This is a genomic window from Flavobacterium calami (genome assembly GCF_038290035.1).
Classification (GTDB): domain Bacteria; phylum Bacteroidota; class Bacteroidia; order Flavobacteriales; family Flavobacteriaceae; genus Flavobacterium; species Flavobacterium calami.
Genome location: NZ_JBBYHS010000014.1, coordinates 57,672 through 115,342 on the forward strand (window position 1 = coordinate 57,672; position 57,671 = coordinate 115,342).

49 protein-coding genes and 1 tRNA gene (1 of these 50 only partly in view) are annotated in these 57,671 nt (G+C 33.8%); 30 read left to right on the forward strand and 20 right to left on the reverse strand.

Annotated features, from left to right (window positions below):
• Positions 1 to 112, reverse strand: partial view of a type B 50S ribosomal protein L31 gene (locus AAEO57_RS13960; RefSeq protein WP_011921626.1) — the 5' end (the start) only. The gene continues 143 nt to the left of window position 1, outside the view; 112 of the gene's 255 nt are visible here — the first part of the coding sequence; the start codon lies at positions 110 to 112; its stop codon lies off the left edge, out of view.
• Between the two features lie 250 nt (positions 113 to 362).
• Between AAEO57_RS13960 and AAEO57_RS13965 the strand changes: the two genes are divergently transcribed.
• The 5 genes from AAEO57_RS13965 to AAEO57_RS13985 all read left to right on the forward strand — a co-directional run bounded on the left by AAEO57_RS13965 (position 363) and on the right by AAEO57_RS13985 (position 6,561).
• Positions 363 to 893: a DUF4199 domain-containing protein gene (locus AAEO57_RS13965; protein ID WP_341693642.1), complete on the forward strand. Its 531-nt coding sequence runs from the start codon at positions 363 to 365 to the stop codon at positions 891 to 893.
• A gap of 7 nt (positions 894 to 900) precedes the next feature.
• Positions 901 to 1,857, forward strand: a complete 957-nt coding sequence (locus AAEO57_RS13970; RefSeq protein ID WP_341693644.1) for a glycosyltransferase family 2 protein — start codon at positions 901 to 903, stop codon at positions 1,855 to 1,857.
• 128 nt (positions 1,858 to 1,985) lie between these two features.
• Positions 1,986 to 3,713, forward strand: a complete 1,728-nt coding sequence (locus tag AAEO57_RS13975; RefSeq protein WP_341693646.1) for a phospho-sugar mutase — start codon at positions 1,986 to 1,988, stop codon at positions 3,711 to 3,713.
• Positions 3,714 to 3,905: 192 nt separating this feature from the next.
• The gene (locus AAEO57_RS13980; protein WP_341693648.1) at positions 3,906 to 5,735 is read left to right on the forward strand and encodes an ABC transporter ATP-binding protein; all 1,830 of its coding nucleotides are present in this window, start codon (positions 3,906 to 3,908) and stop codon (positions 5,733 to 5,735) included.
• A gap of 124 nt (positions 5,736 to 5,859) precedes the next feature.
• A complete protein-coding gene (locus AAEO57_RS13985) occupies positions 5,860 to 6,561 on the forward strand; it encodes a hypothetical protein (protein ID WP_341693649.1) in 702 nt (233 codons plus the stop codon).
• 123 nt (positions 6,562 to 6,684) lie between these two features.
• Here AAEO57_RS13985 and AAEO57_RS13990 read toward each other — a convergent pair whose 3' ends face one another.
• The 3 genes from AAEO57_RS13990 to AAEO57_RS14000 form a co-directional block, all read right to left on the reverse strand.
• Entirely contained in the window at positions 6,685 to 7,404 is a 720-nt protein-coding gene (locus AAEO57_RS13990) for a CREC-EF hand family protein (RefSeq protein WP_341693650.1), read from the reverse strand.
• A 143-nt stretch (positions 7,405 to 7,547) separates the two neighbouring features.
• The gene (locus AAEO57_RS13995) at positions 7,548 to 10,016 is read right to left on the reverse strand and encodes a TonB-dependent receptor plug domain-containing protein (RefSeq protein ID WP_341693651.1); all 2,469 of its coding nucleotides are present in this window, start codon (positions 10,014 to 10,016) and stop codon (positions 7,548 to 7,550) included.
• A gap of 11 nt (positions 10,017 to 10,027) precedes the next feature.
• Complete coding sequence (locus AAEO57_RS14000) at positions 10,028 to 11,722, reverse strand: M23 family metallopeptidase (protein WP_341693652.1); 1,695 nt, start codon at positions 11,720 to 11,722, stop codon at positions 10,028 to 10,030.
• A 181-nt stretch (positions 11,723 to 11,903) separates the two neighbouring features.
• Here AAEO57_RS14000 and AAEO57_RS14005 point away from each other — a divergent pair, with 181 nt between their 5' ends.
• From AAEO57_RS14005 to rny, 3 genes are all read left to right on the forward strand, one after another.
• Positions 11,904 to 12,194: a hypothetical protein gene (locus AAEO57_RS14005; RefSeq protein WP_163398981.1), complete on the forward strand. Its 291-nt coding sequence runs from the start codon at positions 11,904 to 11,906 to the stop codon at positions 12,192 to 12,194.
• Between the two features lie 5 nt (positions 12,195 to 12,199).
• Positions 12,200 to 12,493, forward strand: coding sequence for a cell division protein ZapA (locus AAEO57_RS14010; RefSeq protein ID WP_341693653.1), 294 nt, complete (start codon positions 12,200 to 12,202; stop codon positions 12,491 to 12,493).
• A gap of 211 nt (positions 12,494 to 12,704) precedes the next feature.
• Positions 12,705 to 14,264 (forward strand): ribonuclease Y, encoded by a 1,560-nt coding sequence (gene rny / locus AAEO57_RS14015; RefSeq protein ID WP_341693654.1) that lies wholly within the window; start codon positions 12,705 to 12,707, stop codon positions 14,262 to 14,264.
• Between the two features lie 91 nt (positions 14,265 to 14,355).
• Here the strand turns inward: rny and xerD are convergent, their stop codons facing one another.
• Together xerD and AAEO57_RS14025 are read right to left on the reverse strand one after the other, a co-directional pair.
• Positions 14,356 to 15,252, reverse strand: coding sequence for a site-specific tyrosine recombinase XerD (gene xerD / locus AAEO57_RS14020; protein ID WP_341693655.1), 897 nt, complete (start codon positions 15,250 to 15,252; stop codon positions 14,356 to 14,358).
• Positions 15,253 to 15,333: 81 nt separating this feature from the next.
• A complete protein-coding gene (locus AAEO57_RS14025; RefSeq protein ID WP_341693656.1) occupies positions 15,334 to 15,840 on the reverse strand; it encodes a hypothetical protein in 507 nt (168 codons plus the stop codon).
• Positions 15,841 to 16,186: 346 nt separating this feature from the next.
• Here AAEO57_RS14025 and AAEO57_RS14030 point away from each other — a divergent pair, with 346 nt between their 5' ends.
• The 3 genes from AAEO57_RS14030 (at position 16,187) to AAEO57_RS14040 (ending at position 20,035) form a co-directional block, all read left to right on the forward strand.
• On the forward strand, positions 16,187 to 16,744 hold the full coding sequence (locus tag AAEO57_RS14030) for a porin family protein (RefSeq protein ID WP_341693657.1): 558 nt from the start codon (positions 16,187 to 16,189) through the stop codon (positions 16,742 to 16,744).
• A gap of 153 nt (positions 16,745 to 16,897) precedes the next feature.
• The gene (gene aroQ, locus AAEO57_RS14035) at positions 16,898 to 17,311 is read left to right on the forward strand and encodes a type II 3-dehydroquinate dehydratase (RefSeq protein WP_341693658.1); all 414 of its coding nucleotides are present in this window, start codon (positions 16,898 to 16,900) and stop codon (positions 17,309 to 17,311) included.
• Between the two features lie 234 nt (positions 17,312 to 17,545).
• Entirely contained in the window at positions 17,546 to 20,035 is a 2,490-nt protein-coding gene (locus AAEO57_RS14040; RefSeq protein WP_341693659.1) for a DUF5686 and carboxypeptidase regulatory-like domain-containing protein, read from the forward strand.
• A 195-nt stretch (positions 20,036 to 20,230) separates the two neighbouring features.
• On the opposite strand, the gene AAEO57_RS14045 is transcribed toward AAEO57_RS14040, so the two are convergent.
• The 4 genes from AAEO57_RS14045 to AAEO57_RS14060 all read right to left on the reverse strand — a co-directional run bounded on the left by AAEO57_RS14045 (position 20,231) and on the right by AAEO57_RS14060 (position 23,609).
• Complete coding sequence (locus AAEO57_RS14045) at positions 20,231 to 21,109, reverse strand: cation diffusion facilitator family transporter (protein WP_341693660.1); 879 nt, start codon at positions 21,107 to 21,109, stop codon at positions 20,231 to 20,233.
• A 68-nt stretch (positions 21,110 to 21,177) separates the two neighbouring features.
• Positions 21,178 to 22,491, reverse strand: coding sequence for a UDP-N-acetylglucosamine 1-carboxyvinyltransferase (gene murA, locus AAEO57_RS14050; protein ID WP_341693661.1), 1,314 nt, complete (start codon positions 22,489 to 22,491; stop codon positions 21,178 to 21,180).
• 98 nt (positions 22,492 to 22,589) lie between these two features.
• Entirely contained in the window at positions 22,590 to 23,309 is a 720-nt protein-coding gene (locus AAEO57_RS14055) for a DUF4290 domain-containing protein (RefSeq protein ID WP_341693662.1), read from the reverse strand.
• A gap of 3 nt (positions 23,310 to 23,312) precedes the next feature.
• Positions 23,313 to 23,609, reverse strand: coding sequence for a DUF493 family protein (locus tag AAEO57_RS14060; protein WP_341693663.1), 297 nt, complete (start codon positions 23,607 to 23,609; stop codon positions 23,313 to 23,315).
• Positions 23,610 to 23,898: 289 nt separating this feature from the next.
• Here AAEO57_RS14060 and AAEO57_RS14065 point away from each other — a divergent pair, with 289 nt between their 5' ends.
• The 5 genes from AAEO57_RS14065 to AAEO57_RS14085 all read left to right on the forward strand — a co-directional run bounded on the left by AAEO57_RS14065 (position 23,899) and on the right by AAEO57_RS14085 (position 28,481).
• On the forward strand, positions 23,899 to 24,432 hold the full coding sequence (locus AAEO57_RS14065; protein ID WP_341693664.1) for an AAA family ATPase: 534 nt from the start codon (positions 23,899 to 23,901) through the stop codon (positions 24,430 to 24,432).
• Between the two features lie 65 nt (positions 24,433 to 24,497).
• Complete coding sequence (locus AAEO57_RS14070) at positions 24,498 to 26,393, forward strand: RecQ family ATP-dependent DNA helicase (protein ID WP_341693665.1); 1,896 nt, start codon at positions 24,498 to 24,500, stop codon at positions 26,391 to 26,393.
• On the forward strand, positions 26,393 to 27,340 hold the full coding sequence (gene fmt, locus AAEO57_RS14075; RefSeq protein ID WP_341693666.1) for a methionyl-tRNA formyltransferase: 948 nt from the start codon (positions 26,393 to 26,395) through the stop codon (positions 27,338 to 27,340). Before AAEO57_RS14070 ends, fmt begins: the two co-directional genes overlap by 1 nt.
• A 180-nt stretch (positions 27,341 to 27,520) precedes the next feature.
• A complete protein-coding gene (locus AAEO57_RS14080; protein WP_163407634.1) occupies positions 27,521 to 27,793 on the forward strand; it encodes an HU family DNA-binding protein in 273 nt (90 codons plus the stop codon).
• 127 nt (positions 27,794 to 27,920) lie between these two features.
• Positions 27,921 to 28,481: a YqgE/AlgH family protein gene (locus AAEO57_RS14085; protein WP_341693667.1), complete on the forward strand. Its 561-nt coding sequence runs from the start codon at positions 27,921 to 27,923 to the stop codon at positions 28,479 to 28,481.
• Here AAEO57_RS14085 and AAEO57_RS14090 read toward each other — a convergent pair.
• Positions 28,478 to 29,317 (reverse strand): aminotransferase class IV, encoded by an 840-nt coding sequence (locus AAEO57_RS14090; protein ID WP_341693668.1) that lies wholly within the window; start codon positions 29,315 to 29,317, stop codon positions 28,478 to 28,480. The genes AAEO57_RS14085 and AAEO57_RS14090 overlap by 4 nt on opposite strands.
• A 53-nt stretch (positions 29,318 to 29,370) precedes the next feature.
• Complete coding sequence (locus AAEO57_RS14095) at positions 29,371 to 29,763, reverse strand: START-like domain-containing protein (RefSeq protein ID WP_341693669.1); 393 nt, start codon at positions 29,761 to 29,763, stop codon at positions 29,371 to 29,373.
• 152 nt (positions 29,764 to 29,915) lie between these two features.
• On the opposite strand from AAEO57_RS14095, the gene AAEO57_RS14100 reads away from it, so the two are divergent.
• Both AAEO57_RS14100 and AAEO57_RS14105 read left to right on the forward strand, forming a co-directional pair.
• Positions 29,916 to 29,989 (forward strand) — tRNA-Met (locus AAEO57_RS14100).
• Between the two features lie 117 nt (positions 29,990 to 30,106).
• Entirely contained in the window at positions 30,107 to 30,364 is a 258-nt protein-coding gene (locus AAEO57_RS14105; RefSeq protein ID WP_341693670.1) for a hypothetical protein, read from the forward strand.
• Between the two features lie 37 nt (positions 30,365 to 30,401).
• Here the strand turns inward: AAEO57_RS14105 and AAEO57_RS14110 are convergent, their stop codons facing one another.
• From AAEO57_RS14110 to AAEO57_RS14140, 7 genes are all read right to left on the reverse strand, one after another.
• The gene (locus AAEO57_RS14110; protein WP_341693671.1) at positions 30,402 to 31,301 is read right to left on the reverse strand and encodes a carbohydrate kinase family protein; all 900 of its coding nucleotides are present in this window, start codon (positions 31,299 to 31,301) and stop codon (positions 30,402 to 30,404) included.
• Between the two features lie 132 nt (positions 31,302 to 31,433).
• Positions 31,434 to 32,219, reverse strand: a complete 786-nt coding sequence (locus AAEO57_RS14115) for a T9SS type A sorting domain-containing protein (RefSeq protein WP_341693672.1) — start codon at positions 32,217 to 32,219, stop codon at positions 31,434 to 31,436.
• A gap of 214 nt (positions 32,220 to 32,433) precedes the next feature.
• Positions 32,434 to 35,322, reverse strand: a complete 2,889-nt coding sequence (locus AAEO57_RS14120; protein WP_341693673.1) for a pectinesterase family protein — start codon at positions 35,320 to 35,322, stop codon at positions 32,434 to 32,436.
• Positions 35,323 to 35,609: 287 nt separating this feature from the next.
• Complete coding sequence (locus AAEO57_RS14125; RefSeq protein WP_341693674.1) at positions 35,610 to 37,145, reverse strand: DUF5123 domain-containing protein; 1,536 nt, start codon at positions 37,143 to 37,145, stop codon at positions 35,610 to 35,612.
• A 116-nt stretch (positions 37,146 to 37,261) separates the two neighbouring features.
• Positions 37,262 to 39,043: a RagB/SusD family nutrient uptake outer membrane protein gene (locus AAEO57_RS14130; RefSeq protein ID WP_341693675.1), complete on the reverse strand. Its 1,782-nt coding sequence runs from the start codon at positions 39,041 to 39,043 to the stop codon at positions 37,262 to 37,264.
• 18 nt (positions 39,044 to 39,061) lie between these two features.
• Complete coding sequence (locus AAEO57_RS14135) at positions 39,062 to 42,307, reverse strand: SusC/RagA family TonB-linked outer membrane protein (protein WP_341693676.1); 3,246 nt, start codon at positions 42,305 to 42,307, stop codon at positions 39,062 to 39,064.
• Between the two features lie 703 nt (positions 42,308 to 43,010).
• A complete protein-coding gene (locus AAEO57_RS14140; RefSeq protein WP_341693677.1) occupies positions 43,011 to 44,177 on the reverse strand; it encodes an MFS transporter in 1,167 nt (388 codons plus the stop codon).
• A gap of 102 nt (positions 44,178 to 44,279) precedes the next feature.
• Here AAEO57_RS14140 and AAEO57_RS14145 point away from each other — a divergent pair, with 102 nt between their 5' ends.
• The 7 genes from AAEO57_RS14145 (at position 44,280) to AAEO57_RS14175 (ending at position 52,471) form a co-directional block, all read left to right on the forward strand.
• Positions 44,280 to 45,113 carry an AraC family transcriptional regulator gene (locus AAEO57_RS14145; protein WP_341693678.1) on the forward strand — a complete coding sequence of 278 codons (834 nt, stop codon included), beginning with the start codon at positions 44,280 to 44,282 and terminating at the stop codon, positions 45,111 to 45,113.
• 70 nt (positions 45,114 to 45,183) lie between these two features.
• Complete coding sequence (locus AAEO57_RS14150) at positions 45,184 to 45,543, forward strand: hypothetical protein (RefSeq protein WP_341693679.1); 360 nt, start codon at positions 45,184 to 45,186, stop codon at positions 45,541 to 45,543.
• Positions 45,544 to 45,641: 98 nt separating this feature from the next.
• Complete coding sequence (locus AAEO57_RS14155; RefSeq protein WP_341693680.1) at positions 45,642 to 46,172, forward strand: DUF3347 domain-containing protein; 531 nt, start codon at positions 45,642 to 45,644, stop codon at positions 46,170 to 46,172.
• Positions 46,173 to 46,174: 2 nt separating this feature from the next.
• A complete protein-coding gene (locus AAEO57_RS14160) occupies positions 46,175 to 46,735 on the forward strand; it encodes a helix-turn-helix domain-containing protein (protein WP_341693681.1) in 561 nt (186 codons plus the stop codon).
• A 322-nt stretch (positions 46,736 to 47,057) separates the two neighbouring features.
• Positions 47,058 to 49,478: a heavy metal translocating P-type ATPase gene (locus AAEO57_RS14165; RefSeq protein ID WP_341693682.1), complete on the forward strand. Its 2,421-nt coding sequence runs from the start codon at positions 47,058 to 47,060 to the stop codon at positions 49,476 to 49,478.
• A gap of 6 nt (positions 49,479 to 49,484) precedes the next feature.
• On the forward strand, positions 49,485 to 51,725 hold the full coding sequence (locus AAEO57_RS14170) for a multicopper oxidase family protein (protein WP_341693683.1): 2,241 nt from the start codon (positions 49,485 to 49,487) through the stop codon (positions 51,723 to 51,725).
• A gap of 593 nt (positions 51,726 to 52,318) precedes the next feature.
• Entirely contained in the window at positions 52,319 to 52,471 is a 153-nt protein-coding gene (locus AAEO57_RS14175) for a hypothetical protein (RefSeq protein WP_341693684.1), read from the forward strand.
• A 73-nt stretch (positions 52,472 to 52,544) separates the two neighbouring features.
• On the opposite strand, the gene AAEO57_RS14180 is transcribed toward AAEO57_RS14175, so the two are convergent.
• Positions 52,545 to 52,997 (reverse strand): DUF4442 domain-containing protein, encoded by a 453-nt coding sequence (locus AAEO57_RS14180; RefSeq protein ID WP_341693685.1) that lies wholly within the window; start codon positions 52,995 to 52,997, stop codon positions 52,545 to 52,547.
• A gap of 230 nt (positions 52,998 to 53,227) precedes the next feature.
• Here AAEO57_RS14180 and AAEO57_RS14185 point away from each other — a divergent pair, with 230 nt between their 5' ends.
• The 5 genes from AAEO57_RS14185 (at position 53,228) to AAEO57_RS14205 (ending at position 57,643) form a co-directional block, all read left to right on the forward strand.
• Positions 53,228 to 53,707: a DUF4870 domain-containing protein gene (locus tag AAEO57_RS14185; protein WP_341693686.1), complete on the forward strand. Its 480-nt coding sequence runs from the start codon at positions 53,228 to 53,230 to the stop codon at positions 53,705 to 53,707.
• 224 nt (positions 53,708 to 53,931) lie between these two features.
• Positions 53,932 to 54,264: a PadR family transcriptional regulator gene (locus AAEO57_RS14190; protein ID WP_017498072.1), complete on the forward strand. Its 333-nt coding sequence runs from the start codon at positions 53,932 to 53,934 to the stop codon at positions 54,262 to 54,264.
• Between the two features lie 3 nt (positions 54,265 to 54,267).
• Positions 54,268 to 55,989, forward strand: coding sequence for a PspC domain-containing protein (locus AAEO57_RS14195; RefSeq protein WP_341693687.1), 1,722 nt, complete (start codon positions 54,268 to 54,270; stop codon positions 55,987 to 55,989).
• A 3-nt stretch (positions 55,990 to 55,992) separates the two neighbouring features.
• Complete coding sequence (locus tag AAEO57_RS14200; protein ID WP_341693688.1) at positions 55,993 to 56,724, forward strand: head GIN domain-containing protein; 732 nt, start codon at positions 55,993 to 55,995, stop codon at positions 56,722 to 56,724.
• An 85-nt stretch (positions 56,725 to 56,809) separates the two neighbouring features.
• On the forward strand, positions 56,810 to 57,643 hold the full coding sequence (locus tag AAEO57_RS14205; RefSeq protein ID WP_341693689.1) for a GIN domain-containing protein: 834 nt from the start codon (positions 56,810 to 56,812) through the stop codon (positions 57,641 to 57,643).
• Positions 57,644 to 57,671 lie beyond the last annotated feature (28 nt).

Consider the following 57,671-nt stretch of genomic DNA (forward strand, 5'->3'; position numbering starts at 1 on the left):
CTTCAATTGTTTCTTTTGTATCTGCAGTAGATTTAGTGATAAAAACGTCATCATTTGACATGTCTTTAAATGCAACTAATCTGTAATTTTCTGGGTGGATTCCTTTTTTCATCTTTTCTTTTATTTATTGTTTCAGAGCATTTTTATTTTGAAGCTTTCTCATGGTTAGAAAAAGGTGTAAACAAAGGATACTCTTTTTTGTTTAAAAATTTAATTATTTTTGAGTGTGCAAATTTACAATTCTTTTTTAATAAACAAATACTTAACCTGCTTTTTTTTAGTTTATTTCGAAAAGCTTTTTTTATATCCGATTATAGTGGGAATTGCTATATTTGTGGATTAATTTTAAAACATATAAAAATATGATTAATGAAGTTATAAAGAAGAATGGGATTACTTATGGAATTACTTTAGGGATTATTTCAGCGTTAATTACAGCTGCAATTTATGCAATTGATCTAAAATTATTTGTTTCCGGCTGGATTGGGGCATCAACATTTATCATTTATTTAGTAACTGGCATTGTATTACTAACCAAAACAAAAAAAGATATAAGTGGGTTTTTCTCTTTCAAAGATGCATTTACAACCTATTTTATTACCATTGTAATTGCTCTTTTAATTTCAACATTATTCAGTACTTTATTATTTAATATAATTGACCCTGAAGCAAAAGAAACTATAAACCAACACCTTATAAAATACATGGCTGAAACGTTACAAAAATTCGGAACACCTGCTTCAGCCATAAATGAAACATTAGCAAAAATGAAGAAAACTAGTCCGTTTTCAACTTTAGAACAACTTAAAGGCTTAGGTTTCAGCGTTGCTCTTTACTCTATTTTGGGGCTGATTTTAGCTGCATTTTTTAAAAGCAAAACTATACAAGAATAAAAAATAAATGAATTTATCTATACTTATACCGCTTCTAAACGAGGAGGAATCACTGAAAGAACTCTACACATGGATTATTAAAGTGATGCAGTCTAACAATTACTCTTATGAAATCATTTTTGTAGATGACGGTAGTACAGATGATTCGTGGAATATTATTGAAAGTTTTTCTAACGAGAATCCGAATGTAAAAGGGATTCGTTTTATGAAAAACTTTGGAAAATCGCAGGCATTGCACGCTGGTTTTGCAAAAGCTCAGGGCGACGTTATCATTACAATGGATGCCGATTTACAGGACAGCCCTGATGAAATTCCGGGATTATACGAAATGATTACAGCTCAGAAATATGATTTGGTTTCAGGCTGGAAGAAAAAAAGATACGACTCCGTTGTGGCAAAAAACCTACCTTCTAAATTGTTTAACTGGGCTGCCAGAAAGACCTCAGGCGTTAAATTAAATGATTTTAACTGTGGATTGAAAGCTTACAAAAACGTTGTTGTAAAAAACATCGAAGTTTCAGGCGAAATGCACCGATATATCCCGGTTTTGGCTAAAAATGCCGGCTTTGGAAAAATTGGGGAAAAAGTAGTCATACACCAGGCCAGAAAATATGGTGAAACCAAATTTGGAATGGAACGTTTCATTAACGGATTCCTCGATTTGATTACAATTTGGTTTTTATCACGATTCGGAAAAAGACCAATGCATTTATTCGGTGCCATTGGTTCTTTTATGTTTATCATTGGATTTTTAGCTGCCGGATACATTGGAGTTTCAAAACTATACCATATGTATACCGGAATGAAATACACCCTGGTTACAAATAATCCATGGTTTTACATTGCCTTGACTACAATGGTTTTGGGAACTCAGCTGTTTTTGGCCGGATTTTTAGGCGAAATTATTTTACGTACTAAAAGCAATGAAGCCAGATATAAAGTGGCCCGCGAGGTTAATTTTTAACGCAATACCCTAGCCCTGATGGGAACGGCATCCTTTTGTGGCGGGGTTCGCCACAAAAGATATAGTGAACAGCAGGATTAGCTCCTGAAAAATACTTATCTTTAATTAAACATTAAAAAAATAGTTACATGAATATCGCTCCTAATATTTTAGACGCCGTAAACGAATGGCTAACTCCAACATTTGATAAAGAAACTCAAGCTGCTGTTAAAGAATTAATGACCACATCGCCAAAAGAACTTGAAGAAAGTTTTTACAAAAACCTTGAATTTGGAACTGGTGGAATGCGTGGCGTTATGGGAATTGGAAACAACCGCATCAATAAATATACGCTTGGAAAAAACACACAGGGACTTTCTGATTACCTGCATGAAGTTTTTCCAAATCAGCCTATAAAAGTAGTTATTGCTTACGACTGCCGTCACAACAGTAACACGCTGGCAAAAGTAGTTGCCGATGTTTTCTCTGCAAACGGAATTCAGGTTTATTTATTTTCTGATTTACGTCCAACTCCTGAATTATCATTTGCCCTTAAATATTTAGGCTGTCAATGCGGAATTGTATTGACCGCTTCTCACAATCCACCAGAATACAATGGTTATAAAGTGTACTGGCAGGACGGAGGCCAGATTGTTCCTCCTGAAGATGCAGCTATTATTAAGGTAATCGAAAGTTTAGATTACGATAAAATCAAATTTAATGCCGACGAAAGCCTGATTCAGTATATCGACACTGAAATTGATAAAGCTTTCGTAAAATCATCTATCGAAAACGCAAGTTTTAATACTCCGGCAGAAGCCAAAGACAACCTTCATATTGTTTTTACTTCGTTGCACGGAACTTCTATAAAATCGATTCCGGATACTTTATCTGAAGCAGGTTATAAAAATGTTCATATTGTTCCGGAGCAGGCTGTTCCAGATGGAAATTTTCCAACCGTTAAATCCCCAAATCCTGAAGAACCGGAAGCACTGACCATGGCTTTGGCATTGGCAGACAAAACCAATTCGGATATCGTGGTAGGAACAGATCCTGATTGTGACCGATTAGGGGTTGCTGTTCGTAATAACGATGGTAAAATGATTTTGCTTAATGGAAATCAGACTATGGTTTTGATGACCTCTTTCCTTTTGAAACAATGGAAAAAAGCAGGCAAAATCAATGGAAAACAATTCGTTGGCTCTACAATTGTTTCGACTCCGATGATTATGGAACTCGCAACAAGTTATGGTGTTGAATGCAAAGTGGGTCTAACTGGCTTTAAATGGATTGCTAAAATGATTAAAGATTTCCCTGAACTACAATTTATTGGAGGCGGAGAAGAAAGCTTTGGTTTTATGGTTGGTGATGCTGTTCGTGATAAAGATGCAGTTGCTGCTACTTTATTGATCTGTGAAGTTGCTGCTCAGGCAAAAGCTGCGGGAAGTTCTGTTTACAAAGAACTTTTACAGCTATATGTAGAAAATGGTTTCTACAAAGAATACTTGGTTTCTTTAACTAAAAAAGGAATCGCAGGTTTGGAAGAAATTAATCAGATGATGATTAATTTAAGAGAAAATCCTTTGAAGGAAATTAACGGTCAAAGAGTAATCATGGTTGAAGATTATCAGTCGTCTGTTGCTTTGAATTTATTGACAAACGAAGAATCTGTAATGGATATGCCAAAATCTAACGTTTTGATTTATTACACTGAGGACGGTTCTAAAATTTGTGCCAGACCAAGCGGAACTGAACCAAAAATCAAATTTTACATCAGTGTAAATGCTGAAATTGAATCGGTTTTAGATTTTGATGAAGCAGAAAAATTCTTAGACCAAAAAATACAAAATATCATTGCAGACATGCAATTGAATTAGCACAACAAACTAAGAATAATATTTTTATGAGCTCTGATTTGTATTTTATCAATTCAAATCAGAGCTGTTTTTATAAAAAAAGAAAAAAAGAAATTAAAAACGTCTTAATTCGACTAATTTTGTGCGGTAAAAAATCCTGCCAAAATACTTTAATATTTATGGCTGTATAAAGAAATCAATATCAAAAAATAAATGAGTAATTTCAAAAAAATACTACCTTTTATATATCCATATAAAAAATACGCATTCCTAAACATTTTTTTCAATATTTTGTATGCGCTTTTTAGCACTCTTTCGTTTATGGCATTAATTCCGATGATTCAGGTTTTATTTGACAAAACAAAAAGAAACACCGTCATGCCTGCTTATGAAGGAATTGCACATCTAAAAGAATATGGAGAAAACTATTTAAGTTATTACATTACAACTAATACCGATCAAAACAATCCTGGTTTTGTGCTTTCGGTTATGGTAGCCATCATTATTTCTATTTTTTTATTAAAAAATCTGGCTGATTATCTGGCAATGTTTTTTGTTACTTATTTACGAAACGGTGTTTTGAAAGATATGCGCAATGCGATGTATAAAAAAACACTGGAATTACCATTGGCTTTTTTTTCTGAAAAAAGAAAAGGAGATGTTATTTCGAGAATTTCTGCAGATGTAAACGAGGTTCAGAATTCTTTTTTGGCCATTTTAGAACTTATTGTAAAAGAACCTTTAACTATCGTTTTTACTATTATTGCAATGTTAATCATTAGCACTAAACTAACGTTATTTGTTTTTGTCTTTATTCCGGTTTCAGGATATATTATTTCTTTAATTGGAAAAAAGCTTAAAAAGAAATCCAGTAAAGCGCAACAGGAACAAGGCACTTTTTTATCTACTATTGAAGAAACTATCGGAGGATTAAAAGTGGTAAAAGGATATAATTCTGAAAATTATTTCAATACTTTGTTTCAAAATTCAACAGAACGATTTTTCAAACTTTCAAACAGTATTGGCCATCGTCAAAACTTAGCTTCTCCTGCAAGTGAATTTATGGGGATCATGGTTATTACCATTTTATTATGGTATGGAGGCCAGATGGTTTTGATTGAAAAAACACTGGACGGGGCATCATTTATCGCCTACATGGGACTGGCATACAATATCCTTACCCCTGCAAAATCCATTTCAAAAGCTTCTTATGCTGTAAAAAGAGGAAATGCTGCCGCTGATCGGGTGCTGGAAATTTTAGAACAACAAAACACTATTACTTCTAAAGAAAATGCTGTCGAAAAAACAACTTTTGACGACAACATCAGCGTTCAAAACATTAATTTTAAATATGAAAATGAAACAGTCCTGAAGGATTTTTCACTTCAGATTAAAAAAGGACAAACTGTCGCTTTGGTAGGGCAATCAGGAAGCGGAAAAAGCACTATTGCAAACCTCTTAACCCGTTTTTATGATGTGAATAATGGTTCAATATCTATTGATGGAATCAACATCAAAGACATAAACCTTCAATCTCTTCGTAGCTTAATGGGTCTGGTCACTCAGGACAGCATTTTATTTAATGATACTATAAAAGCTAATATCTCATTAGGAAAACTAAATGCTACAGACGATGAAATCGTAGAAGCTTTAAAGATTGCAAATGCGTATGAATTTGTAAAAGAACTACCTTTAGGAATCTATACAAACATTGGCGACAGTGGTAACAAATTATCCGGAGGACAGAAACAACGTTTGTCTATTGCCAGAGCCGTATTAAAAAATCCTCCAATCATGATTCTCGACGAAGCAACATCAGCATTAGACACCGAAAGCGAAAAATTTGTTCAGGTTGCCCTTGAAAACATGATGCAAAACAGAACTTCAATCGTAATTGCGCACCGACTTTCTACGATTCAAAAAGCAGATATAATTGTGGTAATGCAAAAAGGACGAATTGTAGAACAAGGTACACACGAAGAATTAATTGCACACAACGGCACTTATAACAAACTGGTAACGATGCAGTCTTTCGAATCTTAAGATCCTCAACAATATATTATTTAGAACAGATTAAGGAAACATTAAAACTGAGTTTAATTTCCCTAATCTGTTTTTATTTTTATAACTTTAGGTTAGTAAGAATAAATCATTTAATTCCCTCAAAATGTATCTTAACAACCCAAACATAAAACTGCCGGAAGATCCTAATACTGTTGTCTGGAAATATCTTGATTTGTCAAAATTTCTTGACTTACTGCTTTCGAAAAAACTATTCATGTCCCGATCAGATAAGTTTGAGGATCAATACGAAGGTACTTTTAGCGAACCCACTTTTGAAGAAATCAAGAAACTTGCCATTGACAACCCCGAATTTTTAAATTATTACAAGACCCATCGTGAAAGAGTAGCAGTGAGCAGCTGGCATATTAATGAGTACGAATCATTTGCAATGTGGCAAATTTTTACACAAAACAGCGAAGGATTGGCCATTCAGTCTACAATTGGAAGATTACAAAGAGCAGTTAAGCCTGAAAACAATTTTGATCAATATATAGGAGAAGTAAATTATATCGATTACAAAAAAGAATACATTCCGTTTGACGACTTATTCTTTCCATTTTTGTTTAAACGAAAGAGTTTTCAATACGAACGGGAAGTACGCATTATTACAGATACTTCTCAAAGCAATTTAAAACTAAATGACGGCTTAAAAATCAACATTGACATCAATCAGCTGATTGAAAAAATATACATTCATCCCAAATCAGAAAACTGGTATAAAAAACTGGTAATTGAACTGGTAGAACGCCTCGGATTTGGATTTGAAATAGAAAAATCTGATCTTGAAAGTGATATTCTTATTTAAGAAACTAAAGCTCATAGATGCTAAGTTTTTTTATTGTGACTAAAAGAAAAACCGCATAGAAAATTAAACTTTCTATGCGGTTTTTCTTTTCAAATCTTACCAAAACCTTAGAATCTTAACACCTTAAATTGGCTTATAGCTTTTCACTTCCCATTTTTTTGAAGCCAAATCAATATAGCTGTAATGCAATACGTCGTTTTTATCAAACTGACCGTTTTGGTTGGTATCTTCAATAGTTCTGAAGTATAAACGGTTTTTAGATTCGATTAAACTCCAATCAACCAATTCCTGAAGATCTGTAGAAACTTTTGTAAAGTTCTCCCCACTAATATCGCTCAAATAAAGTGTTTTAATATCTCCGGTATCTATTTTACCGTCTTTATTTGTATCTGAATCTGTCAGGGTATACACCATGACTTTGTTTTGTGTTTTATCTGCTATTGATTTTAAATATGTTGCTGTTAAAATTAAAACCGGTTTCTCAGATAAGGGTCTGATAGAATCTGAATCTGTTTTTTGAAATTTCAAATTTTGCAGATAGCCTGTAATTTCAAATTCACCTAAATTAGAAATGGTAAAACTTACATCATTTACACTTGAAGACCCATAACGCGCTTTTGTTCCTTTTTCAAAAACCCTTAAATCTCCTACGGGATGAATCAAATAATCTGTTCCTTCCATCTGAATTGGCAAATCAGCAACTTCAATTTGTGTGGAATCTGCTTTGCTAACACTTACTTTGTTTGATACATCGTAACTCACTTTTGGCTTCTGAACTTCCTCACGGCAGCTGATTAGTGTTACAGTTATTACTAAGGCTATATATTTAAAGTATTTTTTCATCTGCAAATTATATTCAATTATCAAATATACTATTTTTGGTTGTAATTTTAGTTTTTATTGAGTTTTACCAAGACAATAGTACTAAATACAATTTCAAATAACGGAAAACTTCATGGTTATATTTTAGTTTAACCTGTTTCTTATCACAACCTCGCATTCAGCTTTATATTAAAAACCCTTGAAGTCATATAATTTGGAACTGCATATTGATTTTTAGTATAAGCATCGCGCACCCATGTATTGGTAATTGCATTTTGATTATTAAAAAGATTGAATATTTCCAGTCCTAATGAAAACTCTTTAAAATTTTTCAGCCAGCCTGTCTTCAAATGCTGATTACTGCTGTCTACAAAAACTTTTGCAAAACCAATATCTGCACGACGATAATCATTCAGTCGGTTTTGATACAAATACGGATCTGAATAAGCCGGAGCACCACCAGGTAATCCTGTATTATAAACTAAGTTTAAGTATACTTTTACACTTGGAATGTTCGGCATATAATCCTGAAACAACATCGCAAATTTTAAACGCTGATCTGTTGGCCGTGCGATATAACCTTTATTTTCGTAGTTTTCTTCAGTTTTCAAATAACCAAAACTGATCCATGATTCTGTCCCGGGCACAAACTCTCCATTTAACCTGAAATCCAGCCCCTGTGCGTAAGCTTTGGCATTATTATCGGCTACATAGCGAATTCGTACATTATCAATTGAATACACATTTACATCTGAAAGTGATTTATAATAAAGTTCAGTCACCCATTTAAAAGGACGATTCCACATTTTAAAATTGTAGTCATTACTCAAAACAACATGTACAGATTGCTGAGCTTTTACGTTTGGATCAACTACACCGTTCATATCCCGGAGTTCACGGTAAAATGGTGGCTGATGATACAATCCGCCCGAAAGTCTGAAAATCATATCCATTTCCCAGTCCGGCTTTAAAGCAAATTGCACGCGCGGACTAAAAACAGTCTGATTTTTACCTTCTATATCTGCTCCTGAAACCTGCCAGCTTTGAAAACGTGCCCCAACAGTATACCAGAACTGGCTTGATCCCAACTCTGTTTTGTTATTCCATTGCGCATAACCTGAAAATCTGTTGATATCATTAAAATTGGTTGCACGAATATTTTGGTATGGCAAAAGCGGCCCAGTATAGGGTTCATAAGGCTGGTTATTTTTTGGAAGATCCAAAATAGGCGGATTTATCGAAAATCCAGCAGAATCAATCACCTCCCACTCCACAACTCTGTCACGTATCGATTCTCTTGTAAATTTTAACCCAAATTCTAACTGGCTATTGTTCTTCCATTCCTTGAAACCTTTAAATTCGATATTTGCAATCAAAGCATCCAGGTCATTTCGAGCGTGATTAAACTGTGTACCAATACCTCTCGTAAAATCAACATTATCCGGATTCATACTTCCGTCTTCGTCAACATTTCCTAAACGGTATTGAGCCAAAATATCAAAATGTTCCTGCTCAACAGTATGAAATAAAGAACCGATTAATTTGAAAGCAAGAGTTGGCGAGGCTTTATAAGTTGTTTTTATAGCTCCAAAATAGGTATCATACTGATCTTTTTCATGTCCTTCGTAATACACGGCAAGCGCCATAGGCTGATCAATGGTTCCAAATTTTGTTTGTCTTGTTAAGGGCTGGTATAAATATTTATTTTGAGAAATATTTCCCAAAAAACTTAATTGCCATTTTTGAGAAACATCATAATTAATATTCGTCTGAATATCTGCAAATGTTGGTGTGTAATTAGTTTGCGTATCCTGACTGTTTACAAGCAAACTATTATTTCGATAGCGGACACCGGTTACAGCTGACCATTTTTTGTTTTTTGAAACTGCATCAACAGCTAAACTTCCGCCAAGAAAACTTGCTTCAAGTGCAGCTCCAAACTGAGTTGGTTTTCTATAAGTAATATCCAAAACAGAAGATAATTTATCCCCAAATTTAGCCTGAAAACCTCCGGCTGAGAAATCTACGTTTTGCACCAAATCAGTATTTGTAAAACTCAATCCTTCCTGCTGTCCTGACCGAATTAAAAACGGGCGATACACTTCTATTTCGTTTACATAAACCAGATTTTCATCATAATTGCCTCCGCGAACTGCATATTGAGTACTTAGTTCATTGTTAGAATTTACCCCCGGTAATGTTTTCAGCACATTTTCTATGCCGGCATTTGCCCCGGGTATTTTCTTTATTGTACTCTGATCAATCACCGTAATACCCTGAACGCGTTTTTTATTTTTTGAAGAAACAAAAACCTCACCCATCTGCTCTTCCGAATTGTTCATAACTGGATTAAAGACAAAAGTTTCATAAGGTTTGAGATTTACTGTCAACGTTATCATTTTTAAAGAAATGTGCGTAAATATCAAAGCCACTTTTTTGTTTGACGGCACAAAAATCTGAAAATGACCTTTTGCATCCGATTTCGTGGTTTTATCTCCTGCCACAATGTTAACATCTCCAACAGGATGATTTTCATTATCTAAAATAACCCCTTTAACACGGGCACTTTGAGCAGAAACGGTATAACCAGTCCATAAAAAAAGGAAAACAATTATTAACTTGAAATGATTCAAAGGTTTAGATTTTATTTTTGTTGACTTCTAAAAAAATGTGTTTCAAAGATAGCAGAATTCCCTACATTATCAACTACTTCAATTTTTAAATCATTTGCTCCTTCTGCAACTAAAGTATCATCAAAAATGTGCGTTATTTTCCTCGTTTTATTATCATATTCAAACAAAATCCAGTTTCCGTTCAGATATCCGTTGTACGATTTAATTCCGGACAATGCGTCACCTATAGTAAACTGAATACTTTTAGCATCACTAATCCATTTATCCTGAATTGGTTTAGTAATTTTTATTACAGGAGCTATTGTGTCCAAGACCAAACCGTACTGCCCTAATGTTTTTGACTTTGCTGTAAAAACGTCATTCTTTCTTGTAGTAGCATTATAACTTTTACTGTTTCCGCTTATTCTTGCAATAAAAAGCTTATCCCGTAAAGCTTCAGGATAAATAGTATCTTTTATTGTAATTGCAAAATTCGAATGCACCGGAACAACATCTTCATGAATATAAATCCGATTATTTTTTACATCAAAATCTAAATTAAAATCTTCATAGAAAGTTCCTGCTGGAAAGAAAACCGACATATTGTCTTTTTCAAAATTTGAATCTTTATTGTATCGAACAAAATATTTTCCGGTTACACTTTCTGCATTTATAACAGGTGTTTCCGAATCATATTCAACAGGAACAGTAATAGAGCTTAAATTTCCGAAATAATCAGAGACATCAATTCTGTAAGTTGAAGACAAATTAGGCTCAACCGGAATTATCCCATGAAGCGAATCTGTTTTTATGATACTTAGTGCAAATGGCGTTTTCATAAAAAGTTTTTGTATCCGCTGCCCCGTTTTTTTATATCTTGAATAATCGATAAAAGCATTAATAAAACGCATTTCATCAAAAGAATAGGTGCTAAACTGATAATTATATTTCGGATCACCATTTAAAAAGCCTGTAACATTAAAAACCCCATTTCTGTTTTTCGAGACATCATCAAAATCTACAGCATTGATACCAAAACCAATTTTTCCATTAGCTTTCACTTTTCCAGCTAAATAAGTTCCGTCTTTTTGAAGCGAAAGATTTAGCAATAAGGGCTGTCTGGATTGATTTACTGTTGTATTTTCCATTGGGTAAACAAACAAACTTGAAATTGTTGGTTTTTTTGAATCTTCTATATGGTGATCAAATCCAAAAAACATAGGATTTATTACAAACTCTGTCTGTGTATCACGAAATTCAAAATGCAGGTGCGGCCCTTCTGAAGAACCTGTGTTCCCTGAAAGTGCAATTATTTGGCCTTTGGTCACAGGAAGTTCATCCGGCTTTGGAAACATTTCTATTTCAAAAGACTTTGCGTCGTAATGTGTTTTATGAATATACTCCTGAATTGGTCCTGTAGCAGCCTGCAAATGTCCATAAACTGAAGTATAACCATTTGGATGCGTGATATAAATACATTTACCGTTGCCAAAAGTCGAAATTTTTATTCTGGATACATATCCATCTGCAACAGCATACACATTTAAACCCTCCCTCTGATTGGTCTTCAAATCAAATCCTGCATGAAAATGGTTGGGTCTTAACTCTCCAAAATTCCCCGATAACTGCATCGGAATATCAAGTGGTGACCGAAAATAATCTTTAGGGTATTGGGACTGGGCAAATATAAAATTGTAAAAGAATAGAAAAATCAAAGAAAATCTCATAAAGCAACATTTCTGCTAAGATAAAAATTAAGAAGGGAAAAACCGAAGAATAAAACCGCAAAAATACAATTCCCTGAATTTCATTAATTTGGTTATTTTTAATGCAAAAAAATCGATAAAAAATTGCATTAATAAAAAGGAATACTAACTTTGTAGGATTAAGTAATGAATAGGATTTATAATGAGTGTAATTGCTGAAATAATTGATACTCTTGAATATAAAGTCGAAAAGCTTTTTGCGAAATCAAAAGCTTTAGAAAAAAATAATCAGGACTTACGATTAGAATTAAACAAAGCAGCGCAAATCATCCAGAAACAATCTGAAGAAATTGAAGCTTTGAAGAAGCAATATGAAACACTTAAAATAGCCAATTCGTTGCTCGGCAGCGACAATAACAAGAGAGAGACTAAGCTTAAAATAAATTCATTAATCCGCGAAATTGATTACTGTATAGCGCAATTATCAGACTAGTAAATATGGACGGAAAGCTTAAAATTAAAATATCAGTTGCAGACCGGGTGTATCCGTTGACGGTTGACCCTGCTCAGGAAGAAGGACTCAGAAGTGCTTCTAAAAAAATTGATGCTATGATTAAGCAATTCGAAGAAAATTACGCCGTTCGCGACAAACAAGATGTATTGGCTATGTGCGCACTGCAATTTGCATCGCAAGTAGAACAAAAACAAATTGATTATACTAATGATGGCCAGGAAACCATCGAAAGAATTAAAAAATTAAATTTGCTTTTAGATCAATATCTCGAAAATTAAACGTTCTTTACAGAAACTAAGATACTGCCTACATTAGTTCACATTTGGTAAACTCAACACTAACAAATTAGAATGAGCAAATCATCGCTACTATAGTATGCCCTCCTTTTTGGCTGGGAAACTTGAACAGTGAGTTAGCTCAAAACTTGTCTATACGAGTTTATACAAGCAATTAATGTAGGCTTTTTTTTATATATAAACCTTAACAAACATGGACATCATAACAATCATCATTGGTATTGTAGGTATTGCAGCAGGTTTTGCAATAGCTAAAATTATCGAGAAAAGTAATATTTCTAACCTAATCAAAAACGCTAAAAAAGAAGCAGCTTCAATCTTAAAAGATGCTAATTTAGAAGCCGAAAATATTAAAAAAGATAAAATTCTTCAGGCAAAAGAGAAATTTATCGAATTAAAAGCTGAACACGAACAGGTAATTTTGGCCAGAGACAAAAAAGTAGCCGAAGTTGAAAAAAGAGTTCGTGATAAAGAATCTCAGGTTTCTAATGAATTATCTAAAGCTAAAAAAGTAAACGATGATTTTGAAGCCAAAACTCAGGAATACAATAACAAAATTGAACTTTTAGACAAAAAACAGAATGAAGTTGAGAAACTTCACAAAAGCCAATTACAACAGCTTGAAGTAATTTCAGGACTTTCTGCAGAAGAAGCAAAAGAACAATTAGTTGAAGGCTTAAAAGCCGAAGCTAAAACAAAAGCAATGTCTCATATTCAGGAAACAATTGAAGAGGCAAAACTTACCGCTCAGCAAGAAGCCAAAAAAATCATCATAAACACGATTCAGAGAGTTGGAACCGAAGAAGCAGTAGAAAACTGTGTTTCTGTATTCAACATTGAGTCTGACGATGTAAAAGGTAGAATTATCGGTCGTGAAGGACGTAACATTAGAGCTTTGGAAGCCGCTACAGGAGTAGAAATCATTGTTGACGATACACCAGAAGCAATTATCCTTTCTTGTTTTGATCCCGTACGTAGAGAAATTGCACGTTTATCTCTTCACAAACTAGTAACGGACGGACGTATTCACCCTGCCAGAATTGAAGAAGTTGTTGCTAAAACAGCCAAACAAATTGATGATGAAATTATTGAGGTTGGTAAACGTACCGTTATTGACTTAGGAATTCACGGATTACACCCTGAATTGATAAAAGTTGTGGGTAGAATGAAATACCGTTCTTCTTACGGTCAAAACTTATTACAGCACTCAAGAGAAGTTTCTAAACTTTGCGGTATCATGGCAGCTGAATTAGGCTTAAATGTAAAATTAGCCAAAAGAGCAGGTTTACTTCATGATATTGGTAAAGTTCCGGATACAGAAAGCGATTTACCTCACGCTTTATTAGGAATGCAATGGGCTGAGAAATATGGTGAAAAAGAAGAGGTTTGCAATGCTATTGGAGCTCACCATGACGAGATCGAAATGAAATCTTTATTATCACCAATTATTCAGGTTTGTGATGCTATTTCAGGAGCAAGACCAGGCGCAAGACGTCAGGTTTTGGATTCATATATCCAACGTTTGAAAGATCTTGAAGATGTTGCTTACGGTTTCAGCGGTGTCAAAAATGCTTATGCTATCCAGGCAGGTAGAGAACTTCGTGTAATTGTAGAGAGCGAAAAAGTTTCTGATGAAAATGCAGCCAATCTGTCTTTCGAAATTTCACAAAAAATCCAAACTGAAATGACTTACCCAGGTCAGGTAAAAGTGACCGTTATTCGCGAAACCAGAGCAGTAAATATTGCTAAATAAATTCACAAAATATTTCCATAAAAAACTTCTCAGCAACGGGAAGTTTTTTTTTATTTCTGATTTTACCTCAAATCTCCTTTTTATTACTGCACTATCTTCTTGGATGAAAAGTATGCATTACTTCTTTCAAGAAACTTCTGTCTAAATGAACATAGATTTCTGTCGTTGTTATTGATTCATGACCAAGCATTAACTGAATGGATCGTAAATCAGCACCATTTTCCAGTAAATGTGTAGCAAAAGAATGCCTCAAAGTATGAGGACTTATATTTTTCTTCAGACCTGTTTTTACTGCTAAATCTTTTATAATAGTAAAAACCATAGCCCGGGTTAACTGACTGCCTCTGCGATTCAAAAACAAGGTGTCCTCATAACCTTTTTTGATATTCAGGTGACTCCTTATTTCTTTTTGATAGATGACGATATATTTCTGCGTTAATTCACCAATAGGAACAAAACGTTCTTTGTTTCCTTTTCCTGTAATTTTAATAAAGCCTTCCTCAAAAAAAAGATCTGAAATTTTTAAAGAAACCAATTCCGAAACACGTAATCCACAACCGTACAAAGTTTCAAGCATAGCCCTGTTTCTTTCCCCTTCATTTGAACTTAAATCTATAGCCGCTATCAAACCATCAATTTCTTCAACCGATAGCGTATCCGGAAGCTTACGACCTGTTTTTGGCGTTTCAATCAATTCCATCGGATTATCTGTACGGTAATCCTCAAAAGCCAGATAATTAAAAAAGCTTTTTAAACCAGAAATAATTCGGGCTTGCGATCTTGGATTAACTTCTTTTGAAACTGAATATATAAACTGTTGTAGCGTTTCATCTGAAATTTTGATTGGAGAAACCTCTATTTGACTAGTCTCTAAAAAAAGACATAAACGTTCAATATCAAAACTGTAATTTTCGATTGTATTTTTAGACAAACCTCTCTCAATCCTCAAATACGACTGATAATCTTTTATGTAGGCACTCCATTTCATATTCACAAAGTAACATATTTTTTGAGCATAAAAAAACCTTCCGGATTAGGGAAGGTTTCAAAATATAAATATTTTCTTTTATTAGAAATGCAAAGCAAATCCAACATTAAACTGAAGGAAGCTTTCAGCAATTTTGTCATCAGTAGTAAAATTGTAACGTAGACCTGGTTCAACAGAAACGTTTGGTCCTAAAAAGATAGCATATCCACCTTGCAAACCTACAAAAGAAGGATTATCGTCAGCATCTTTAATACTAACACCAGTATAAGAAAGTTCAACTGGGATTTTGTTAATCACATAATACTTTGCGCCAATTTTATAAGAAAAAATACTAGAATCAGAACCGTCATCTCCATAACCTAAACCCAGTTTAACTGCTAAGTTATCAGCTACAAAATAGCCAGCTTCAGCACCAATATTCCAAGCAGTCTCTCCATCTTGAGAAACTAAAGAAAAAGCAGTGTTTCCTGTTCCAGCTCCAAAAGCAGTATTAGCTTCAATTAACCATTTCCCTTTAGCTGTTTGTTCTTGTGCATTTGCGAATCCAAATGCCATAACTGCGATTGCAGATAAAATAATTTTTTTCATTTTTTTTGATAAATTAATAGATTATTTAGTAGGACAAATCTATAGAATTTAACACTAACAAACCAAATTGCTATCGGAAAATAATTAACTATATTCATTACAAAAACCTTGTTAAAAAAAACAAAATTCTAAATATCAAACGATTACATTTTATAAAATCACTAAAAACAGTGAGACAAAAAAAAGATTTTTTATTAGTAAATTTCTTTCTTATGTTAAAAAAATAGTTATTTTTCATTCATTTTTTTCTAAAATGGAAATTTTGCAACAACAAAAACAATAATTATAAAAAGACCGAGTTTTATTTGTTGTTATTTAGCATTAATTAAATCTTAAAATTAACATTATGAAAAAAATAATTTTAGCTACGGCTTTATTCATCGCCACATCAGCATCAGTTCAGGCACAATTATTAAAAATCGGGGTTAAAGCAGGGGTTAACTTTGCTAACCAAACAGGGGATGCATTTGATGCTCCTGATGTTGATAAGGAAGGTATCACCAGTTACCATGCAGGTTTGGTAGCAGAAATTAAATTATTAGATAAATTTTCTGTTCAGCCAGAGCTTTTATATTCAACTCAGGGAGCAACTTACAAAAATGCTGTCGAAGAATTTAAAAACGAATTAGGTTATTTATCTATTCCTGTTATGGCAAAATTTTACCTAACAGATTCTTTCAGCCTTGAAGTTGGACCTCAGGCTTCTTTTTTATTAAATCAAAAAGATGACGTAGATTTTGAAGAGCCAGAAACTTTTGAATTTGGTCTTAACGCCGGATTAGGATTTAAGATTACTGAAAACTTTTTTATTCAGGGCCGTTATGGCTTAGGATTAACAGAAGCTTCAAAAGATGCAGATATTAAAAATTCAACTATCCAATTGTCTGCTGGATTTATGTTCTAAAATATATCACATAGTTTTACAAAAACCGTTCTATTAATCAGAGCGGTTTTTTTATTTTTACAAAGTTCAACGGCAATTGCAATCTCAAAATTCAATGGCAATGACAATGTCAAAATTCAATATCAATATTACAAAGCAAAAAATATACTATATATGAAAATCGCTATTATCAACGGACCCAATTTGAACCTATTAGGAAAAAGAGAGCCAGAAGTTTACGGAAGTCAGACTTTTGAAGATTATTTTGAAACGCTAATACAAAAATTTCCAAACGTAGCACTTTCGTATTATCAAAGTAATATTGAAGGTGAACTGATCGGGAAAATTCAGGAATATGGTTTTACATACGACGGGATTATTTTGAATGCTGGTGCTTACACACATACTTCTATAGGACTGGGCGATGCAATGAAGGCCGTAACAACTCCGGTTATTGAAGTTCATATCTCCAATACTTATGCCCGCGAAAGCTTTAGACATCAATCTTACTTATCAGGAAACGCAAAAGGAGTTATTCTGGGTTTTGGGTTAAAAAGTTATGAACTGGCTATTCAGTCTTTTTTATAAAAATTTCGATTTAAACAAAATCATATTCTCTCGCAGATTTTGCAGATCAGGCAGATCACATAAAATTCAATAAAAAATCTGCCAATTTGCTGAATCTGCAGGAAACAAAAATTAATCTCCAGATCTTGAACCGGTATAGATATCAAATTTACTTAGAATAGGTTTTTACATTTTAACAAATTATTAATAAGCTCAGATTCAGGTTATTTTATTTTTGTAAGACAAACCACTTACATGAAAAACTTTATTTTATCTGCCTTTTTATTTTTTTCAATTTCAAGCTTTTCCCAAATCAAAGGAATAATAACCGACGAAAAAGGTAATCCCTTGCCATTTGTATCCGTTTTTGAAGAAAACACTTATTCCGGAACCACCTCAAACGAACAAGGTCAATATCTTCTGAATGTAAAAGAACCAGGCAAAAACAAAATCATTTTTCAGTATCTGGGTTTTAAAACTCAAAAGCTTTCTGTAGTTTCAGATTCAAAAACAATAACTCTGGATGTAAAGATGCTTGAGGAAAGTTTCGCTTTAAATGAAGTCATTATTGATTCTAAAAAAAATCCAGCAGATGCCATCATAAAAAGTGCCATTGCAAACAAAAAAGAAAACACGGATAAAACCGGACGCTATACAGCCGACTTTTATTCAAAAGGGATGTTTAAAGTAAAAGATCTTCCTAAAAAAATCCTGGGGCAAAAAGTAGATCTTGGCGAAGATATGGCGTCCAATTTAGATTCAACCGGAACCGGAATTTTATATCTCTCTGAAACTATTTCGAAAATCACTTTTGAAAAACCTGACAGATTAAAAGAAAAAATAATTGCTTCTAAAATTTCCGGGAACAACAGAGGATACAGCTACAATACGGCAGCCTTATCTACTTATGATTTTTATGACAACACGTTAGATTTTGATATCAGACTCATATCTCCTATCGCTGATAATGCTTTCAGCTATTATAATTACAAACTCGAAGGAACTTTCTTTGACGACCACAGACATCAGATCAATAAAATCAAAGTAACTCCTAAACGCGATAAAGAGCCTGTTTTTGAAGGTTACATTTATATCGTTGATGACAGTTTTGCTATTTACGCCATTAATTTAGACATCAAAGGATATAGAATGAAAAATGAATTTACCGAAGTAATGAGTTTAAAACAAAGCTTTAGTTATAATTCTGCTAATAAAATCTGGTCCAAAAATGCGCAGACACTTACGTTTAATGCAGGGATTTTTGGGATAAAATTTTCGGGAACTTTCAACTATGTGTATTCTAATTATGAATTTCCTGCCTCCTTCGAAAGGAAAACTTTTGGAAATGAAATTGTCGCTTTTGAACTTAATGCTAATAAAAAAGACAATGCTTTCTGGAACGAAATCAGACCGATTCCTTTAACAATTGAAGAAAGCAATGATTATATAAAGAAAGACAGCCTTCAAACCATTCGAAAATCCCGAAAATACACAGATTCGATTGACGCCAAAAACAACAAATTCAAAGTTTGGGATATTTTAATGGGATATGATTATAAAAACACTTTCAAAAGTTATTCATTTAATTATAAAGGACTTCTGAATTTGAGTTCTTTAAGCTTTAATACAGTTCAGGGCTTTAATTTGGATTCCGGTTTTTCATTTAAAAAATGGAACGAAGAGAAAGGAAAAAGTACACTGATTAACACAACCTTCAATTATGGTTTTTCAGACCAGCGCTTGCGTGTAACCGGAGAATTCAGCCATCGCTTCAACACTGTCAATTATGCTTCAATCTGGGCTTCAGGAGGAACAAAAACCACTCAGTTTAATAGTGCAGAACCAATTACAAAATTTGTCAATTCGATAGCGTCTTTATTTTTTAAAGATAATTACATGAAGTTGTACAATTTAGAATTCGCTCAAATTAACTACGGTCAGGATGTTGCAAACGGAATAAACCTCAACGCAAAAATCGCTTACGAGCAGCGAAAACCGCTTTTTAACACAACCGATTATTCATTTTTTAAAAAAGATGATATGTATTCATCGAATAATCCGTTGGCGCCAAATGATTTTACAACTCCGGCTTTTGACTCCCATCACTTATTCAAAACTGCAGTGAATGCGAGAATCAATTTTGGAAATAAATACATTTCAAGACCCGACGGGAGATTCAATGTTAAAAATGAAAAATATCCAACTCTCTATTTAGTTTTTGAAAAAGCTTTTGCTGCAAGTGATAAAAAATATGAATTTGAAAGAATCGGTGCTTCTCTCCTATATGATTTATCACTTGGAAATAAAGGGATTATAGGAACAAATTTCAGAGCCGGAAAATTCTTCAATGCCGAAAACATTGCTTTTATGGATTATAGACATTTCAACGGAAATCAGACGCACATTGGCACGACAGACCGTTATCTGAATGTCTTCAATTTAATGCCATATTATTCCAACAGCACAAACGACAGCTATTTTGAAATGCATTTGGAACACAATGACATGGGTTTTGTAACCAACAAAATTCCACTCATTAATCTTTTAAAATCAACAATGAATATCGGGTTTCACTCATTGGCCATTCCTGATCGAAAACCGTATTCTGAATTTACAGTCGGTTTGGACAACTTAGGTTTCGGCAAATTCAAACTGTTTAGAGTTGATTATGTACATTCTTATCAGGGCGGAATTCAGCAAAACGGCGTTGTATTTGGATTGAAGATTTTAAATGTTTTGAACTAAGGTTCAGAGGAGCAAAGGTTCAAAGTGACAAAGTTACCTAGCACCATATAAAAAAATCTGCGTGAAACCAGATATAAAAATTTAAGCGGATTTTTTATTTTGATTCTCTTTGCGTGGGCTTCGACTCCGCTCAGCCTGACAAAAAAATTGACTCTAAAAAACCTTTGTCACTTTGAAACTTTCCAAAATATCCCTTTAAGAATGATAATCATCCGGTTCAATATGTATTAAAACATTTCCAAGCTGCGGGATTTCTTCTTTTAATTTATCCTGTAATTTATGCGATAAATCATGTCCTTCTTTGACAGAGATTTTAGCCGAAACAATCGCATGAAGATCGACATGATAACGCATTCCCGCTTTTCGGATGTAACATTTTTCTGTTCCAAGAATTCCTGAAACTTTCAAAGCAACTACACGTATTTCTTCTACTAAATCGTCATTTAAATTTTCATCCATGATTTCTCCTAAAGCTGGTCTGAAAATTTTATAACTGTTATACAAAATAAAAAATGCGGCAAATAGGGCTGCCCAGTCATCAGCAGATTCATATCCTTTACCCATAAATAAAGCAAACGAAATTCCGATAAATGCTGCAACAGAAGTTATCGCATCACTTCTATGATGCCACGCATCCGCAGCTAAAGACGTACTATTAATTTGTTTACTGCGTTTCATTACCAATCGAAACGAATATTCTTTCCAGATAATAATTGCCCCTAAAACGTAAAGTGTCCACGATTTAGGCAAATTATGAGAAGTATTAATATTGGCAATACTTTCATAACCTATAATAGTTGCCGAAGTAATTAAAAATCCAACTACCAGAAACGTAATCAGAGGTTCTGCACGCCCATGCCCGTAAGGGTGGTTTTCATCAGCAGGTTTATTCGAATATTTGATCCCGAAAAGCACCAAAAAAGACGCAAAAATATCTGTAGTCGATTCGATTGCGTCAGCAATCAGGGCGTAAGAATTGCCAAAAAAACCCGCTAAGCCTTTTATAAGGGCTAAGCAGGTGTTTCCGGCTATACTAAAGTATGTAGCTTTTATAGCTTTTTGTTCATTTGTCATTTAACGACATTTATTTTTTTGCCCCGAATTTCACAAATTAAAAATTAGTGAAATTCGGGGTTAACTTTTTATGCTCTCACGATTTTTGCGCCGATCGCTCTTAATCGCTCATCGATACGCTCGTATCCACGGTCGATTTGCTCAATATTTTGAATCGTACTAGTTCCTTTTGCAGAAAGCGCTGCAATCAACAATGAGATTCCAGCACGAATATCCGGAGAAGACATGGTTGTTGCTTTTAATTGAGATTCGAAATTATGTCCCATAACCACCGCTCTGTGTGGGTCACATAACATGATTTTTGCTCCCATATCGATTAATTTATCCACAAAAAACAAACGGCTTTCAAACATTTTTTGATGAATTAAAACATCGCCTTTTGCTTGTGTTGCCACAACCAAAACGATACTCAATAAATCAGGCGTGAATCCTGGCCATGGTGCATCAGCAATTGTTAATATTGAACCGTCAATATCTGTTTTTACTTCATATCCGTCAATATGAGCCGGAATGTAAATATCGTCGTTACGTTTTTCGATTGTAATCCCTAATTTTCTAAATGTATTTGGAATCAAACCTAAATTTTCCCAGCTTACATTTTTGATCGTGATTTCGCTTTTTGTCATAGCTGCAAGACCAATCCATGAACCGATTTCAATCATATCTGGTAAAATTCTGTGCTCGCAACCACCAAGGCTTTCAACACCTTCGATAGTTAATAAATTAGAACCAACTCCAGTAATTTTAGCTCCCATAGAATTTAGCATTTTACATAACTGCTGTAAGTAAGGCTCACAAGCAGCGTTGTAAACTGTAGTTTTTCCTTTTGCTAAAACCGCAGCCATTACAATGTTTGCAGTTCCCGTTACTGAAGCTTCGTCCAAAAGCATATCTGTACCCTGAAGTCCTTCTTCCGGAGATTCTACTCCATAAAAGTGATCTTCTCTATTGTATCTAAATTTCGCTCCAAGGTTGATAAAACCTTCAAAATGAGTATCTAATCTACGACGACCGATTTTATCTCCTCCTGGTTTTGGAATATATCCTTTCCCGAAACGGGCCAAAAGCGGTCCCACAATCATAATAGAACCACGAAGCGCTCCTCCTTCTTTTTTGAAAGCTTCTGTTTCTAAATATCCAACATTAACTTCATCAGCCTGAAAAGTAATTGACCCTGGCTCGTTACGTTGAATTTTAACCCCTAAATTACCCAGCAAAGTGATTAATTTATTAATGTCTATAATATCAGGAATGTTATTAATTTTTACCTTCTCTCCTGTTAGAAGCACGGCACATAAAATTTGTAATGCCTCATTCTTTGCTCCTTGTGGAGTGATTTCTCCTTTTAAAGGTGTTCCGCCTTCGATTTTAAAAATTCCCATATATTTTTTAAGTTTCTGAGTTACTGAGGTTCTAAGATTCTAAGTTTTTCTTTTGTAAAAAAAGCTTAGCAACTTAGGAGCTTAGACACTTAGTATCTTTATTTTTGATTACTATTTTTTTGAAAGTTTTTTTGCTTACTGCCTTTGTTGTTTTTATTATTCTGAATTTTTACCTGCCCTCCCTGAGTAGTTTTATTAGAGACCCTCTTGTTAGTGCGCATTAAATCTGTTGTATTCAAAAGCTCTTCAGTACTGTGCAGTAAATTAATTTTTCCGCCGGATAATTCATACAAATGTTCAAAAATCACATCGTCTTTTACTGTGTCTTTATTCCAGCTCAGGAAAGATTTTTTCATGTGATTCGCAATGACCATTACCAAAGCATTTTTCATTTCGCCTTCTTCCCATTTGTTCGCAACATCAATCATGTATTTAATGTTGTTTCCGTAAAATCTATACTTAGGAAAATTTTGCGGATACTGCAAAACATCCGGCTTTAGTTCCAAAACTTCTCTTGAGGGAATCGGATATGGAGATTCAACATTCAGTTTAAAATCAGACATTATAAAAAGCTGATCCCAAAGCTTATGCTGAAAATCCGGTACGTCACGCAAATGTGGATTTAGGCTTCCCATAACCTGAATGATATATTTTGCGGCTTTATTTCGCGTTTCATCATCTTCGATTGCAGTAGCCTGATCAATCAGTTTTTGTAAATGACGACCATATTCAGGAATTATTAATCGTTGTCTTTCAGAATTGTATTCCAAATTATAGACAACGTCGCTCGCGGCTTCTCTTTTATATTTTTCGATCATAAGTTATAATGAAACTATACCTTCAATAGTAGATACTTCTTTGTATTTGCTGATAACATCATCTGAGCTGTTCATCGTAACATCTACAGAAACGCTGGTAAATTTACCTGTTTTTGATTTTGTTGTTTTAATAACCGCCCCCATTCTGTCAAAAGCCTTTTCAACACGCTCAACATTATCACCCACAGACGGCACAATAAATTTATATAAGTATTCTGCCGGCCAGGTATTTGCGTTATCCAGCTCAACTTTTAATCTTTCGTAAAATTCGGCTGTGTTTTTTTCTTTATCGTTCTCCATTCGTAATTAAAAATAAAGGCAAATATACGTTTTTGATTTCTGATTTTAGATTTTTTTTCAACGACAAACTTCTTATTATTTTCTATGCTCTAAACAATTCAAAAACAAAACCATATCTCCTCTTTTAGCCCTGATTAAGGCGGCATCCTTTTATGGTGGTGTTCACCATAAAAGATAAAGCCGAAAGCAGGAACCCATGTCTGCAAAAATGCCAAATCTTTCGCTTGTGACAAATAATCTTTTTAATTACGAATAAGTTTAGGTAAATTTGCGCTTTATTTTTAGAATAGTGCAAAAAGAAATCATAGTTCTCCTTGGCGGTCCTGGCACAGGAAAATCTACGCTTATAAACGAATTAGTCGCTCGTGGCTATTGCTGCTACCCAGAAATTTCAAGAGAAGTTACACTCGAAGCCCAAAAAAGAGGCATCGAACAATTGTTTCTGGAACAACCTTTACTGTTTAGCGAAATGCTCCTTGAAGGCCGAATTCAGCAATTTAAAAGTGCACTGAAAGAACCTGATAATCTGGTTTTTATTGACCGCGGAATCCCTGATGTGGTAGCTTATATGGATTATATTGGCGATCAATACCCGGAGTTTTTCACGAAAGCATGTGAGGACTATAAGTATTCTAAAACTTTTATTCTGCCGCCCTGGGAAGAAATTTATGAAAGCGACACAGAACGTTATGAAAATTTTGAACAGGCTTTGGAAATCCAAAAACATCTTATTGAGACCTACAAAAAATACGGCTACGATTTAATTGAGGTACCGAAAGACACGGTTGAAAACAGAATTCTTTATATATTAGACAAAATTTAGCAGCCTGGTTTAAAGTTGCAAAACTAGAAACTAATTTCTAAATTTTTAACTTTAATACTTTGGCCATGCAGGACGCACAGGAAATTCTTTTTAAATACTGGAAACACAGTAATTTCAGACCTCTACAAAAAGAAATAATTGATTCGGTTTTAGAAGGTCAGGATACTTTTGCACTCTTGCCAACCGGAGGCGGAAAATCGATTTGTTTTCAGGTTCCGGCCATGATGCGCGAAGGAATCTGTCTGGTAATTTCACCTTTGATTGCTTTGATGAAAGATCAGGTCGCAAATCTGCAGAAAAGAGATATTAAAGCAATTGCCCTTACAGGCGGAATCCATACTGAGGAAATTATAGATCTTTTAGACAACTGTCAATTCGGTAATTATAAATTCCTTTATCTTTCGCCGGAGCGTCTGCAGTCAGACTGGATATTGGAACGCATCAAAAATCTCCCTATCAATTTAATTGCTATTGACGAAGCGCATTGTGTTTCACAATGGGGTCACGATTTCAGACCGGCTTATTTAAAAATTTCAGAACTTAAAAAATACTTCCCTAAAATTCCGTTTTTAGCTTTAACCGCCACTGCTACTCCAAGAGTTGTTGAAGATATTAAAACCGAATTAGGATTAAAAGACACCCGCCTTTTTCAGCAGTCTTTTGAAAGAAAGAATATCGCCTACATGGTTTTTGAAGTTGAAGACAAACTGTATCGTGTGGGGCAGATTTTAAAGAAAAACCCGCAGCCTTCTATCATATATGTAAGAAACCGAAAATCATGTTTAAACATCTCTACTCAACTACAATCACTGGGTTTTAAAGCAACATATTATCACGGTGGTCTTTCGTCTCACGAAAAAGACAAAAATATGCAATTGTGGATGTCTGAACAGGCACAGGTCATTGTAGCTACGAATGCTTTCGGTATGGGAATTGACAAAGACAATGTAAGAACGGTTATTCACACTCAATTACCTGAAAACTTAGAGAATTATTATCAGGAATCCGGAAGAGCAGGACGAAATGATGAAAAAGCATTTTCTGTTTTACTGTTTAATAATTCCGATGCAAACCAGGCAGAACAACAATTTTTAAGCATACTTCCTGATAAAAAGTTTTTAAAAACAATGTATATCAAACTCTGCAATTATTTTCAGATTGCGTATGGTGAAGGTTTAGACGATTCGTATTCTTTTAAAATGAATCATTTTTGCAATAAATACGACTTCCCTACTCTAAAAACTTATAATGCTTTGCAGTTTTTAAACCAGCAGGGAATTATTACGATGTCTCAGGAATTTTCAGAAAAAGTTACAATTGAATTTCTGATTGAATCTAAAGAAGTCATAAGATACATGAGCCTTAACCCGAATGATGAAGAAATTATTTTGGCAATTTTAAGGACGTATCCTGGCGTTTACGAAATGAAAACTCCATTGAACCTTCCGCTGATTGCAAAAAAGTCCAATCATTCGGAAGAACAGGTTACTGCTGTTTTAGAAAAACTTAAAGAAAAAGAAATCATCGAATACAAATCCAAAAACAATGACGCAACGATTTTATTTAACGAAGTCAGAGAAGATGATTTGACAATCAACCGTGTTTCTAAATATCTGGAAAGACAAAACAAACTAAAGCAAGATCAGCTTTTATCTGTGCTTCATTATATAAAAGAAGACAAGACCTGCAAAAATCGTTTGGTTTTGGATTATTTTGGAGAAGAAACCAATTCTAATTGCGGCATCTGTTCCTACTGCATTACTCAAAAAGGCAAAATCACCGAAGCAGATTCTATTGCCGATAAAATTCTTCATTTATTAAAAACATCTGCACTAACTTCGCGGGAAATTCAGAATCAGATAAAGTTAGACACAAAAGATGTTTTAGCGGTAATTCAGGAATTATTAGAGAACAATCATATCGTTATATTAGCGAACAACAAATACACTTTAAAAACTTAATGGAAAAATTACGAATCATATTTATGGGTACCCCAGAATTTGCAGTTGGCATTCTGGACACCATTCTTAAAAACAATTATGAAGTTGTAGGCGTTATTACTGCAGCAGACAAACCAGCAGGACGCGGGCAAAAAATAAAGTATTCTGCCGTAAAAGAATATGCCCTTTCAAACAATCTTACTTTATTACAGCCAACGAACTTAAAAGACGAAAACTTTCTGGCTGAATTAAAAGCTTTAAATGCTAATCTTCAGATTGTAGTTGCCTTTCGAATGTTACCAAAAGTAGTTTGGGAAATGCCAAGTCTGGGAACTTTCAATCTTCACGCCTCTTTGTTGCCAAATTATCGCGGCGCTGCACCAATTAACTGGGCAATTATTAATGGTGAAACCAAAACTGGCGTTACTACTTTCTTTATAGATGACAAAATAGACACCGGAGCAATGATTTTGAATTCGGAAATCGCTATTGAACCACAGGAGAATGCCGGACAACTTCACGACCGACTGATGCTCTTGGGCAGCTCAACCGTAATTGATACTTTAAAAGTAATTGAAAACGGAAATTTTGCTACAACAATTCAGGAAGATAACGACGATATTAAAACGGCATATAAACTGAATAAAGAAAATTGCAAAATTGACTGGGAGAAATCTGGTAAAGAAATCAACAACCTTATTCGTGGTTTAAGCCCGTATCCTGCAGCCTGGTGTTTTCTGAAAGATAAAAACGAAGAATTAAGCATCAAAATATATGAAGCCAGACTGGTTTCAGACACGCACACTTACGAAACAGGAAAACTAATCAGCAGCAAAAAAGAAATAAAAATTGCAATAAAAGAAGGTTTTGTTCAGTTATTAAGTCTACAATTACCAGGAAAGAAGAGAATGCAGGTAGCCGAATTGTTAAACGGCATTAGTTTTTCTGACGAGGCAAAAGTTTATTAAGCTCAGTAAAACAGGGGTTTGTACCTGTTTTTAATCGATAAACAACTTGCTTTATGAACAAAAAAAGCAAGTTATTAACAATTATGGCTAAAATTAAAGAAAACACTTGCACGCAACGGATTTCCTACTAAATTTGTGTATTAACAATTTTTTTTAACCAACAATTAATAACTAATTATTATGAACAAATCAGAATTAATCGATGCTATCGCTGCTGATGCAGGAATTACAAAAGCTGCGGCAAAATTAGCTTTAGAGTCATTTTTAGGAAACGTGGGAGCTACTTTGAAAAAAGGCGGAAGAGTTTCATTAGTAGGTTTTGGATCATGGTCAGTATCATCTAGAGCTGCCAGAGATGGTAGAAACCCTCAAACAGGAAAAACAATTCAAATCGCTGCTAAGAATGTTGTAAAATTCAAAGCTGGTGCTGAATTAGAAGGTGCAGTGAACTAAGTAAGAAGTTCCCTAAACTTATAATATAATTAAAACCTTCCCCATGGAAGGTTTTTTTGTGCGGTTTAACGATTTTATTTGGGTTTTTAAAAATTTTATGATTAAATTTAATAAAAATTGTAGCCGTATGATTTCAGAAAAATTAAAAAAAGGACACCTGCTTATTGCCGAGCCTTCAATAATTGGAGATTTATCTTTTAACAGATCGGTAATTTTATTAGCAGACCATAACAAGGAAGGATCAATAGGATTCATCATTAATAAACCGTTAAAATACACTATTAATGATCTGATACCTGAAATTGATGCCAGTTTCAAGATATATAACGGAGGACCTGTCGAACAGGATAATCTTTATTTCATTCACAACATCCCAGAACTGATTCCCAACAGCGTAGAGATTTCAAACGGAATTTATTGGGGAGGAGATTTTGAATCAACCAAAGAATTAATAAATGACGGTTCAATCCGTAAAAACAACATTCGTTTTTTCTTAGGTTACACAGGCTGGGACGAAAAGCAGCTGGAGAATGAAATGCAGGGAAACTCGTGGATTATTACTGATAATAGCTATAAAAACAAAATTATCGGAAAATCAGCTACCCATTTCTGGAAAGAGCAGATTATTGAACTTGGCGGAGATTATCTTATTTGGTCGAACGCACCTGAAAATCCATATCTGAATTAATTTTCAGATATGGATTCATTTAATTTCTGCACTAATAAGTAAGCCAGATTACTTGTAAATTCTTTTTTTCGGTATTTAGTTATCGGCTGTATTCCTGTGATTACATTTGTCAAAAATAATTCATCTGCCTTTTGAAGATCAAATGGAGAAATTATTTCTTCCAAAACCTCTACTTCTTCAATTTTCTTAGCCAAAGCCAGAATTTGTTTACGCATAACACCATTTAAACACCCTTCAGAAACAGGAGGCGTAATCAGTTTTTTTCCGGCTACCATAAATATATTCCCCTGTAATACCTCCACTACATTTTTAGAATCGTTAAGTAAAACACAATTATCAAGATCATTTTCCTTGGCAAAAATACTTCCTGTCACGTTTATCATCTTATTAGTAGTTTTAATAGATGATAACAGCTGTTTAGTTACATAGAAATCTTTATATAAATCAACCTCATAATTACCTTCATTTAAAACATAAGAAGCCGCTTCAAGCTCCGTGGCATGAATCAGGTATGAAATTTCATTTGTTTTCGGCAAATACAACCCTCCATCATTCCTAAAAACAGTAATTCTCGCCCTTGCCGAATTCGATATTCCTTTTTCTTTTACCAGTTTCAAAACTTCCTCTTCAAAATATTCCATTGTAAAGTTCATCGGAATCTCCATCCTCACTACCCGCATCGAAGCCATCAGCCTGAAATAATGATCCTCCAGAAACAAAATTTTGCCGTTACTTATTTTAAGCGTTTCAAAAACTCCGTCCCCGTACAAAAAAGCACGGTTTTGAGTAAGTAAATTATCATTATGTGCAACTATGTTTCCGTTAAAATTAATCATAAAAAAACCCTGAATTTTGTTCAGGGCAAATATAAGATATAAATATAGATTTACTAAACAGAACCTATAAGATGTTTCAGGTCTGAGATTTGATTCTCCCACAATTGTTTAGCCTCTCCTATTTCTTCTTTTTCTGCGAAGTCAATTACCATCAACGACACATCTTTAGTCAATTCATCAACTAATATATGCAGCTCAAAGAAATACTCTGTATCCTTACTGCTTTCATCCACCCACTTAAATTTGACTTTTTCGCCTGTTTTCTTAGAAGCCAAACGTGCTTTTTCCTGCGAATCGTTCCAGATAAAAGTAAAAAATTCACCTCGTGAATTAACATTGTCTGCAAACCATTCTGACAATCCTGAAGGTGTTGATATATATTGATACAATAATTGCGGAGAAGAATTGATCGGGAACTCGATTTCGTAACGTACTTTTGACTCCATATGCTGCTTTTAATTTTTTCGAAATATAAGAATATCTGTCCAAAAACAAAGCATTTTTAAAAATATTTTTTTTTCTTCATTTTATACTTGTAAGCTTTAATATTATTTATATCTTTGCACCCGCAATCAGGAATTCAAATGATCGCAGTCCAGGCGAGGTAGCTCAGTTGGTTAGAGCGCAGGATTCATAACCCTGAGGTCACGGGTTCAACTCCCGTCCTCGCTACTAAAGACAAAACCCTTAAACATTTCTGTTTAAGGGTTTTTTATTTGATTTAATTCTTTATTTAGCGAAGAACTTTATTAAATTAGTATTTTTGCAAACCTGGACAACAATAACAACATGGATATAGTTAAATTTAAAATCACATCAAAAACAATCAAAGTAGAAGTTCGTAATTCAAATAATTATGTTTTTAATTTTAATACCGCTTTAGAAATTGCAAAAGAAGACAGGGATGTTTTATTAAAATTATATAATGCACTGGATCTTCTTTTTAAAAAGGAAAACACAAGTGAAACCAAAAACTATATTTCACCAAACCAGACCAATATACTTGATCAGATTTCGGCAGCTGATAATTTAGAGGAAGAGAAATAATCAAAGCCTTAAACTTATTTAAACCCGACTCCAAAAACTATTTTCCTGAAATCAACTTTTCAATTTCAACAGAAGATATTTCCGGATTCGCACCCGAAGATGACGCCACCAAAGCGCCTACTGCACAGGCAAAATCAATTGCAGCCTGCGGTTGTTTTCCTGTAAGCAAAGAAGTTATTAAAGCGGCTAAAAATGAATCGCCCGCACCTACTGTATCTGCTACCTGAACTGCATAACCATCGTTTTTATACAATTTCCCTTTCCAAAGCAGTAACGCAACATCTTTTCCTTTTGTAATGCAAATAGATGATGTATTCGTACGTGAAGCTATAAATTGTATGTTTTCTTCGAGTGTAACAAATGGAGTTTGCCAGACTGCTGCAATTTCCTGTATTTCTTCATCATTAAATTTGATAAAATTAGCCGGAATCATGAGTTCTTCTAAGACACCATACGAATAATGAGGTTTTCTTAAGTTGACATCAAATACTTTATAAACTTCGTTTTGCAATAATAATTTTAATGATTTACGGGAAACTTCATCCCTGCAGACCAAACTTCCGTAAATTAAAACATCAGTATTGCCGACCAAAGTTTTAGCATAATCATCTAAAACAATTTTATCCCAGGCTGAAGGATATTGAATTTCATAAATTGCAGAACCGTTTTTGTCTAATATCACATTTACCAAACCCGTTGGATACGTTTCGGATTGTGAAACAGTATTAGTTTTGACACCTAAAGCTTCTACTTCACGAAGAATTGCATCTCCATCTTCATCCTGCCCAACACTGCTGATCATTGCAACTTCACAGCCTAAGCTTTTCATTCGCAAAGCAACGTTTAGAGGAGCCCCACCTATCTTTTTTTCATTTTCAAAAACATCCCAAAGAATTTCTCCGAAGGCTACGGCTTTTATTTTTTTATCGTTGGTCATTTATTTTTTTTCTAAAATTACGATTTAAAATAAAAACACCGCTCCGTTTCAATAAACATTAAAAATTCATTTCATAAAAAAAGGGAATACCCATGAACTGAATATTCCCTTTTGATATTTTTTAGAACTAAATTAGTTCACTAATACTTTTACTGATTTTTCTCCTTCAGCAGATTTTGCTTTTACAATGTACACACCACTATTAACAGATAAACTTACATCTTCACTAGTTTCAGTAGATCTAACCAATGCACCTGTAATGTTATACACACTAACTTTGGTAGCTGCAGTTACATTTTCGACATTGATTTTACCATCATTACCAAAAACAATTACAGAAGATTTTTTCTGAAAACTATCAGTTCCAAGACTATTTGGTATCACTTCAATCTTATAAATATAACAAGCAGCATCATTATAAATATAAATTTTACCATTTACATTAGTATAAGGCACCTCCAAAATCACTCCAGGCGCACTTAAAGGCGAACCTGTTGGCACTGAAGATGCAGAACCAAGTACGGTTGTTCCATCAGATACCGTAATTGTTCTAGTTGCACTATTACTACCCGATCTAAACCAGACTTTTACTTTTCCTGATCCGGCAACAGTAAAGTATAAATATCGTGATGTAGGCAAATTACCAGTTACAGCTGAACTTCCTCCCATTTTAAAGCGATTAACAGAAACATAACCATCTGTAAACGTATACGGATTACCATCAACTTGACCAATTGTTGTTCCTGATGGAGCAGGATATATCCCTAAACCTTGTATAGTAGTATCTGTAGAATAACCTGCAGCACTTACAGGCCAAGTTGCAGTATCAGTACCAAAATCCCAAACTGTATTTTGTGCATTCAAAGAAACTATTGAAAATATTGCAATAGCAGTTAAATAAAGTAATTTTCTTTTCATAATTTATAGTTTTTATAGTTTATAATAATCAATTTGTAATCGATTGCATAAAAATAGTTTTTTTTTATTAATTATTAAAATTTTTACAATTAATTTTACATATTACATTTTTAATTCCTTAATTAATTAATCTTATTACAAATCACAAACAAAAAAAAGCAAGCCTGAGACAAAACTCAGACCTGCTTTAAAAATAAATTTAAATTAACAAATCTTAATGCGTAATTACTTTTACTGATTTTTGACCATCGACAGCTTTAACTACAACAATCCAAACACCGTTTTGAAATTCAAAGTCACTATCCTGGCTTGTTTTGAATGATCTTACTTTAGCTCCGGTAATACTGTAAATAGCTACAGAAGTTTCAGATTTCACATTTGAAACTGCAATTCTGTTTTTGTATCCAACAACATTCACAGCAGAAGTTGGCGTATTGTCTTTTACTCCTAAATTTTCATTCGAAATTAATTGCGGTAAAGGATCCCAGTTATCGCTTCCTTTTGTGAAATTGAAAGTTGTAATTGCTACACTACCTGCCAATACAGGTGTTGCCAATTTAGTTGCCCATGCCGCACGGCTTGCAGTATTATTTTCGCCTGAATTTTCAATAGTCCCATATTCATACATATAAGGAGATTCTGTTTTTGTATTAAGCGTATTTAACCAGCCTAGAGGTAAAATTAGCGATTTACCTTCACTTCCCGGAAAAGCAGAAGTTTCTATCGTTGTATTATAAAAAACAACTTCACTAGTATTAGGAGCCCATGGGCGCCCAAAATAACCTGGTTTAGAGCCGCTTGCTGATGCTGTTTCAGTTCCCGGAACAGCTGACGTAACTTTACATTCGTACATTAAATAACCTCTTCCTGTTGATTGCTGAGCTGCGGTAATATAACAAACATCACTACTAACATCGCTGGTATTCATTGCCAAATCTGTTTTATAAAAAACCGCATTCATTCCACCAAAAATATAATCGGTACCTCCCATCATTACACCTTTGTAAACCACTACTCTTGACCCTGTACCGCCAAAGAAAGAATCCTGACGACCTACTACTCTACATTTATTTAAAACTACTTTATCAATATTATTGGCAATAGCTAATGCAGCTGCTCTTTCAACAAATGATTTGTTCTGAACAGCAGTACTTCTGTACGTAGTTGGACGAACTCCTTTATTTTCAAACCCTAATTCAACAATATCCTGAGACTCTTTTAATGAGATATACTGATTATACGAATTTTCAAAAATAATATCGTTAGCTTCAAAACCATTTGCAGTCACCACAACGGTAGCATTCCAATAAGAACCGTTTGTAGTTCCTGAACCAGCATTTGTTGAAGTCAAATATCCATTTTCTTTATTCACTCTTAAAACATCAGCATCCCATTTTTGGTTTTTCATACTATAGTAATTATATCCATTACCATAATAAGAAGTGATTCTAACTGATGAACCTCCAATATCAACTCCTTTATTCAATAACTCAATAGTAGGAGTTGAAGCAGCATTTTTCAAAGTCACATTAGCCTGATTTATCACCAGCATTTCTTCATAATTACCTGGATCAATCATAATCGTTACACGATCTGTAGCTGTACGTGTCATTCTTGCAACATCTGTAAGAGCCGCATTAATTGTTTTGTATGACTTGTCTGTACCCACAGCAATCACTGAAGTATAAGGCAAACTACTTGTTGAAGGCGGAGCAACAAAATCAAGTGTTTTAGAAACAGCCGCATTATTTACTTTTAAATTAGATGTTAACGTCATTACAACTACGCTATTATCTAATCCCGTATAAGAAATACTATACGTTCCATTACGCAGAGCTATTCCTGAAACTGAATTAAAATTATAAACATAGCCACTTTCGTTTAAGTTTGTGAAAGTCAATTTCAAATTACTTATTTGGGCAGCATCCAAGCCTGTTGTATTAATCGTAACAGGGTACGTTTGTTTAGGTGTAAATGCTAAATCAGCATTTGTTGCCCCTGTTAGAGTAACTGTATTTGCCCACAATTCATAATCGTTTACACCTTGACCTGAAATTGTATACTGCGTATTTGGCTCCAGTTTTACACTATACGTAGAATTTCCAATATTGACAACCGGTTTAGGAGCATAAATTTTATTTGCTGCAGGATCTGCAACATAAGTTAGCCCGGTAAGTTTCGATATATCCGAACCTAATCCCGTAATAGCTCCTGATACAGTATATGTATCAACTGCCTTAACACTCAAATTATGACTAGTCGTTGTATTCGTAACCGATAAAGTAGCGCCACTATTAACAACATAATCATTAGCGTTTGCCAAAGTTATTTTATAGTCAAAACCAGAAGGTAAATTTACGCTGTACGAACCTGAAGCAACAGGAACGGTCCATGATTTTCCGGCTAAATTTGTAAACATCAATGAGTATCCAGAGATTCCAGCAGCCAAAGTTTCGTCTATTGTACCTGCAATATTAATATAAGTTGCAGGTTTTCTCAAAATCCTGTAAAAACTTCCTTTTCCTTGCGTACAGTAAATTTTAAAAGTCCCTCCTTGTTTCGCAACAAACTTTGCTTCTGTTACTGAAGAGGAAGATGCTGTAACAGCAAATTTTTCAACTTGTAAAACTCCATTTGAAACACTTAACTCTCCAGGTTCAGTATCAACCCTACAAACTACTGTTACTTCATCATCTTCTTTCAATTTCAGATCAAAATATCTGTTCGTACCTGTGGTTGTCCCATTACAATATACTCTACCAGTATATCCTGCTGAAGTTCCTACAGTAGAATCATAACGAGTTAAATCTGTATTTGACGTTCTTAATCGATCTGAAGTATTACCAACCCAAGTTAGATCGCCAACGGTAAAAGGAGTAGGTAATACAGAACCTGAACTGCCCACTGTTATAGACGAGGAATACCATCCGTTAATAATGCCTACAGATAATTGTTTCGTATATAAATTAGCATTATCAAAGGGTGTAGTTTCTACTACTGGCTGTCCTAAAGCCCCAAAATCCCAAACATCAGTTTTTTGGGCATGAGTAAACGATACAGAAAGCAGTATCGCAATAAGCAATAAGCGTAATTTTGTTTTCATAAAAAGTGGTTAAAAAAATTAGTAAATTTTTGATTGTTTATTATTAACGGTTAATACTAAATCCATTGACTTATTATGGTAAACTAATAAGTTAACAGATCATTTTTTTAAAATTCAAAAGGGCCCAAATCAGGTAAAGTTCTGTTGAATAGCAATCCAACATCTACTCCTTTATTGATAATTAAATCAATTTAAAATTTAGAATATCTTTTATTTTTCTTAGCAAAAAAAAGCATGCTTCAATATTTAAAATTTCAGCATGCTTTTTTTATTAAAAGAATAATTCATTATTTAATCCAGCGTGGATCTCCAACTTTTCTATCAAGCAAAGCTTGATTTTTAATTGTAAAATCACCTGTCGCCGCATTAACGAACTGAGGATCTAAAGTAGTTCCTGCAGTATCTGGCTTATTTGCCGCAACTCCTGCATTTAAATTTGGAGCAGTAAAATAATTATTATTAGTAAAAGATGGAACATCAGTTGCACTTTGATTTCCATAAACAGCATTAGTACCTACAAATAATGTATTCGTTGAAGCAAGCTCATTAGAGGCAAAACGCACATAAAAAATTCTAGTTGCAGTAAGATTATATAGGGTACATTTATCTATCGAAACATTTGTAGTTAAACCTGTACCTGATAAAGTAGCAGCGGCACCATTATCTTCACGTATAAAGTCACGTGCAGAACAAGTATCAAATGTACTATTTTTCAATACTATGTTTTCTCCATAACTAGCCCTAAAGTCAATTAAATCTGCACTAGTAACTACATTTTTAACAATACTATTCTCCAAAGTAAATGATTTAATTTTAGCAGCTGCTACACTAGCATAAAAAAGCGGATTAGATGCAAAATCATGAATATTACAGTTACTTATTAAAAGATCGTTATATTGTGCATTACTTGTTGTTGTTATGAGCGCACCAGACAAACCACCTCCTGTCATATCCATATCTATTAAAGAAAAATTAGCAACAGTGCTTCCTAAGTCGAAATTAATTTTAACCTTTGGCTTATCATAAGTTCTCAATCCTCTTAAAGTAATAGATTTAGTCAATTTTACAAGCCCTGTCTGAGACGTATAATCTCCAGCTTCCAAAACCAAAACAGCTCCAGACGCAGCATCTGCAATCATTTTTAACAAATCATCAGTTGGAGTAACAAGAATACCCGTACCTATATCGATACCTGTAGTAAATTCCTGCACACCTCTTTTTTTAGTTGCATTATACAAAGTAGCAGTATATGGTGTTTCAGCAGACAAACCTGTAATTGTTGCAACTCCGGTAGCTTTTTCTTCAGCCGTAATCAAATGCGAAATACTTCCCGGATTAAGAAAAATATGAGTTACAGTGCTATTTGGAGTCCATCTAAGGGTCGCCTGCTTAGCCTGAATATCTCCAGGGACAACCGGCAAGAATATTTGCTCAGACAAAGTATTAGCCTGAGTTACAACCCACTTAGAATCTTCTAAACCTGGAGTTACTGCCTTTACCCTAATAGAATATAAAACTTCTCCTTCTAACTGAACTCTTACTGGTAACTGCGAAGCCAAAACTTCAACAGTTTTATATATAGTTGTAAAATTTGGATCGTCTTCACTAAATTCCACGACATAATGATCCACATTCTCTTTTGTTGTCCAGTTTAATTCAACAAAAGTCTGATTTCTTACTACTGCTGTCAGTCCAATAGGCGAAAACTCCCTTGTATTCCCTAAATCATCTAATAAAGCTTCATTATAACCTTCACATCCTATAGTTGAAAAAGTCAATAACAATAAAGCCATTAATCCTTTTAATATATTTTTTATTTTCATATATGTAAAATTTATTTGTTAGAATTCAATAGAATCGTATTAATCACTTTAATATTTGACTAAACAACGATTCCATTAATAAAACAATCTAATAATTTATATTGTTCTGAAGATTATTAATAATTATAATCATTTATCAATTTTCCGTTACTTCCATCAATAAATACCTGCCATATTGGCCAAAATTGTCTTGCATCTGGATTTACACCTGTTTTATAAAGAGAGTTAATCTTAACATCATCTAATGCTACCCAAGTCATAGAAGAGTAAGTAGCTCCAGGGTTTGTAGTTTCTCCACGATTTAAACCATAAACTTCAAGTGTAACTTTGTCTGCTTTATATCTGTAATATAAAGTTGTCGGTACATCTGAATAATTTCCGGTACGGTTTTTTAAATCTGTCATTTTAGCTTTAGCAAGATCCAGATTTGTTTTAAGCAAATTCCAACGAATAAGAGCTTGTTTACGCTCCATTTCTCCAGTAAATTCAAATTTATTCTCTTCAACAATCGCCTTAAACATATCCTCTTTAGTATTAATAGCACTTAGATAAGCATCAACATTCTGAGCTCTATCCCCTTCAGCAAATGCTCTGGTACGAATATCTTTTAAATAAGGTTTAGCAGCCGCAAATCCCTCGATTTCATTAGCTGCTTCAGCAGCAATCAAAAGAACTTCAGCATAACGCATATACATTTTGTTAACACCATCATCGTTTACAGTTTTCACTATTCTATTCATCCATTCATAACGATACTTGCCAAAATACCAAGTATTTAATGAAACCAATTCTTGTTTAGCAATACCATTTGTAGCATTACCATATCTGTAAGGCACACAAGTTACATCTCTTCTTGTATCAGCCTTGTTGTAATCATAAAATACATATGGAAGGGGACCAGAGTTTCCTCCACGTCCAGCACCACTTTCCTGAAATTGGTCTATACTGTTATGACGAACTGCAAAAGTATACAACACCCTTCCTCTTCCACTTGCAAAAGGAATTTCCCAAAGGGACTCACCTCCTGCAGTAATGTTTTCCTGATTGTATTTTCTCCACAATGTTTCAAATGATGACTCCAAATGAGCTTTACCACTACCTATAACAGAACGGGCTTCATCTAATGCTAACTTATACATATTAGCAACCGAAAGTTCGGGATCATTACTTCTACGAATTCCGTCAGGATATTGCTGAAAACCACTTGCCGCCATCGCAAGTCTTGCGCGAAATGCTTTAACAAATGCCTTATTGATTCTTTCCACACTACTTGTTGCAATTGTTTCGTTAGGCCATGGAACCAATGTAGCAGCTTCCTCTAAATCCTTAAGAAGTTGTTTATAAATTACATCACGACTAGATTTTGCTATATACAATGTTTCAGTTGTAACAGGCTCAAAACGCGCAGGCACATCTCCCCAGGCTTTCAAAAGATCTGCATAATAAATCGCACGTAATGTAAGTGCTTCACCTAACAAATATCCGAATTCATTACCCGGTGCAGGATTTCCATAAGCACGCAATCCTTTTATACAAAGATTAGCACGTTCAATTCCGGCAAACATCATTGCCCATGCATTATCTGTTGAGTTCATTTGAGTATTAGTGGCATTAAAATCATAAGTCACCAATTCTGAAGTAGCATTCGCTGATTGTGAACTATTATTCCACTCAACATCTGTATTTAAACCATACAAAGGTGTGAATCGACCTCTGTATGAATTGGTTTCTGCAAATGGAACTTTAATCCCATCTACAGCACCAGCTGCTAGTTCTTCGTTTGAAAATATATCAGAATCAACTAAAGTTGATTTTGGTGGAGCATCTAAAAAATCCTCTTGACATGATGTAAAAAGGCCGGCTAAAATTATTCCTGCTATTAATATAGTATGTTTCATTTTTTGATAATTGAGTAATTAAAAATTAAGGTTTAAACCAAAAACAAATTGTCTGCTACGCGGATATGCTGAGTAATCAACACCAGGCGTTAGAGGTGTGGCTCTTCTTGTAGAAACCTCTGGATCAGGACCTGAATAATTTGTCCAAACAAAAACATTGGATGCAGTACCATAAAATCTCAACTTACTAATTCCTAATTTAGAAGTAACGAATTCTGGAGCCGTATAACCTAAAGTAAGTGTATTAAGTCTTAGGAAAGAACCATCTTCAACAGCCCAGTCACTAAAAACAAATTTACTCATGTACGGAGACCACATTGTCGTGTTAGCATTTAGTTCAGTCAAAGCAGTAGGATCTGTTACTAACTGACCTGTAGAAGGATCAACATTTGTCCATCTGTTCCCTTCCCCCATTTGAGCACTTAGATTTCTATATTGCCCATTTTGATTTGAAGTAGTAAACTCAACCTTATTTGCATTATAAATATCATTACCATAACTCCAGTTAAATGCAGCTGAAAGATCAAATCCATAAGCATTAGCATTAATCACCATACCTCCAGTGTTTTTTGGATTTGCATTTCCTATAACTTTTTGGTCTTTAGTTGTAATAACACCATCTCCATCAAGATCTTTTAATTTCATATAACCAGGCTGTACAGTCCCTACCTGATTTGTACTATTAACTACCCCATCAGGATTTCTTGTAACACCATCTGCCAGGAAATAAGGTTTTAATGTATATTTTCCACCACTATAATCAAAGTCAGAAACTTCATAACGACCATCATTTACATATCCATACATTAAACCGATTGGAGAACCAACGTTTACAACATAATCATTACCAATTTGAGTAGATGCCCAGTTAGTCGCCACCCCAAAATCACTCATAACTCCAAGAGAGTTAATACGATTTTTGTTTATACCAATATTAAACGCAAAACTTAATCCATACTTTTCAGCTTGTAAAGCAGCTATATTCAAAGTTGCCTCCACCCCTGTATTTTGAGTTTCACCCATGTTTCGGTATTGATTATCATATCCAATTCCTGGAATTGGAAACAATATTAAAAGATCACTTGTTTTGTTTTTATATAACTCTACAGAACCATTAATTCTACCTTTGAACAAATCAAAATCTAAACCTATATTTTTCGTTATTGTTGTTTCCCATTTTAAATCCGGGTTATAGAATGTCTTTGGTGCAGCCCAAATATTATCAACCCCATTTATCCATGTACTAACAGTAGACTGATAATATTGAACGATTTGCCCAGTTGGAATATTATTATTTCCAGCTTCACCATAACTTGCTCTAACTTTAAGAGAGCTCAACCAATCAACATCTTTTAAGAAACTTTCTTCAGAAATTTTCCATGCAGCTGCAAAAGCTGGAAAATACCCCCAACGGTTACTTCCTAAAAACTTACTTGATCCATCAGCACGATATGTAGCCGTAAATAAGTATTTGTTTTTATAATCATAGTTTAAACGCCCAAAAAATGAAAGTAACTTATCATCCGGACTATAATTATTATCTACAATTAATGGTACGCCCTGAGTTGTTACCCTTTTTGCTTCATCAAAAGTAAAATCAGTTGGAAAACCCTGAATTGTAGAACTCACAGTATTTGAAGTAGTTTTAATAGTCTCTTGTCCAAGTAATACTGTCAAATTATGGTTGTCTCCAACGAATTTCTTAAAGTCATAATTAAGAGTATTTGCATTTCTAAAAGTAACCGTTTTTTGATCCGACATCATAATAGATGGTTTCCCTTGATTTTCAGCAAGCGGAACATTTGTAGCGTAATATGTTGAACGTCCGTAAAAACGATAATTTTGATAATTGAAATTATTTAAACCAAATTCTGTTTTAAACACTAATTTATCAATTATTTTCCATGAAAAACTCCCTAACATATTGAAGTTTTTTCTGAATTGTTGCTGATTATTGTCAGCAACTGCTACAAAAGGATTTACAAGATAACTAGAAAGTGCCTCATCTGTATTGTCTGTTGTTAATCCCGGTAATGGAATTGGAGAATATCCAACACTATGTCGTAAACGAGCATCTGCAGAAGAAACCTCTTTTTGTTCATTAAGTCCACCACCATTGATTTCTGTATCAGAATAACGTGTAGTAAAACTAAGATCTATTTTATCATTTACTTTACTATTTAATGATAATGAAAGGTTATTTCTTTTAAAATCTGAGCCAAGCATGATTGCTTTCTCATCATAATGAGCATAGTTAAAATTATAATTAATTTTATCTGTTCCGCCACGAATTCCTAAATCACGGCTCTGAACTTCTCCTGTACGTCCATAAATTTGTTTTTGCCAATTATTTCCTTTTACCCCTTGGTATAAATCATGATCTTGCCATGCACCAAAATATTGCTCATAAGATGGTAAATCTTTTTCAAGCAAAGCATATTCATACTGCCAGTTTACATAATCGCCTGGCTCAAGAACATCAATAGTATTAGCAATGTTTTTCATTCCGTAAAACATATTAAAATTCACAGCCATCTTTCCATCTTTCCCTCTTTTGGTAGTTACAATAATAACTCCATTTGCACCTCTTGAACCATAAATTGCTGTAGAAGAAGCATCTTTCAAAACAGTAAGTGATTCTATATCTGAAGACGAAATATCATTCAAACTATTAACTGGAAATCCATCAACAATAACTAATGGTGAGGCATCCTGAGTCAAAGAACCTCCTCCACGAATTCTAATTTTTATCTCTGAATCCGGAGATCCTTCTGAAGAGGTTACCTGTACACCAGCCAAACGCCCAGTTAAAGCTTCAGCTACATTCGCAATTGGAACTTTTTTAAGATCTGCTCCTGAAATATTTGAAACAGCTCCTGTTAAATCAGACTTCTTAACGGTTCCATATCCAACAACAACAACTTCATTTAAGCTATTAGCTTCTTCAGCCAAAACAATATTAATTGTTTTTTTACCTGATACAGAAACGGCTTGTGTTTTAAAACCTATAAAAGAAAACTCCAAAGTAGCTTTTGAGTTGGTCAGCTTTATTTTGTATTTACCATCAAAATCAGTTGACACTCCATTTTTACCACCCTTTTCCAAAACATTTACACCAGGAAGGGTTAAACCTGATGCGTCTTTCACAACACCTTCAACTGTTAGATCCTGCGCACTTACCTTATTATTGGCAAGCAAACACAAAAGGAAAACAATTACAAACCAACAATTTGTTCGTTGATCAAATAACTTTTTAAAATTCATAGTTTACTGTTTAGTTTATTTATATAGTTTATTTAAAAGTTCAGATTTAGTAAGTTTAATTTATTTGGAATAAAAATCTTGCAAAAACATCAAAAAATGTTAAAAACCAACTATTTTCTTTCACAAAAAAACAACATGTAATCGATTACACAAACTTAGAAAAAAAAACTATATAAAAAATTTAATTTCATAAAAAAATCATAAAAAAAATTACGAATAAAAAATTATTCTCCTTTTTAATATCATATATTCAATTTAATCTATTAAAAAATAACAAATACACTTTTATTGTTTTTAAGCACATTGAATTATTGAATTAAATTCAATCGATTGCACAATGTTAAATCATTTTAACAATTCTTAGTAAATACGTGTATAAAAGCAATTTCTTACGATTTTAAGAGGATTGTAAATTTTTGAAGTAAATACTTATTATTATTTCAGACGAAATGAACCGGATTTCGAAAAAAAGAAATTTTTAAAGAGAATTTTTAATGTAATTTTACTCAATACGCTTCTGGAAAATTATTTTTTGGTTACCTGAGTGTTACGCTTAAATTAAATCCATACAAAAAGACACTAAAAAGAAAAAGCAACAATAATTTTAATTACGTCGTAATTCTTATGTTAAGAAAAAACTACTGTATAAAAAAACCTTTAAACAAATCTGCTTAAAGGTTCTTAGTGAAAAAATTATTGTTTTTTAAATATTTTGCAATTGTAAATTTACTTTATGTTTTTGTATTAAAATAACAGTAATGAGTATTCCTGTTATTGCCATTCCGACCCCTACAAGATTCGGCGAAGCAAAGTCGTACCCCGCAGCCAAAGGCAGTCCTCCTAAAAAAGCGCCCATGGCATTTCCAACATTAAAACTTCCCTGAAGTGCCGCAGAAGCAATCATTTCAGCATCTTTAGCAGTACGAATCATCAACATTTGAATTGGCGCAATAACCGAAAAAGAAATAGCTCCGGTTAAAAAGGTCAAAAACAATGAAATATATTGATTGAAAGAGAAAAAATAAACCATCAATAAATCAACTACCATTATAAACAGTAAAACTAATACTGTTGGCGCCGGAGAAAATTTATCTGCCAATTTACCTCCTGCAAAATTTCCAACAACCATTCCAAGACCCGCAAGAATAAGAATGTACGAAACATCTTCTGGAGAAAATTTAGATACATTAATTAATAGAGGAGCAATATAACTTATCCATGCGAACAAACCTCCAAAGCCAATTGCTGTAATTCCGATAATTAACCATGCTTCTGTTTTTTTAAAGAATTGAAGTTGTGTTTTCATATTCACCGCTCCGGTTTTCTCTAAATTTGGCATCCATAAAGAAATAAACAAAAAAGTAAGTAATCCTACAAAACCAATTAATATAAAGGTGTAACGCCAAATAAAATGATGTCCTATATATGTACCAATAGGCACACCTATTAAATTGGCAATTGTCAAACCAGCAAACATAATAGAAATGGCTTGCGCTTCTTTTCCTTTGTCAGCCAAACGACTTGCCACTACCGCACCAACGCCAAAAAAGGCTCCGTGTGGCAATCCTGAAAGTAATCTGGAAGCGAAAAGAAAATTATAGTTCGGCGCAATAATTGAAAGTGCGTTAAAAACGGTTAGCATCAAGGCTAATATTAAAAGCATTTTTTTAGGCGGATAGTTTCTTCCCGCGATTACTAATAAAGGAGCGCCAATCACTACACCTAGCGCATAAGCCGAGATTAAATATCCGGCAACCGGAATTGAAACTTTCATATCTGAAGCAATATCCGGGAGCAATCCCATCATTACAAATTCTGTAATTCCAATAGTTAGCCCTCCTAAAGAGAGCGCAATAAGACTTTTTTTCATTTTGATTTATGCAGAAAGAAATAAATTTCTACGTTGCAAAGTTAACACGGTCAGCCTTGAAAAAAATTGTAAATTTGCGATATAAAATTGTATATTTAAGTTATGCCGAAATTAAATCAATTTAAAACGCTTGTTCTTGATGAATTTGAAGAGGAAAAGTTTCATCTTCCTCCACATACGCATACGTATTATGAAATTATCTATATAAAGAAAGGAAGTGGTATTCATCACTTGAATAATAATCTCCTTTCGTATAAAGCAGGAGACTTATTTGTTATTTCGCCAGACGACAAGCATTATTTTGATATAAAGAAAAGTACACGATTCATTTTTATCAAATTCACAGATAATTATTTCAACTCCAAACAGAATTTAACTTGCGATGACTTCCTTGTAAATACTCCTGAAAGTTTCATGCGAGACAAAATCTTAAAAGAAACTGTTCTTAAGTTTGACGAACCTTGCAAAACGATTTTAAAAAACACAGTCGAAAACATTGTAACCTACAATCAATATATTGATGTGACTTCTTCTCCAATTGTTTTCTATCAGATTCTGTCGATTTTCGGCTTGATTAAAGAGACAATCCGTTGCATGAATCTGCACATGCAATCGACGCATTTGGATAACGAACAAATTGCCAATTATATTCATCAAAATATTTATCAGCCCAAGTTAGTTCAGGTAAAAGTTATTGCAGAACATTTTAATATTGCTCAAACGTATTTTAGTGCTTATTTCAAAAGAACTTTCAGTATTAGTTACCGCGAATACATTCATAATTTAAGAACGACTTTAATCGAAAAAAGATTTCACAACAATCAATTACCAATTAAGCAGATTGCCTACGAATTTGGTTTTACTGATGAAAGTCATTTGACGAATTATTTCAAAAAACGTAAAAACATGAAACCAACCGATTTTAAGAAGCTGTAGTTATCGAAATCTTAAAAAATAATTTCCTCAAACATTTTTAACTAAATTTGTACTCATAAAAACAATTTCTTTGAAAAAGAAAATCCATATAATGCTGCTTTTTATAACACTCAGTTTCTTTTTGAATCCGGGTTATACTTATGCATGCAATATGGAGCATCACAAAGAAATTGCTGCTAAAGAAGAAAACAGCTGTTCTAAAAAATGCTGCGAGAAGAAAAACACAAAAGAAGAAAAACACAATTGTGATGGAAAATGCCGTCATTCGGGATGTACAACCTCAGCATTGCAATTTGTTATTTTAACTTCAAACGATTTTGATTTACAAAATGATGTTTTCAATTTTTCTTTAAAAAATGCTATTTCTTCTTATAGTCAATTCAGTATTTCTTCTGGATTTACTTCCATTTGGCTCAAGCCGAAAATATAATTATCGTATTTATGACAGCCCATATTGGGTCTTTTTTAAAACGAAATTTTTAATTAATTTTAAAGGAAATAAAAACCTTTATACAAATATTACATACAATGAAAAAATCAATTATAGCTTTAGCAATAGTATTTACAGTATTATTTAGTACAAGTAACATTCAGGCAAATACAGCAAAATTAGAATCAGGAACAACAGAAATCGTTGATGCGAGTCAGCTTCAATCTGTTTACGATGCATATTTTAATGTAAAAGATGCGCTTATTAAAAGCGACAGCAAATTGACTTCGGCGAAAGCCACAGCTTTACTGACAGCAATTAGTGCAGTAAAAATGGATAAACTGAAAAACAACGAACATACCGTTTGGATGAAAGTAGTCAAAAAATTAACTGCTGATGCTAAAAGTATTTCAGGTACAACCGATCTTAAAAAACAACGCGAGACTTTTAAATCTTTATCTAAAAGCACTTACGATCTTATAAAAGTTTCAAATCCAGAACAGCCCGTTTACAAACAATATTGCCCAATGGCAGATGCTGATTGGTTAAGCAAAGAAAAAGCTGTTAAGAATCCATACTACGGTTCTTCGATGCTGACTTGCGGAAATGTGGTAGAAACGATCAAATAAATATGAAGCTCTACATCAAAAACATGGTGTGCAGCCGATGCAAAATGGTAGTGAAGTCTGAGTTTGAAAAACTCGGACTTCAAACTATTGCTGTTGAATTGGGCGAAGTTGAACTTGAGAAAGAAATCAATGACAATCAAAAAGAAGTTTTATTAGTAAATCTTCAATCTTTGGGTTTTGATTTAATTGATGATAAAAAAACAAAAACCGTAGAGAGAATAAAAAACCTGATTGTCGATTTGGTTCATCATAAAAACAATGATCTCAAAATCAATTTATCCGAGTATCTGACAGAAAACTTAAATCAGGATTATAATTCGTTAAGCAACTTATTTTCCGAAATTGAAAACACCACGATTGAAAAGTATTTCATCAGTCAGAAAATTGAAAAAGTAAAAGAATTACTGATTTATAATGAGCTTTCGTTAAGCGAAATTGCAGATATTCTTAACTACAGCAATGTGGCGCATTTGAGCAATCAATTCAAGAAAATTACTGGCTACACTCCTACTTCGTTCAAACAATTGAAAGATAATAAACGTATTCAGATCGAGAATATATAATCTCTCGCAAAGTCGCAGAGTCGCAAAGTTTTTTTATTCTCCCACAGATTTGGCAGATAAATTAATTGTAAATATTAAAATTTAAATCAGCTAAATCTGCCAAATCTGCGGGAGACATTTTTTAATTATCTTAACAAATATAAACTTTGCGTCTCTGCGACTTTGCGAGATTAATAAAATCCTTTCAATAAATCTGTAAAATCTGCGTGAAACAAAAATCTTCGTAAATCTTCGTAAATCTTACAAATCATTCCCAAAATTCTACAAACCGAACTCAGACTTACTTCGGAAATTTGCATTGTAATACTTAAAAACCAATACAATGACTCATCAATATATAATTTCAGGAATGTCGTGCAACGGTTGCCGAACCAAAGTTGAAAAAACTTTGAATGAAATTGAAGGCGTTCTGGCAGAAGTAACCTTGAATCCGCCAACGGCCACTATAAAAATGGACAAACATGTGCCTACAGAAAAATTTCAAGAAGTTTTATCAGCTGCAGGAAATTATACTATTGAAATCGATTCTCCTAAAAAACATTCTGAAACGGCAGTTAAATCGTGCTGTTCTGTCCATAAAAAAGAAAATCATGAGCATACTAAAAAAGTACATCAACACAGTGCAAATAGCATTTATTATTGTCCAATGCATTGCGAAGGTGACAAAACCTATAATAACCCCGGAGATTGCCCAGTCTGCGGAATGGATTTAGTTCCGATGCAAGCTTCGGAAACTGAAGAAAACAAAACTTACATTGATTTATTGAAGAAAATGAAAATTGCGATTTTGTTTACGCTTCCAATTTTCATTATTTCAATGTCAGAAATGGTTCCGAATAATCCACTCTATAATATAATGTCTATCGAAAAGTGGAATTGGGTTCAACTTTTATTTTCAATTCCCGTTTTATTTTACGCAGGATGGATGTTTTTCGTTCGCGCTTACAAATCAATTGTAACTTGGAATTTAAACATGTTTACTTTAATAGGAATCGGGACAAGTGTTGCGTTTCTTTTTAGTATTGTTGGAATGTTTTTTCCTGATATTTTTCCAGCTGAATTCAAATCTCATCACGGAACTATTCATTTGTATTTTGAAGCTGCGACCGTAATTATCACTTTAGTTTTATTAGGACAATTATTGGAAGCCAAAGCACACGGACAAACTAATGGCGCAATCAAAGAATTATTAAAATTAGCACCAACAGAAGCTACTTTGGTAGAAAATGGAATAGACAAAATAATCTCCATTCACAATATTAAAAAAGGTGATTTACTTCGCGTAAAGCCCGGAGAAAAAATTCCCGTTGACGGAAAAATAATTTCTGGTGAAAGTAACATTGATGAATCGATGATTACCGGAGAACCAATTCCGGTTGATAAAAAAGTGGACGATGTCGTGATTTCCGGAACCATAAATGGTACAAAATCGTTTGTTATGATTGCCGAAAAAGTAGGCTCAGAAACGATGCTTTCGCAGATTATTCAAATGGTAAACGATGCCAGCAGATCTCGCGCTCCAATTCAGAAATTAGCCGATCGCGTTTCTAAATATTTTGTGCCGACTGTTGTAATTATTTCGATTTTAACATTCTTTCTTTGGGCAAAATTTGGTCCGGAACCCGCTTACGTTTACGGATTGATCAATGCAATCGCAGTTTTAATTATCGCTTGTCCTTGTGCGCTTGGGTTAGCAACTCCAATGTCGGTAATGGTTGGTGTTGGAAAAGGAGCTCAAAACGGAATTTTAATTAAAAATGCCGAAGCCTTAGAAAACATGAATAAAATTGATATTTTAATCACGGATAAAACCGGAACAATTACCGAAGGAAAACCATCTTTAGAAAAAATCTATGCCATAAATAATGATGAAGATTTTCTGCTTCAAAATATCGCATCTTTGAATCAGCATAGCGAACATCCTTTGGCGCAGGCCATAGTCAATTTTGCGAAAGCTAAAAATACTACATTAAAAGAAGTTCAGGGTTTTGAAACTATTGCAGGAAAAGGAGTTTTTGGAATTATAGAAGGTAAAAAAGTCTCTTTAGGGAATAAAAAATTGATGAATGAAATCGGCGCTTCTATTTTTGATGATTTAGAACAAAAAGTAATTTATGAACAGAATTTAGGAAAAACTATTTCGTATATTTCTATCGAAAAAGAAGTTTTAGGTTTTGTAGCGATTACTGATGCCATCAAAGAAAACAGCGCAAAAGCCATTAAAGAATTAATCGCTCAGGGCGTTGAAGTGATTATGATGACGGGAGATAATCACAATACCGCAAAAGCAGTTGCAGAACATTTGCATTTAAGTTCGTTTAAAGCAGATTGTCTTCCACACGATAAATTAAAAGAAATTGAACGTTTACAAGCACAAGGAAAAATTGTAGCCATGGCGGGCGACGGAATTAACGATGCTCCTGCTTTGGCGCAATCCAATATCGGAATAGCAATGGGAACTGGAACTGATGTCGCTATTGAAAGTGCAAAAATTACTTTGGTAAAAGGAGATCTAAACGGAATTGTAAAAGCTAAAAACCTCAGTCATGCTGTAATGTCAAATATCAAACAAAATTTATTTTTTGCCTTTATTTATAATACTTTAGGCGTGCCAATTGCAGCGGGAATTTTATATCCAATTTTTGGGATTTTGCTTTCGCCGATGTTGGCAGCGGTTGCTATGAGTTTAAGTTCTGTTTCGGTAATCGTAAATGCTTTACGATTGAGAAATTTAAAATTATGATCTAATATGAAAATCAAATACCTCTTTATAATTTTCCTAATTGCTTTTCAGCTAAAAGCGCAGAAAGTCGTACGTTACCATTTGCACGTTCGTGATACGATTGTCAATTTTTCGGGGAAAGAAAAACGTGCGATTTCGGTTAACGGACAAATTCCGATGCCGACTCTGACTTTTACGGAAGGCGATATTGCAGAAATTTACGTGCATAACGATCTCGAAAACGAGGACACCGCAATGCATTGGCACGGATTATTTCTACCTAATAAAGAAGACGGAGTTCCGTATTTGACGCAAATGCCGATTAAACCAGGAACAACTCATAAATATACTTTTCCGATTATTCAAAACGGAACATATTGGTATCACAGTCATTCCGGACTTCAGGAACAAATTGGTTTATATGGACTTTTTATCATCAATAAGAAAAAAGACGATTCTAGTATTAGAAAAGGAATTGACGATTTGCCAACGATTCCCGTTATTTTAAGCGAATGGTCGGATTTGAAACCAGAGAATATTCAACGTATGCTACACAATGCCAACGACTGGTTTGCTATCAAAAAAGGAACAACACAGAGTTATTCCGAAGCCATCAAACAAGGACATTTTTCGACCAAAATTACTAATGAATGGAAACGAATGAATGCCATGGATGTCAGCGATGTGTATTATGAAAAGTTTCTTATTAACGGAAAAAATGAACAACAGTTTTCAGACCTTAAACCAGGTTCAAAAGTCCGTTTGAGAATTGCCAACGGAGGCGCTTCAAGTTATTTCTGGCTGACTTACGGCGGAGGAAAAATTACCGTTGTGGCCAGCGATGGTAATGATGTCGAGCCCGTAGAAGTTGATCGTTTGATTATTGCCGTTTCCGAAACTTACGATGTTGTCGTTACGATTCCAGAAAACCATAAATCTTTTGCTTTTTTGGCTACAGCCGAAGATAGAACGGGATCTGCCTCTTTGTTTTTAGGAAATGGAGAAAAACAGCCTGTTCGTCATCTTTCAAAACTAAAATATTTTGAAGGCATGAAAATGATGAACGATATGATGAAAATGAACGGCGACATGAACGACATGGGCATGAATATGTCTTTGAATAAAATGGACATGAATGCCGTAATGTATCCTGAAATTTCGGGGGAAGATGAAAATGCAAAACCTGCAATGGATCATTCGAACCATAATATGGAAGACATGAAAATGGAAAGTGACAGCACTGAAACTTCCGAAATTGTGACTTTGAATTATGGAATGCTTAAATCTCCGTTTAAAACCAATCTTCCAAAAGATACGCCAGTAAAAGAATTACGTTTCGAATTATCAGGAAATATGAATCGTTATGTTTGGAGTTTAGATAATAAAGTAGTTTCTGAAACAGATAAAATTTTAATTAAAAAAGGAGAAATTGTTCGTATTACACTATACAATGGTTCAATGATGCGCCATCCAATGCATTTGCACGGACATGATTTCAGGGTTTTAAACGAACATGGCGATTATTCTCCTTTAAAAAATGTTTTGGATATTATGCCAATGGAAACTGATACGATTGAATTTGAAGCCAATGCAGATGGCGACTGGTTTTTTCATTGTCATATTTTATATCATATGATGGCGGGAATGGGAAGAATTTTTAGTTATGAAAATTCGGCTCCAAATCCGTTGATTCATCATCCTGAAATGGCTTATAAAATGCTTAAAATGGATGATCGTATGTTTCATTTTATGGCAGAAAATGATTTTGCTTCAAACGGAAATGATGGAGAAGCGATGTTTAGCAATACACGCTGGAGTATCGGCACCGAATGGAGACTGGGTTATAATAACGAACACGGTTATGAAACCGAAACCCATATTGGAAGATATATCGGAAAAAATCAATGGTTAATGCCTTTTATCGGTTTTGACTGGCGTTACCGAAAAATGGGAATGGACGAGCAGGAACAGAATCTTTTTGGACAGAAAAACACCAAAGACAATCGTTCGGTTTTTAGTGCGGGTCTTGAATATACGTTGCCAATGCTGGTAAAAGCACAAGTTGAAGTTTATACGGATGGAAATGTTCGCCTTCAATTTGAGCGAAAAGATATTCCGCTTGCAAAACGCTTGCGAATGAATTTAATGTGGAATACGGATAAAGAATATATGGCGGGATTGAAATATATCGTTGGTCGTAACTTCGGAATCACGACGCATTATGATAGTGATATGGGTATTGGTTTTGGGGTAAATTTGAATTATTAATTGTTTTTTGAAACCATATAAGTGATTTAAGTTCATTTAAAAAAGTTACCCTTATAAATCATACAAAAGGATTACATCTGAACTTTAATGGCATTAATTTTGAAAAGGCAAATAATCAACCAAAATCACTTTAAACTAAATTTATGTACGGAATCACTTCCTTTGTTTTACTTATCATCCCCTTGATTTTTCAACTGTTTTTTGGAAGAAATCACTTTGCGAAACGTATACGCTTAAGTTTTTTCAATCTCAGTTTAATTAGTTTGATTTCACAATTAGCATTTTCGTACCTAGCTCATGAAATACTTGTACATAAGTTAAGAGAAAAATTTAATGGACAAATAAAGTGCGGAATGCCTCTTTTAGCATTTACAATGCTGGAACTTTTTTTGATTGTAATTTTAATTACAGTTATAATGATTCAGTATTTTATAAAAAAACATTTTCAAAAAGAATAAATATAAAATAAGAAATCATTATAACTCACTTACATTTTTACAAAAACATTAACAAACCCTTCGTTTCTACCAATAATAAAAACCTTTTATATTTGATTCACTAATTACACTATTTCTAATAAAAAATTATAACAAATGACAAAAGTAATCACCGTAGTAACAGTTGCTTTGTTTTCAATTGGAGTATCGGCTCAGGAAACGAAACCAACAACAAAAGAAAAAGCAAAAAAAGAATCTTGTTGCAAAAAAACTGCAACAGAAAAAAAATCTTGCTGCACTAAAAAATAAATTGAACTTGATTTCATCTAAAAAGACCTCGCTAAAAACGAGGTCTTTCTAATATATATTTGTGACTAAAAGTCTATTTCAAGCGAACACTCCATTCAAAATCCATTTCAGAAACCTGAATACCTTCTTCGTTTGTCCCGACAGATTTCATCCAGAAAGTCTGCCCTTCTCCGGTTTCTATCGTTTTTTTGATAGCATCAGCAATTAAATGTCCATCGTTGCAGACAAATGTTATTCGGCCAGTGGCTTTTTTGCTGAAGTTTCCTTTGTTGTTGGCAACCAGCATCGAAATTTTCTTTCCGCTTTCCTGAATTTGTGAAATGACCAATGCTCCGGTCGTTAACTCAGCTGCCATTGCCTGAACAGCAAAATACATCGAGTTAAAAGGGTTTTGATTAATCCATCTGTGCTTTACGGTTACTGTACAGCTGTTCTCATTTATATCTTTTACACGTACTCCGCAAAAGTAAGCCGACGGTAATTTGAACAACACAAATTTATTGAGTTTAGAAACTGAAACTGCCATTTGATATTTTTTTTATGTAAAAATACAAAAAAACTATGCGCGCACAATAAATTCATTGATCTTTCATAAGACCACAATAAAACAAGGTATTGCGAATGATTTTCAATTAACTATAAGTCAAATTCAAAATTCAAAATTGTTAAAACTTTGTTAACATTTGGTACTATGTAAAACAAGATACTGTTTTTTAGATATATATTTGCATAAGAAATTACTATATACTTTTAATCATGGAAACAACAACACCACTCATCATGGAAAAAACATCAGAAAAGAATACAGCAGCATTTACTCATTTGAGTACATTAAGTCAGTACATCATTCCGTTTGGGAATTATATTTTTCCACTTATCATTTGGACAAATTACAAAGACAAATCTGAATTTGCGGATCACCACGGAAAACAGGCTTTGAACTTTCAGTTAAGCTTATTGCTTTACACTTTGATTTTAGCACTTATTGCAATTCCGATTTTTATAAGTGTGTTTTTGCAGAATCTTCCAATCGAAGCCATTATTAATGATGAGGATTTTATCATCAGAAATTTTAACCTTGAAGGAAACATTGGTCTTTTAAGCGTTGGGATTACAGCAGTCGTTCTTTTTGGATTATTAAAATTTGTTGAATTCTTTTTAGTGATTTATGCTACGATAAAAGCTTCAAACGGAGAATTATACAAATATCCGCTAACGATTCCTTTTATAAAGTAACACTTCGACTCCGCTCAGTGTGACATAAAAAATTAAAAGTTATAGATTCCCGAGAGCCTTAGCCCTGATAGAAGCGGCATCCTTTTGTGGCGGGGTTCGCCACAAAAGATAAAGCGGATAGCAGGAAACAGCTCCTAAAAAACAATCAATCATCAATCAATCATCAATCAATCATCATCAATCAAAAAACGAATTGTTCAATCTAAAAAAAATGAAATGAAATTATGAACATTGAAAACACAAAAGCACAGATGCGCAAAGGTGTTCTTGAGTTTTGCATCTTATCGGTACTAAAAGAAAAAGACGCATATACATCTGAAATACTAGACACTTTAAAAAACGCAAAATTATTAGTTGTTGAGGGAACTGTTTACCCTCTTTTAACCAGACTAAAAAACGACGGTTTACTCAATTACAGATGGGAAGAATCGACCTCGGGACCACCAAGAAAATACTATGGATTAACCGAGATAGGACAAACATTTTTAAACGAACTTAGCGGAACCTGGACAGAATTGTCTGACGCCGTAAAACTAATCACCAATCAAAATCAATAAGTCATGAACAAAACAGTAAATATTAACTTAGGCGGTATGTTTTTTCACATCGATGAAGATGCATATTTAAAATTGACACGCTATTTTGACGCTATAAAAAGATCATTAAACAACTCATCTGGTCAGGATGAAATTATTAAAGATATTGAAATGCGTGTTTCTGAACTTTTAACAGAAAAACAAAAAAGCGAAAAACATGTTGTTGGCTTGAAAGATGTTGACGAAGTGATTGCGGTAATGGGTCAGCCGGAAGATTACAGAATTGAAGACGAAGAAAATGCTAATCAGTCTTATAATTATGCGAACACAAAACACAAAAAATTATACCGCGACAAAGAAAAAGGTATGATTGGTGGTGTAGCAACTGGTTTAGGACACTATTTTGGAGTAGACGCGGTGTGGATTAAAATCTTGTTTTTAATATTTGTTTTTGCAGGTTTTGGAACAGGAATCTTAGCTTACTTCGTTCTTTGGATTGTAACTCCAGAGGCCGTTACAACTTCTGAAAAACTGGAAATGACTGGAGAACCAGTAACGATTTCGAACATCGAAAAAAAAGTTCGTGAAGAAATTGACTCATTATCTGATAAATTTAAAAATGCAGATTATGACAAAATGGGAAACCAGGTAAAGTCGGGAGCTGAGAGAATAAGTAGTTCATTTGGAGACTTTGTCATGACGGTTTTTAAAATCTTCGCTAAGTTTTTAGGAGTAATTCTAATTATGTCCGGAGTTACTGTTCTAATATTATTATTAATTGGAATATTTACTTTAGGAACAAATGTTTTTCTTGATTTTCCTTGGGAAAACTTTATTGAAGCCGGAAACTTTACAGAATATCCTATCTGGTCATTTGGTTTATTAATGTTCTTTGCTGTTGGAATTCCGTTTTTCTTTATGACACTTTTGGGTTTCAAATTGTTGTCACCAAATACCAAAACTATCGGGAACATTGCAAAATATACTTTACTGGCAGTTTGGATTATTGCAGTTGCGATTGCTATTAGCATCGGAATCAAACAGGCTACTGAAATTTCATACGATAATAAAGCGGTAGAGAAAAAAGCTATCAGTATTACTCCTAATGACACTCTTTATGTAAAGTTTAGATATAATGACTATTATGCGAAGGATTTAGACCATCATAAAGATTTTGAATTTGTACAGGATTCTGCCAATAATGATTTAATCTATTCAAATGATGTTCGCTTACATGTTATACACACCGATGAAGTGGCTCCTTATATACAAATCGAAAAAAGCGCAAGAGGAAATTCGTTTGCAAGTGCAAAAAAAAGAGCAGAAAAAATTCTTTACAACTTTCAAATCAAAGGAAATTACTTAATTTTGGATAATTATTTTCTTACAGATGTAAAAAATAAATTCAGAGGTCAGGAAGTAGATGTATTTTTATACCTGCCAGAAGGACAACTATTTAAACCAGACGCTTCAATACAGGATTATGATGACTCTGAAAATGATTTTTTTAATTTACACTTTAGCGGAAACTATAGTTATAAAGTACAGGGTTCTAAAATTAAATGTCTGAATTGTCCAGCTGATGAAAATGAAGACGATTACTATGAAGAAGAATCCAAAAATATTGAAAACGATACAGTAAAAGAAGTTTCGATTAAGATTAATGGAGAAGAAGTTTTGAATGCTAAAAAAGAAAAAGGAAGACTAACCACAGATAAAAACGGAGTTATAATTAAAATTAACTAAACCATGATAAAAATAATCATTCATATTACGAAATTCATTATTGCAGCTATTACTGCATTATTGTTTGCCTCTTGTAATTTTAATTTAAATACTATTGAAGGCAGCGGAAATGTAACGACTCAAAAAAGAATCGTTGAGGGTGATTTTAAAAATGTATCTGTAAGCAATGCGATTGATTTGGTAATCATACAGTCTGATTCAACTGAAATTACAGTTGAAGCTGATGATAATCTGCAAAAAGATATAATTACTAAAGTAGAAAACGGAACATTGATTATTAAATGCAAATACAATTCCTTTGGTGATGTTACTAAAAAAGTAACTGTAAAAATGCCTGTTATTAACAAACTGGAAGCTTCGAGTGCATCTACTATACAAACCGAAAAAGTTATCTTGGGAGAAGATATAAATCTGGAAGCATCCAGTGCTGCTTCAATAGATGTTAACATTGAATCTGACAATATCTCCAGTGATTCTGGAAGCGGAAGCACAATAAACATACAAGGCAAGGCATTAAAAATAAAAGCATCAGCATCGAGCGGGTCCAGTATTAATGCTGAAAAACTTCTGGCTAATGAAGTTCATGCAGAAGCCTCAAGCGGAGCCAGTGTAGATGTACATCCAATAGTAAGTTTAAAAGCCGAAGCTTCAAGCGGTGGAAGTATTAACTATGATTCATCTCCTAAAACGATCGAAAAAACTGAAAATTCCGGAGGAAGCATCAGCAAAGGATAACTCTATTATGTGTTAAATATAAAAGAAATCATTCATCAAAAGTGGATGATTTTTTTATATTTGTCAAAATCAAAATACAGAATTAATGAAGAAAAACACAGTCCTAATCTTATTATTACTAGTTACTACATTCACTTTTGCTCAAAAAAGAGAAAAAGTAAAAGGAACTAAAATTGTTACAACATCAATAAAAGAAGTTGGTGATTTTGACGCTATTGAAGTTGACGACAATATTGAAGTTTATTTGGAAAGAGGCGAAAAAAACGAAATAAAAATTGAAGCAGATGATAATCTACATGACATTATCGGAATGGATTTAAGAGAAAAAACGCTTCGTCTGTATACCTCAAAAGAATCTACAATTTTCAAGAAACTATCTGTTCGTGTTACTTATACAAAATCATTAACAAAAGTAATTACTAAAAATGAAGCTATAGTGTATGCCATTCAGGAACTTCAGCTAGATGACATCAATTTCTATAGTTATGATTATTCTAAATTGTTTTTGAATGTAAATGCCAAGAAATTCAGTTTAACTGCTGATGATAAATCCAAAACCGAACTGAATTTAAAATCAGATGAAGGATCTTTACAATTGAGTAAAAATTCGACTATCAAATCTTTGGTTTCCGCTATTAAATTCAAATGCGATTTATATCAAAAAGCAACAGCTGCCATTGAAGGTGCTGCTGAAAAAGGGAGTATTCGTATAGACAATAATTCGGTTTTCACAGGTTCAAAGTTCACTATAAAAGAAGCAAATTTTACTGCTGAAAATAATGCTACCGGAACCGTACTGGCCGAAATCTCTATTTCTCTTGCAATGGGAGACAAAGCTGAAGTTTCACTTCTGGGAAAACCAAAAATAGAGCTTACCCGTTTTAGCGAAGAAGTTAAACTGATTAAGAAGATTAAATAACAGGTTTCAGGTTTCAGGTTTCAGGTTT

Coding starts and splice junctions, on each gene's coding strand:
- AAEO57_RS14135 (WP_341693676.1), bottom strand. CDS start 42,307: ATGAATTTTAAAAAGTTATTTGATCAACGAACAAATTGTTGGTTTGTA.
- AAEO57_RS14205 (WP_341693689.1), top strand. CDS start 56,810: ATGAAGAAAAACACAGTCCTAATCTTATTATTACTAGTTACTACATTC.
- AAEO57_RS14160 (WP_341693681.1), top strand. CDS start 46,175: ATGAAGCTCTACATCAAAAACATGGTGTGCAGCCGATGCAAAATGGTA.
- AAEO57_RS13970 (WP_341693644.1), top strand. CDS start 901: ATGAATTTATCTATACTTATACCGCTTCTAAACGAGGAGGAATCACTG.
- AAEO57_RS13975 (WP_341693646.1), top strand. CDS start 1,986: ATGAATATCGCTCCTAATATTTTAGACGCCGTAAACGAATGGCTAACT.
- AAEO57_RS14200 (WP_341693688.1), top strand. CDS start 55,993: ATGATAAAAATAATCATTCATATTACGAAATTCATTATTGCAGCTATT.
- xerD (WP_341693655.1), bottom strand. CDS start 15,252: ATGAAATGGAGTGCCTACATAAAAGATTATCAGTCGTATTTGAGGATT.
- AAEO57_RS14085 (WP_341693667.1), top strand. CDS start 27,921: ATGATTTCAGAAAAATTAAAAAAAGGACACCTGCTTATTGCCGAGCCT.
- AAEO57_RS14110 (WP_341693671.1), bottom strand. CDS start 31,301: ATGACCAACGATAAAAAAATAAAAGCCGTAGCCTTCGGAGAAATTCTT.
- AAEO57_RS14095 (WP_341693669.1), bottom strand. CDS start 29,763: ATGGAGTCAAAAGTACGTTACGAAATCGAGTTCCCGATCAATTCTTCT.
- AAEO57_RS14080 (WP_163407634.1), top strand. CDS start 27,521: ATGAACAAATCAGAATTAATCGATGCTATCGCTGCTGATGCAGGAATT.
- AAEO57_RS14120 (WP_341693673.1), bottom strand. CDS start 35,322: ATGAAAACAAAATTACGCTTATTGCTTATTGCGATACTGCTTTCTGTA.
- AAEO57_RS14055 (WP_341693662.1), bottom strand. CDS start 23,309: ATGATCGAAAAATATAAAAGAGAAGCCGCGAGCGACGTTGTCTATAAT.
- AAEO57_RS13965 (WP_341693642.1), top strand. CDS start 363: ATGATTAATGAAGTTATAAAGAAGAATGGGATTACTTATGGAATTACT.
- AAEO57_RS14040 (WP_341693659.1), top strand. CDS start 17,546: ATGAAAAACTTTATTTTATCTGCCTTTTTATTTTTTTCAATTTCAAGC.
- AAEO57_RS14045 (WP_341693660.1), bottom strand. CDS start 21,109: ATGACAAATGAACAAAAAGCTATAAAAGCTACATACTTTAGTATAGCC.
- AAEO57_RS14010 (WP_341693653.1), top strand. CDS start 12,200: ATGGACGGAAAGCTTAAAATTAAAATATCAGTTGCAGACCGGGTGTAT.
- AAEO57_RS14175 (WP_341693684.1), top strand. CDS start 52,319: ATGACAAAAGTAATCACCGTAGTAACAGTTGCTTTGTTTTCAATTGGA.
- AAEO57_RS14115 (WP_341693672.1), bottom strand. CDS start 32,219: ATGAAAAGAAAATTACTTTATTTAACTGCTATTGCAATATTTTCAATA.
- AAEO57_RS14190 (WP_017498072.1), top strand. CDS start 53,932: ATGAACATTGAAAACACAAAAGCACAGATGCGCAAAGGTGTTCTTGAG.
- AAEO57_RS14070 (WP_341693665.1), top strand. CDS start 24,498: ATGCAGGACGCACAGGAAATTCTTTTTAAATACTGGAAACACAGTAAT.
- AAEO57_RS13985 (WP_341693649.1), top strand. CDS start 5,860: ATGTATCTTAACAACCCAAACATAAAACTGCCGGAAGATCCTAATACT.
- AAEO57_RS14155 (WP_341693680.1), top strand. CDS start 45,642: ATGAAAAAATCAATTATAGCTTTAGCAATAGTATTTACAGTATTATTT.
- AAEO57_RS14130 (WP_341693675.1), bottom strand. CDS start 39,043: ATGAAACATACTATATTAATAGCAGGAATAATTTTAGCCGGCCTTTTT.
- AAEO57_RS14180 (WP_341693685.1), bottom strand. CDS start 52,997: ATGGCAGTTTCAGTTTCTAAACTCAATAAATTTGTGTTGTTCAAATTA.
- AAEO57_RS14145 (WP_341693678.1), top strand. CDS start 44,280: ATGCCGAAATTAAATCAATTTAAAACGCTTGTTCTTGATGAATTTGAA.
- AAEO57_RS14140 (WP_341693677.1), bottom strand. CDS start 44,177: ATGAAAAAAAGTCTTATTGCGCTCTCTTTAGGAGGGCTAACTATTGGA.
- AAEO57_RS13980 (WP_341693648.1), top strand. CDS start 3,906: ATGAGTAATTTCAAAAAAATACTACCTTTTATATATCCATATAAAAAA.
- AAEO57_RS14090 (WP_341693668.1), bottom strand. CDS start 29,317: ATGATTAATTTTAACGGAAACATAGTTGCACATAATGATAATTTACTT.
- AAEO57_RS14005 (WP_163398981.1), top strand. CDS start 11,904: ATGAGTGTAATTGCTGAAATAATTGATACTCTTGAATATAAAGTCGAA.
- AAEO57_RS13990 (WP_341693650.1), bottom strand. CDS start 7,404: ATGAAAAAATACTTTAAATATATAGCCTTAGTAATAACTGTAACACTA.
- AAEO57_RS14165 (WP_341693682.1), top strand. CDS start 47,058: ATGACTCATCAATATATAATTTCAGGAATGTCGTGCAACGGTTGCCGA.
- AAEO57_RS14105 (WP_341693670.1), top strand. CDS start 30,107: ATGGATATAGTTAAATTTAAAATCACATCAAAAACAATCAAAGTAGAA.
- aroQ (WP_341693658.1), top strand. CDS start 16,898: ATGAAAATCGCTATTATCAACGGACCCAATTTGAACCTATTAGGAAAA.
- AAEO57_RS14030 (WP_341693657.1), top strand. CDS start 16,187: ATGAAAAAAATAATTTTAGCTACGGCTTTATTCATCGCCACATCAGCA.
- AAEO57_RS14000 (WP_341693652.1), bottom strand. CDS start 11,722: ATGAGATTTTCTTTGATTTTTCTATTCTTTTACAATTTTATATTTGCC.
- AAEO57_RS14060 (WP_341693663.1), bottom strand. CDS start 23,609: ATGGAGAACGATAAAGAAAAAAACACAGCCGAATTTTACGAAAGATTA.
- AAEO57_RS14125 (WP_341693674.1), bottom strand. CDS start 37,145: ATGAAAATAAAAAATATATTAAAAGGATTAATGGCTTTATTGTTATTG.
- fmt (WP_341693666.1), top strand. CDS start 26,393: ATGGAAAAATTACGAATCATATTTATGGGTACCCCAGAATTTGCAGTT.
- AAEO57_RS14025 (WP_341693656.1), bottom strand. CDS start 15,840: ATGAAAAAAATTATTTTATCTGCAATCGCAGTTATGGCATTTGGATTC.
- murA (WP_341693661.1), bottom strand. CDS start 22,491: ATGGGAATTTTTAAAATCGAAGGCGGAACACCTTTAAAAGGAGAAATC.
- AAEO57_RS14185 (WP_341693686.1), top strand. CDS start 53,228: ATGGAAACAACAACACCACTCATCATGGAAAAAACATCAGAAAAGAAT.
- rny (WP_341693654.1), top strand. CDS start 12,705: ATGGACATCATAACAATCATCATTGGTATTGTAGGTATTGCAGCAGGT.
- AAEO57_RS14195 (WP_341693687.1), top strand. CDS start 54,268: ATGAACAAAACAGTAAATATTAACTTAGGCGGTATGTTTTTTCACATC.
- AAEO57_RS14170 (WP_341693683.1), top strand. CDS start 49,485: ATGAAAATCAAATACCTCTTTATAATTTTCCTAATTGCTTTTCAGCTA.